Consider the following 51,590-nt stretch of genomic DNA (forward strand, 5'->3'; position numbering starts at 1 on the left):
CCGGGCGTTCGAGCTCGATGTCGAGATTTCGGTAAAGCCCACACAGCTCGGTCTCGACTACTCCTTTCCCGACACGCTGGACCGGCTCGGACGACTGGCGCGCGCCGCGCGGCCTGTTCCGGTCTGGATGGACATGGAGGGCTCCCCCTACGTCGATCGGACCCTCGATCTTCTCAAGGCCATGCGGGAGGAGGACGAGCACGTCGGGGTCTGCATCCAGGCCTACCTCAGGCGAGTCGAGGACGACCTGCGGAGCCTCTTGCCGCTTGGCACCTCTCTCCGACTGGTGAAGGGGGCATATCTCGAGTCCCCTGAGGTCGCGTTTCCCGACAAGGCGGCGGTAGACGCCAACTTCCTGCACATCGCCCGTCTGATGCTCGAGGCGAAGGCGGCGGGAGGTGAGGGGCGGCCGGTAATCGCCACCCACGACCCCCGGATGATCGCCGGAACCGAGGCTGCGGCCACCGAGCTGGGGCTATCGCCCGGAGATTACGAGTACGCCATGCTCTACGGGATCGAGCGGAACGAACAGGCGCGACTCGCCGAAAAAGGCCACCAGGTGCGTGTCCTGATCAGTTACGGAGAGGAATGGTTTCCGTGGTACATGCGAAGACTGGCCGAGCGACCGGCGAATCTGTGGTTCGTTCTCAAGCAGATCGCAGGCAGCCAGCGTAAGCTTCCCGCCCGCTGACATGAAGAGCTTCCTTCTATCCGTTCTCGCACTGTCCGCCCTCCTCACGGCGGGTTCGATATCGGTAACGCCCTCGCCGCCGGAGAGCGCCTCGGCCGAACTCCATCTGAGGCTCGACTCCGCAGCGCCGTCGCCCGGTTCCGAGGTCGAGAGTCTGGAGCGGGTGCGACTCTGGTTTTCGCAGGCTCCGCAGGAGGGATCGGTGAGAGTGCGCCTGACCGCCGCCGCCGGCGAGGTCGAGCGAGCGACCGTGAACGTCAACCCGGAGGACGACACGGATTTCCTCGCCTCGCTCGAGGCTCCGGCGTCCCCCGGTGTCCATACCGTGGCCTGGCGCGCCATCGCCGACGACAACCATGTGGTCAGCGGAGACTTCACCGTTACGGTAGTCGGTCGCTGACGGCCCGCCGGACTTGACGCACCGTTCGTTCGAGCCGAGGAGGAAGGCCGGGGAAGCCGAGAAGCGCGACGGCTGAGTCATGTGACGGCCGCGCTCTCCAACTGGTTTCTCTTCACCGGCCTGGTTCTGCTGGTCGGTTCGGCGACGGCTCTCTGGCTCTTTAGCCCCAAGGTCGAGGCGGGCGCCGCGTCGGCAGAAGCCTCAGCTTTCATAGCCGACCGGGCCGTACGGACCGGTCGTTTCGCCGCCCTCGGTCTGGTCGCCGCGTTGCTCGCGGCGGCAGCGGTCAAGTTCTTCGAGTTCCGGGACCCCTTCGCGACCTGGCAGGAAGATGCTCGCTTCCTGATCGGTTCGAGTTGGGCCGGTTACTGGATGGCGGCTCTCGCCACGGCGATTCTCGCGGCAGCGACATTCCACGTCTCCATCTCCACCAGGTGCGACGCTCCGGGCCGACGGGCCGGAATCGTGGTCGCGAGCTTCCTCACCCTGATCCTGTGCGCGTTTCCGGCGACCACCGGCCACGCCATGATGGAGACCCCCGCTCCGCGCTGGCTGACGGTGGGCGGCGACGCTCTCCACCTGCTCGCCGCCGGCGTGTGGATGGGCGGACTCGCTCTAATGTTGATCTGCGAGTGGAGCTGGCGGAGGAGACGCGGCGCGGCCCGGCGCTCCCTCCTGCCGCTCACGGTCCCACGCTTCTCGCCCACGGCCCTTGCGGCGGCGGCGGTTCTCGTCCTCACCGGATCGTTCGCGGCATATCTGCGGCTCGAGTCTCCTGCGGACCTGTTCGGAACGACGTACGGCCGTCTCCTTGCCGCCAAGATCGTCCTGGTCGTCGCTGCGCTCGGTGTCGGTGCGCTCAACTGGAGGCGGCTGCGTCCCCGTCTCCTGGCTGCCTGGGCCGAAGGTTCCCGGGACGCGGCTCCCGCACGCTCAGCTCTCCAGCGGGCTGCCTTTGCCGAGCTCTTGCTCGCGCAACTGGTAATCGCGGTCACGGCGGTACTGGTCAGGACGAGCCCTCCGGGTTAGAAGCCCGAGGACCGAGTTTCCTGCGGTGGCGCCGCTGCGTGGCATCCGCACCGGACCGATCATCCCCGTACCGCCTGGACCAGCTCCTGGCCGCTCGGCTTCTGGAAGACCCGAAGTCCGAACTCGGGCAGCATCGCGATCAGATGGTCGAAGATATCGGCCTGGAGTCCTTCGTATACCGCCCACGCGGTGTCGTTCGAGAAGCAGTAAATCTCGATAGGGATCCCTTGCGGGCCTGACGGGAGCTGTCGGGTCAGCAGGGTCATCTCCTTGTGCACGCTGGGGTGGTGACGCAGGTAGTGTTCCATGTAGGCACGGAACGTGCCGATGTTGGTCAGGCGACGACGCTCCGGAATCAGCTCTCCGTCCGGGCCGCCGTCGACCAGGCCGTCGGCGGTCAGCCCCTTGCCCGTGTTGTACTGGCCGATCTCCTCGAGCTTCCGCCGCATGTAGTCCCGGATGAACTCGTAACGCGAGAGGCGCGCGATCTCCTCACCTTCCAGGAAGTGCACCGAGTTCATGTCGATGTTGAGGGAGCGTTTTATGCGCCTGCCGCCCGACTCCGACATCCCTCGCCAGTTCTTGAAGGACTCGGTGATGAACTTGCTGGTGGGGATCGTCGAGATGGTCTTGTCCCAGTTCTGTACCTTGACCGTGTGCAGCGCGACATCGATCACGTCGCCGTCGGTGTTAGCCTGGGGCATGGAAACCCAGTCGCCGATCCGGATCATGTCGTTCGACACCAGCTGCACGCTGGCCACGAGCGAAAGGATGGTGTCGCGGAAGACGAGAAGCAGGATCGCGGTCAGGGCGCCGAGGCCGGCGAACAGGGCGCCCGGTTCGATCCCCGCCAGCACGGCGACCACCGCAAGCGCCGCCGCGCCGTAGGCGATGATGGCGACGACCTGGAGATAGCCCTTGATCGGATGGCGTCTGGCGTCCCCATAGCTGTCGCTGTAGATGTTGTTGACGGTGGAGAGCAGCGACGGTACCGCCAGAGTCAGGGAGATGATCACGAAGGCAAGTGCGATTCTTCTGACGATCTCCACTCCGAGAGCCGCCCGAGACTGCATGACGAGGTCTCCCACGTCGTTGAGCTGCACCGCGAATACCGCTTGGACGCCGAAGTAGATGAGAATCCAGGGCACCGCTCGCGCCAGACGCGGGATGGCCTCGCTGTCGACGATTCGGTCGTCGATGGTGGTCCGGGTCCGTCCCGCGAGCTGCGCGAGCGTGGTGACCGACACGGTGCGGGCGGAGATCCCGGCGAGCCAGGCCATCGCAATCAGCACGCCTCCCGCCAGCGCGAGGTTCATCCACCGGGAGGGCAGCCAGTCCAGGGGAGAGATCAGAACGAGTGCCGCGGTGGCGGCGGTCGATGCCAGGAATCCCAGCACGGGCAGCGCGGTCGACCAGAGACTGAGCGGGCGAGACGAGTTTGTCATGGCGGTGTGGCGAGTGAAGAGGGAAGGGAAGGTAACCGCGGAGCCGCCCGGCCAGGAATCGCGCGGCGGAGGCGCAGCCTCGACTCCTCGTTTGCTCCCGGGTCCCGGGCGGCGTAAGGTTGACGCTACCGCAGAGCGCTTCGCGGTGCGAGTCCCACGCCGTCCGGGGAGAACCATGTCCGGCAAGCTGGTCCGATATCTCCTGCCCGCTCTCGTGTTCCAGTCGGCGGTCATAGGCGGCGGTTACGGCACTGGTCGCGAGCTCGTCGAGTTCTTCCTGAGCCTGGGTCCTAGGGGCGGCCTTTTCGCGATCATCGCCTCCGCAGCGGTCTTCAGCACGGTGTCGATGGTGACCTTCGAGCTGGCGCGAGTATGGGGAGCCTACGACTACGGACGTTTCTTCCGCCGCCTGCTCGGCCCGGGCTGGTGGCTGTTCGAGCTTTGCTACCTGCTCCTTCTGCTAATCGTGCTGGCCGTGATCGCCGCCGCCGCCGGTTCCATCGCCGACGAAGCGTTCGGCGTCAATCGCTGGGTCGGGGTCGGCCTGGCCGTCTCCGCCATAGCCTTGCTGGTGGCGGGTGGAAGCAAACCGCTCGAGCGCTTCTTCGCGGGCTGGTCCTTGGCCTTGTACGCGGTCTACGCGGTGTTCGTGGCGCTCTGCCTTCGGGAGTTCGGGTCCGAGATCGGGCAGGCGTTCGCGGACGACGAAGCCGACGGGACCGGGCTTGCGAGCGCCTGGGCGGGCATCCGCTACGCCGGATACAATCTCGCGGTGATCACGCCCGTTCTCGCCACCATCAGGTTCCACAGGACTAGGAAGGAGACGCTGGTCGCGGGGGCTCTCACCGGTCCGGTGGCCATGGTTCCCGGGCTGCTCTTCTTCCTGGCGATGGCCGGGGCCTATCCGACGATTCTCGACGCCACCGTCCCTGCCAACGAACTGCTCGAAGCGCTCGGTTCGAGAACCTTCCAAGTGATCTTTCAGGTGATACTCTTCGGCACTCTGATCGAGACCGGAGCGGCTCTTATCCACGGCCTCAACGAAAGGATCGCCGGATCTCGAGCCGAACGGGGCGGAAAGCTCCCCTTTCCCATCCGGCTGCGGGTAGCGGCCGTGCCGTTGGCCGCAGCCACCGCTCTGAGCGGGTTCGGCCTCACCGCGCTGATCGCGAGCGGCTACGGAACTCTGACGTTGGGGTTTATCGCGGTCTACGTCGTACCCGTCCTGACCGTGGGAATCTGGCGGCTGACGGCGGGGGTGAGGCCGGACCGACCTTCTGCGCAACGGTAGCGGCCGCCGCCGGCCCTGCGGCCCAAGGCCGAACGGTAGGGCGATTTGTATGAGAATCCCCGGCCGTGGACGACCCGGAGGGCGTTCCAGACATCTCCACCGGAGACGGCCGCCGATCCAACTCGACCGCCCTCTTTCCGCCGCAGGCCTGGGTTACCGTCCCTTGCTGAGCGCTCCTCCCCAGGGGTGGATGAAATCCTCCGGCTCCACGCCGAGCCCCTCGGCGACCCGGGTTATGTAGTTGAAGTAGCCGACCACCTGTGTCGCGTCGTGGATGGCGCGATCGCTGAAACCGAGCCTTCGAAGCCGGTCGAGATCGGCGGCGTCGAGCTCGGAGGGCGTCAGCGTCATCTTCTCGGCGTACTCGCAGAGCGCGGCGTCGGCGACCGAGAGCCCCGGAGACCTTCCTTCGCGCGCGATCGAGTGCACGAAGTCGTCCAAGGCCTCATCCCTGGTCGCAGCGGCTCCGCCACCCGAGCCTGTTCCATCCGCGTCGTCGTCTTCGTCGCCCTCCCGGCCGTGGCGGGTCAGGTCGATCTCGTGGTGATCGGCGGCTTCCTCGATCTCTTCCCGGAGATCATGCGCGTGCGCCTGAGTTCAGTAGAAGCAGTCCACTGCCCGGGCGGTGACCACCGCGAGCATCTCCCGCCGCCATCTGGAGAGAGGTGAGGAGCCGAACATCACCGCACGGTAGAAGTCCATCGAGCTTCTCAGCACGGGAGGATTCAGGCTCATGACGCGGACGATGCCCCAGACGCGCCCCGAACGCTGGACGGCCTGGTCGAAGAGACGGCGCAGCAGGCCGGTGGCCTCGTCTGGCGGGATCTCCTGGATGTTCGACATCGGACGCTTTCCGCTTCAGCAGGGGTCGGGTCAAGTAGGGGTCTAGCTCAGGTGAGCCTGATCGGGGTCCAACTCAAGATAACCCGCGCATGGGCACGCCGCGCCCTCCAAGCGAGCACGGAAAACCCAGTGTCGACGGCCCGGCGCTACCCGGTACAAAGTTCGGCGAGCGTTCGCGGGTCGATGTTGCCGCCGGTAAGGACCGCGACCACCGGTCGGTCGCCGGCGACGGGGATTTTACCCGCGCGCAAGGCAGCGACCCCGGCCGCCCCGGAGGGTTCGACCACGAGCCTCTCCACGTTAAGTAGAAAACCCGCGGCGGAGAGGATTTCGTCCTCGGTCACGAGCGCGACTCCCTCGCAGGCCCGGTCCACGATCCGGAAGGTGAGCTTTCCGGCCATCGGCGGAGCCAGGCCGTCCGCGACCGACCGGGGCCTCGCGATCCGCACCGCTTCGCGAGCTCGCAGACTCGCCTCCATAGCCGCCGCCCCGACCGGCTCCACCCCCCAGACGCGCGCGCCGCCAGCTTCGGCCTTCGACTTCGCCGCCAGGGCCACACCCGACACGAGTCCGCCGCCTCCTACCGGCACGACGACGGCATCCGCCTCGGGAAGCTCCTCGAAGATCTCCTCGCCGCAGGTCGCATGGCCGTAAACCACCGGTTCCGCGTCGAACGGGTGGAGGAAAATAAGCCCGCGTTCCCGCGTGATCCGCTCCACCGTCTCGAACGCCTCGGCGACGTCACCGGCGAGGACGACCTCGGCTCCCAGACGACGCGCCCTTTCGGCCTTGTAGCGCGAGGCCGACGCCGGCATGACCACGAGCGCGGCCACCCCTGCCTGCGCGGCCGCCCAGGCCACCGCTTGAGCGTGATTGCCGGCCGAGATGGTCGACACGCCCCGCCGCCGCTCCTTCTCCGACAGAAGCCGGACGGCGTTGAACGCGCCCCGCACCTTGAAGGAGCCGGTGATCTGCCGGTTCTCGCACTTGAGGTGAACCGGGGCGCCGAGCTCCTCCGACAGGTCCGGTGAGAAGAGCATGGGTGTGCGTCTGACCGCGCGGCGCACCGCGGCGCTCGCATCCGCCATTCCGGCGCGGGCCTCGGAGAGGACGACGTCCCAGCTTCCGGTTTCCGAGGCCTTCGGCACGACAGGCTCGGAGCTCGAGATCTCAGACACCCGTGTTTCCTTTCATCGCGGCAATCTAGCTAGATTTGCGCTGACAGTCCTTGGACAATCTCGCGAGAGCAAACTGCCATACGCGGAGGATAGCATAGATGAAGGTCGTGCTGGGATATTCCGGAGGGCTCGACACCTCCATCATCGTTCCCTGGCTGCGCGAGAAGTACGACGCCGAAGTCATCTGCATGGCCGGAGACGTCGGTCAGCGCGGCGGCCTGGAGGGACTCGAGGCACGCGCCCTGGCATCAGGCGCAACGGCCTTCTTCGGCGAGGATCTGCGCAGGGAGTTCGTCGAGGATTTCGTTTTTCCCACACTCCGCATCGGGGCCGTATACGGCCGCAAGTACTTGCTGGGCACTGCGATCGCCCGCCCCATCCTCGCCAAGCGCCAGGCGGAGGTCGCCATCGAGGTCGACGCGGACGCCTTGGCTCACGGCTGCACCGGCAAAGGTAACGATCAGGTGCGCTTCGAGCTCGGCTACCTCGCGTTCGCCCCGTTGCTCAAGATCGTGGCCCCCTGGCGCGAATGGGAGATCCGTTCTCGCGAGGATGCGCTCGAGTACGCCCGTGAACGCTCCATTCCACTTGAAGACGTGGACACCGACAAGCTCTACAGCCGCGACGAGAACCTCTGGCACCTCTCGCACGAGGGCGGCCCTCTGGAGGACCCTGGCGCCGGTCCCGACGAAGAGATGTTCATCCTGACCGACTCTCCTCTGAACGCTCCCGACGAACCAGAAAGGGTCGAGATCGGTTTCGATGCGGGAACCCCGGTGAGCGTCAACGGCGAGAGGATGGACCCGGTCGAGCTGCTCTCCACCCTTAACGCATTGGGCGGTCGGCACGGAGTCGGCCGGGCGGATCTCGTCGAGAACAGGCTCGTGGGAATGAAATCCCGCGGCGTATACGAAACCCCGGGCGGCACCATCCTCCACGCGGCCCTCCGGGACCTCGAGTCGATCACGCTCGACCGCAAGGCCGAGGGGCTCAAGGACGAGATGGCCATGCGCTGGGCCGACCTGGTCTACGAAGGCAGATGGTGGACGGTGGAGAGGGAGGCCTTGCAGGCCGCCACCGACGTGCTCGCGGAGCGAGTCACCGGCGAGGTGGGGCTCGACCTCTACAAGGGGGGCTGCCACGTGGTCGGGCGCAACAGTCCGCGCTCGCTCTACAGGGAGGATCTCGCCTCCTTCGGCGCCGCCGAATCGTACGATCACGCCGACGCCACGGGCTTCATTCGCCTCTTCGGCATCCCGGTGCGCGCGGAGGCAGGCGTGACCTCGCTCGACTTCGGGGACTAGCGCCTCGTCGTGGCCACCCCTTCCGGCTCCCTCTGGGGCGGACGCTTCGAGGAGCCCATGGCCCCGGAGATGGTGCCGTTGAATCTCTGCCTTCCCGTCGACGGCCGGCTCTGGCGCGAGGACATAAGGGGCAGCCTCGCCTGGGCCCGGGCGATCGGACGGGCCGGAGTGCTCGACGAACATGAGGTCGAGCGGATCGTCGCCGGCCTCGGAAGGGTGGGCGAGCGGATCGAGCGGGAGGGGCTCGACGGCGCACCGGATGAGGACGTGCACTCGGCCGTGGAACGCCTTCTCGGCGAAGAGATCGGGCCCCTGGCCGGAAAGCTCCACACCGGACGTTCGCGAAACGACCAGTCCGCGACCGGCACGCGCCTCTGGGGGATGGCCGTCGCCGAGCAGGTGGTCGCCGACCTCGAGGAGCTGATCTCGGTGTTCGCCGAGCTCGCCGAACGAACTCTCGACCTGGTCATGCCCGGCTACACACATCTCCAGCAGGCCCAGCCGGTCAGGGTCGCGCACTGGGCTCTCTCCCACGCCTTTCCGCTGCTTCGCGACGCCGGCCGCTTCCAACGGGCCCGCCGAGCCGCCTCCGTGCTGCCCCTGGGATCAGGCGCTCTCGCCGGCTGCCCCTTTCCCGTCGACCGAGAGGCGATCCGGGCGGAGCTCGGCTTCGAACGGGTCTCGGAGAACTCGATGGACGGCGTCTCCGACCGGGACTGGATGTGCGATCTGGTCTACGCGGGCGCTCTCGCGGGCGTCCACATCTCACGCCTGGGTGAAGACCTCGTGCTCTTTTCGTCGCGCGAATTCGGATTCGTGAGGCTCTCCGACGGCTTCTCCACCGGGTCGAGCCTGATGCCTCAGAAGCGCAATCCCGACGCTGCGGAGCTCGCCCGAGGCAAGGCGGCCCGACTGGCGGGCAACCTTACCACGCTTCTGACCTTGGCCAAGGGGCTGCCGACCGGCTACAACCGCGACCTCCAGGAGGACAAGGAGGCTATCTTTGACACCGCCGACACCCTCAAGGTGCTCCTGCCTGCAACGACGGGCGCCGTTCGGACCTTAAGCTTCTCCGCGGAGCGCGTCTCCGCCTCCCTCGACGCAGCCATGCTCGCCACCGACCTCGCGGATCATCTCGTCAGGGAAGGGGTGCCCTTTCGCGAAACCCACGAAATAGTGGGCCGGCTCGTGCGTAAGGCCGAATCTCTCGGCATCGGCGTCGCTTCACTCCCCAAGGAGGATTTGGCCGAAGCCCATTCCTCGCTCGGCGGCGATCTTGCCGCCGTCTTCGATTTCGAGCGTTCGGTCGAAACTCGAAACACCGCCGGCGGCACTTCGCGCAGGGCCGTCCTCGAACAGCTCGCCAACGTCAGAGGTCGCCTCCACCCCGCACGGAAGGGCTCCCCGACGGCAGGCTTCTCCGCAACTTCGCCAACATGATCATCATCACCCGCGCCGGCGTCAGCGCCGACGAAATCAACCACATTCGCGAACGCGTCGAAGCGCTGGGTCTGCGCACTCACCTTTCCGAGGGTGAACGACGCACCGTCATCGGCTGCATCGGAGACGAAACGCTGCTCAGAAGCGTGCCCCTGCTCTCCGTTCCCGGGGTCGAACGCGTCCACGAGGTTCAGCGTCCCTACAAGCTCGCCTCCAAGCACTTCGCAGCCGGAGACACGAAGATCAAGCTGGGCGAGGTCGAGCTCGGCGGGCTTGAGATCGCGGTCATCGCCGGTCCGTGCTCGGTCGAAGGGCGCGACATGCTGCTCGACACCGCCCACAACGTCGGAGCCTCCGGTGCGCGAGCCCTGCGGGGCGGCGCCTTCAAGCCCCGGACCTCCCCCTATTCCTGGCGGGGACTAGGTGAAGACGGGCTCAAGATCCTCGCCGAGGCCCGGGAAGAGACTGGCCTCCCGCTCGTGACCGAGGTCATGGACACCCGTCACGTCGAGCTCGTGGCGTCCTATGCCGACGTTCTGCAGATCGGCACCCGCAACATGCAGAACTTCAACCTCCTCCAGGAAGTGGGCCGAACCCTGCGCCCGGTCCTGCTCAAGCGAGGGATGGCGGCGACCGTGAAAGACCTCCTCCTGGCCGCCGAGTACGTCATGAGCCAGGGCAACAACGACGTGATCCTCTGCGAGCGGGGGATCCGTACCTTCGGCACCGCGACCCGGAACACCTTCGACCTGGCCGCGATCCCCGTCCTCAAGCGTGAGACGCACCTGCCGGTCGTCGCGGACCCGTCGCACGCCGGAGGATACCGCCACCTGGTCGCCCCGCTCTCCTACGCGGCGATCGCGGCAGGAGCCGACGGCCTGATCGTCGAGGTGCATCCCGACCCCGAGACCGCCGCGTCCGACGGCGAACAGTCGCTCGATTTCGCCGAGTTCTCTTCGCTCATGGCGGGGCTCGCGGGATTTGCCGAGGCCGCAGGTCGCAGCGTGGCCGGCGAAGAGCCGAGAGCGGGACCGGCCGCCGTAGGCGTGTCCTCCGGGGCGGCCGAGAAGAGGACCGCCGCATCCGCCGCGAGCGGCTGAAGATTCGGGGATCGACCGGCGGACGGTGACCCGCACCGAGCTCAAACGCGCAGCCGCCCGAAGGGCGCTCTCCTTCGTCGAGAGCGGCATGGTTCTCGGGCTGGGGACGGGAAGCACGGTCGAGCCCTTCGTGGAACTGCTCGGGTCGGCCGTCTCCGCAGGCGAGCTCTCGGAGATCGTGGGAATTGCCACCTCAGTGCGCACTGCGAAGCTCGCCGAGAGGGTGGGGATCCGGCTCACGTCCCTTTCCGGAACGAAGGTGATCGATCTTACCGTCGACGGGGCCGACGAGGTCGCTCCCGGGCTCGACCTCACCAAGGGACTGGGCGGGGCGCTCCTGCGGGAGAAGATGGTGGCGCGGGCGTCGCGTCGGTTCGTGGTGGTGGCCGACGATTCCAAGCTGGTCGAACGCTTGGGCCGGAAGGCGCCGCTTCCGGTCGAGGTGATCCCCTGGGAGCACGAGGTCCACGTGTCGTTTTTCGAAGAGCTGGGAGCCGAACCCCGGTTGCGCATGGAGGGCCGCGAGCCCTACCGTACCGACAACGGCAACTTCATCTATCACCTCGCCTGGGCGGAGCCGGCCGACCCGGTTTCCGTGCAGGCAGCACTCGCCGCGAGGGCGGGGGTGGTCGAGTCCGGGTTCTTTCTGGGCATGGCCGACTTCGCGGTCGTCGCGGGGAGCGCCAGGGTCGAGCTGCTTCGCCGAGGGGGCGGCGAGCGCCGCGAGGAGCTCGCGCAGGCCGACGATCGTCGGGGGGCCGCCGCAGGGTCCGGCGAGGGCTCGCATCCGGGAGCGCGGGCATGAACCCTACGGTGTCCGGTCCGCTGATCGCGCCTTCCATCCTCTCCTGCGACTTCGCCAGACTCGCCGAGGAGATCGCCGACGTGGAGGCTGGCGGAGCCGACTGGATCCACGTCGACGTCATGGACGGCCACTTCGTCCCCAACCTGACCATGGGACCGGTGATCGTCGCGGGCGCCAGACGCAGCACCGCTCTCCCTCTCGACGTCCACCTGATGATCGAGAATCCGGAGGCGTACCTGAGGTCGTTCGCCGACGCGGGGGCCGACGCGATCACGGTCCACGCCGAGGTTTGCGACGATCTCGCCGCCGTCCTTAAGACGTTGGACGAGCTGGAGGTCGAGGCAGGGGTGGCCGTCAATCCGGAGACTCCGCTCTCCGCGGTCGAGGGCGTCCTTGACGGGATCGACCTTCTGGTCGTCATGTCGGTGAATCCCGGGTTCGGTGGACAGGGCTACATCCCGGGAAGCGCCGACAAGGTCAGGCGGGCCTCCGAGCTGATCGCGCGGATGAACGGCGACACCCTCATAGAGGTGGACGGAGGCGTGGACGCGTCGAACGCGGCGCGGATCGCGGAAGCCGGCGCGACAGTCCTTGTGGCCGGATCGGCGGTCTTCGGCCATCCCGCGGGCGGTTCCGCGGGCGTGAGGGAGATCCGACGAGCCCTGACCCGGTCGTTCGCGTGAAGCTCACCTTTTCCGCCGAACTTCCGGGCCACAGCCCCGAATCCGTCTTCGCCTGGCACGAACGCCCGGGAGCCTTCGAGCGTCTCACCCCGCCCTGGACGAAGGTCCGAGTGCTAGAATCGAACGGCGGCATCGGCGAGGGCGGCCGTAGGGTGCTCCGCGTGAAGTACGGCCCGAGCGCCTATCGCTGGGAGCTCCGCCACACCGGATACAGGCGAGGCGAACGCTTCGTGGACGAGCAGGTGTCGGGCCCGATGCGCCGCTGGAGGCACGAGCACCTCTTCGAGCCGACCGAGGACGGAGGCACCCGCATCGTCGACAGGCTGGACGTCGAGCTCCCGGCAGGCGCCGGGGCGGGTTTCGCTCCGAACCTCGTCAAGCGCGAACTGGGTCGCTTCTTCGCCTTCCGCTATCGGCGTCTGCAAGCGGATCTCGACCGCCATGCCGAGCACAGCGGAGCTCCCGGGCTCCGCGTGGGCGTTTCCGGGGCCTCGGGGCTGGTAGGATCGGCGCTCTGCGCTTTCCTCGAGACCGGCGGCCACGACGTGCTGCGCTTCACACGCCGGCATGGTGAAGCGGCGGGAAGCCCGGGCGGCTCTCGCGCCTACTGGAACCCGGCGGCGGGCGAGATGGACGAGAAGGCCCTCAGGGGACTGGACGCCGTGGTCCATCTTGCGGGAGCGCCGATCGCACAAGGACGCTGGACACCGGATCGCAGACGGGCGATACGGCTGAGCCGGACCAGGGGCACCGCACTGATGTCACGGGCTCTGGCGCGCTCATCGTCAGGACCGCGCACGCTCGTGAGCGCGTCGGCCGTCGGCTATTACGGCAACCGGGGCGACCAACGACTAGACGAGTCCGCGAAGTCGGGCCGGGGCTTCCTCGCGGACGTGTGCCGAGAGTGGGAGGGGGCGACCGAGGCGGCGGAGAAGGCCGGGATCCGGGTCGCCAAGATGCGGATCGGGCCCGTGCTCTCCCCGGCGGGCGGTGCGCTCGGGCAGATGCTGTTGCCGTTCAAGTTCGGCGTCGGCGGACGCATCGCCGCCGGCCGCCAGTACTTCAGTTGGATAGACGCCGACGATCTGACTGCGGCCATCCATCACGTGCTCAGGGACGGGCGACTCGGCGGAGCCGTCAACGCGACCGCGCCCAACCCGGTTCCGAACGCGGCCTTCACCTCGGCGCTGGGAAGAGCGCTGGGCAGGCCGACCCTGGTTCCGGTTCCGTCGCTGGCGATCAAGGCCGCCTTCGGGCAGTTGGGGACGGAGGTGCTCCTCTGGGGACAGCGGGCCGTCCCGGCGAAGCTGATCGAGTCTGGATTCCGCTTCGAGTTCGAGGGCGCCGAGGACTCGCTCGCGCATCAGCTGGGACGAACCTGACCGGAAGACCGAGAGCGTCATCAAGGCGCCGCGCCCGCTCAAGCGAAACCGACGGCCGAACTTCGGCCCTTGCAGCAATCCGCGCGACTAGGTATTATCTTCCGTACATCGACTTTCCGGCCCGCCGGCCTGCTCACATGGAGGCGGTCACCGGGACGCACACGCAATGCTTCAACTAACGAGGGAAACATGAAGCCAACTATCGTGAGTAGAATCGTCTTCGGTTCCGCACTCGCACTCGCGACCTTTGTCGCGGGCACGGGATCGGTGGCGGCGCAAAACGGCCAGGTGGTCGGCACGGTGCGAGACGCCGCCACTCAACGTCCGATCGAGGTTGTCCAGGTCTACATCCCGGACAGCCCCTACGGGACGCTTACCACGGCCGCTGGAGGCTACCTCCTGCTCGGCGTCCCCCCTGGTGAATACGAGGTCATCGCCCAGAGCGTCGGTTACCGTCGGGCCAGCCAGACCGTGACCGTAACGCCGGGCGGGTCGGCCAGCCTGGACTTCTCGCTGACGAAGACCGCCATAACCTTGGACGAGATCGTCGTCACCGGAGCAGGGGTTGCCACCGAGAGACGCAAGCTCGGCAACACCATCGCCACTCTCGACGTCTCGACGGTCGAGAACGCGCCCGTCTCGGATTTCTCGCAACTGATCGCGGGACGCGAGCCGGGCGTGGTCGCCCTGCCTTCCTCCGGTTACACCGGCGAGGGCGCGCGCATCCGCATCCGCGGCTCCTCGTCGCTCTCGCAGCTCAACGAGCCCATCATCTACGTGGACGGCATCCGGGTGGACCGCTCCGCCGTGCAGAACTTCAACGGCCAGGGCAACCCGTCGCGTCTCGACGACATCCCGCCGGAGTCCATCGAGCGCGTCGAGATCCTCAAGGGAGCCGCCGCGGCGACTCTCTACGGAACAGAGGCCTCCAACGGCGTCATCCAGATCTTCACCAAGAGAGGACAGGTGGGTGCGCCGCGCTTCACCCTGGCAGCCGACCTCACCGGCGTCTCCGTACCGACCAACCGCATCCTGCCGGTCGCGGACTTCGCCGAGAGCGAGGCCGACGTAGGACGCATCCAGGAGCGCTGGGGTCGCACGCTGGGGCTCTTCGAGCCCTTCGAGGAGGACGTCATCCCCGACTTTCTCACCACCGGCTTGGGCCAGACCTACTCGGGTTCGGTTTCCGGCGGCTCCAACGCTTTCCAATACTTCGTGTCGGGTCGCTTCGCCTACGAGGACGGTCCCTACGACGTCGGCGTCTTCGAGCCCGCCGAGGGAGTCGCGCCCGAGACCGACACCAACCGTCGCGCCTCGGTGACCAGCAACTTCACGGTGATCCCGAACAGCAAGGTGCGCATCGGCGTCAGCACTCTCTACTCCGACATGGAGCACCACACGCCTGACAATTCGAACAACATCTACGGCGTCTTCTCGTCGGCGCTCATGATGCAACTTCGTCTGGCGACGCCCAACAACCTCTACGGAGCTCCGGCGTTCGCGACCACTAGGGAGAACGCCTACCAGCTCAACTTCGTGAACTCGCAGCACTTCGCCGGCTCCACGAACATCAGCTACACCCCCACCGACGCGTTCCGCCTCGACGGTACCTTCGGCCTCGACTTCACCTCGGACGACGCGGTGTCCTTCCGTCCCTACGGCTGGAACGTCGACAACTACTCCGGCTCGACCCCGCTCGGCTCACGCAACGTCCAGGAGAACAGAACCCGCGAGATCACCGCCGACCTGAAAGGCTCGCATGTCTTCAGCACCGACATGATCGAGAACACCCTTCTCTTCGGCGCCCAGGGCTTCCTGAGACAGTCGCAGTCGGCAGGCGGAGAAGGTGACGAGTTCCCCGGGCCGGGTCTCGAGACCCTCTCGGCTCTCGCCAACGAGAGCTCCTTCGAGAGCTGGCTGAGAGTAACTCAGATCGGCGGGTACGTCCAGGATCAGATCGGCTACAACGACTGGGTCTTCCTGACCGTCGGCGGCCGCTGGGACGCGAATTCGGCGTTCGGATCCGAGTTCAGCACCGCCTTCTACCCGAAGGCTTCGATCTCCGTCGTGCCCTCGCAAGGGCTCGACTGGACGAACGAGACGATCTCGACCTTCAGGGTCAGGGCCGCCGTCGGCCGCTCGGGCCTCCAGCCAGGGGCGTTCGACAAGTTCACCACGTTCTCGCCGCAGCCCGCCGAGACCGGAGCGGGCGTCCGCCCCGCCAACCTCGGCAACGACGCGCTCCGCCCCGAAGTATCGACCGAGTTCGAGGTCGGCACCGAGATGGGACTCTTCAACGACCGCTGGTCCGTCGACGCCACCTGGTGGACGCGGACGGTCTCGGACGCTCTGGTAGCTCGCCAGTTCCCGGTAACGGGCGGCTTCACCTCCACCCAGCTCGACAACATCGGCGAGATGGAGGCCTCGGGTCTCGAGCTCAACCTGCGCGGCGCACTCCTCCAAGGCGAGAACCTCTCCCTCAACGTCTTCGCCAACACGGCGTACCTGACCGAGCAGATCGCCTCCCTCGGCGGAGCGCCGCCTCTCAAGACGGGCGGAAGCTATCCCCGCTATCGCAACTACCTGATCGAGGGCTTCAGCCCCGGCTCTTTCTTCGGCGCCAAGCTGGCCGACGTGGACATTCCTCTGAACCTCTTCGCCCCGGTGGGCGGCGAGTGCGTGATCCCGACGATCGATCAGGCGCTGGAGTACTTCAGCCAGGCCAGGAACCCGAGCGAATTCAAGCCCCTGGCCGTCGGCAACGACGCGTCCAACGCGACCTTCGACGATCCCAACGGCAAGGTGGCGTCACACAACTGCGGCCAAGGGCTGCTCGAGAGCTACCTCGGCAAGCCGAGCCCGGACTTCGCCGGATCCTTCGGCTTCAACATGCCGTTCGCGGGCCGCTTCGAGCTCTCCACTCTCGTGGAGTACAAGCTCGGCCACCAGGTGCAGGATCTCTCCGGCCAGTTCCGCCGCTCCAATTCCTTCATCGGGCGCAACACGCCACGCTCCGCCGAGCTCTCGGCCATCATGCAGAATCCGGCCTCGTCGGCTCAGCAGAGGCTCGACGCCGCGATCGCCTGGGTCAGCGAGATCGAGTCGCTCTCTCCGATGAGCGGGCTCAACGCGGTGTACGACGCGGACTGGCTCAACCTGCGCGAGGTGTCCCTCACGTACCGGGTCCCGCCCGCAGTCGTCGAGAATCTCGGCCTCGGCACCGCCACCGTCAACCTCGGAGCGCGCAACCTGCGTCTCTTCATGCTCGGCGACTACGTCGGCATGGACCCCGAGGGCAATGTGCTCGGCAGGTGCAACGCCGGCCTCAACTGCAACTTCCTCGATTCGACGGAGGGCTGGGGGATCCCGATCCCGCGGCGCTTCACGCTCACCACCCGCATCACCTTCTAGGAGTCGCCAAGAATGAAGAAGATCGCAATCAAGGGAACGATGTCCCTCATGGCGATGGCCGCGCTCGCGGGGTGCGGCGATCTCCTGGACGTCAACAACCCCAACAACCTGGTCGAGGAGTCGATTCGTCGCGAAGCGGCGGCCTCGGCTGTGGCCAACGGCTCGCACGCTCTAGTGGCCTCCTCGGTCTCGCAGTCGTGGCAGCCGTATCTGGTCGCCTCCGACGAGCTTCGCTGGATAGGTTCGCGCGACGCGTGGCTCTCTCTCGACCACGGATTCGTGGACGATCCATACAACGAGTTCATCGACGGGCCGTTCCCGGCTATGGGACAGGCTCGCTGGATGAGCGACGAGGCCATCGAGATCCTGACCGGGCACGTCGGTAACAATCCCGAGTCCACATCGATGCGCGAGAACCTCGCGCGCGCCAACCTCTACTCCGGCATCATATACATGGTGATCGGAGAGGTCCAGGAAGATTTCGCGTTCTCCGACAAGACCGAGGACGGCCCGCCGGTCGGCGCGGCAAACATGTATACCGTCATCGACGCCGCCATCGCCCGTCTCGACGCGGCGATCTCGACCGGCAACGACGACACCGCCCTCAAGGCCATGGCGATCCGGGCGCGCGCCAAGCATTCCCGCGCAATCTGGGACGCGATCAATCCGGCCCCTTCAGGGAACGGACTCGTCAGCTCTCCTGGGGCCGTCATGGACGCGGACGGGGTCATAGCGCAGCAACCCGGCGACTGGATCTACAACTTCAACTACGCCGCCGGTACGGTGGACAACTCCATGGCGAGCTGGATCAACGACCGCAAGGAGAACCAGGTCGATCCTTCGCTTGTGACGTGGAACGCCGCCAACGACGTCGACGGGATCGCCATGATGGATCCAATCGACGGTATCGCCGATCCCGCGGTCATCAAGTGGATGAACCAGTGGAAGGGCGGCAACTTCATGGACAAGGGCAACCCTTATCCTCCGCTGACCCTGGCGTCGACCCGGATGATGCATGTCATCAAGGCCGAAAACGCGCTCGCCGGAGGCGACATGGCCGGCTTCGCAGCCTCGGTCAATGCGGTCCGGGCGATGGACGGACTGACCCCCTACTCGGGTCAGATGGACTCGATGGCGATGTTGCAGCACACCCGCAGGGTGAACACCCTCTTGCAGGGTCTGCGTCTCGCCGACATGTACCGCTGGGGCCTCAAGGACGAGCTCTGGCAGAGTGCCGGAGCCACCAGCAGCGCACCGGGCACCATGCTCCCGATCTCGATCATCGAGGTCAGGGCCAACTGCCACCTCAACGGACTGGGGTGCAGCGGCTAGCCCGAGCCCCGACTCAGGTTGGGTTTAGCTGACCTTGCCAACGAACCCGGGCTCGCTCCCACTTTGGGGCGGGTCCGGGTTTCAGGCGTAAACGGAGGACAACGTACATGAAATTCGAAAGGGGCCGCATCGGACGAACGAGGACCAGAGCGTCCGCCTTGACCGGAGCGGTGGCCTGCGCGGGGTTGACGATCGGCCTCTGGGCCTGCGATCTGTGGGTAGAACCTAAGCCCGAGGAGGTAAGGTTCAGCCTCAGCGGCTCCGACGGCAAGAGGGCCGAGGTCATCTACGCGATCGACTTCGTCTCCGGTCAGACCGAGACCGGCGGAGCGCGTGTTCACGTGATCACACCCGACACCGTGATTCACACGCTGCCGATCGACACCGTCTTCGACATCCAAGGCGCGAACCAATGGTTCGTCCTGGTGCGCCCGCTAGAAGGCGACACGCTGGAAGTGCAAGCCACCGTGGCGGTCGACGGACGGAGCGTATACTCGCAGGCCGGCGGCATTTTCCCGCAAAACCCGTGGGCCTTCGTCTATCTCTTCAACAAGCTTGCGGCACAGGTTGACGAGGTGACTTTCTGATGAGTGCGTCCGAGAAGAGCCGGCGGAGAAAGCTCCATCCGGCTCGCCGCCGCCTGGCTAGCCCGCTGCTCGTAATCGCGGCCGCGCTTCTCGCCGGTTGTCACAAGTACATCCCCGTCGAAGAGCCTGCGGCGGGCAGCACCGTCAGAGTTACCGTCCCGGTGACCTCGGCGGTTCAGGACCGAAACGCCACGACCGGCACTTCGGCCTCGGTCGAGGGCGTCGTCGTCCAGGCGGCGCCGACCGATTCGCTCGTGCTGGCCATATCGCGCAGAGCGAGCTACGGGGCCTTCCGCGACATCGTTCGCCACGACACCATCTCGATCTCGCTCAACGAAGCCCTTCGGCTCGAGGAACGAGTATACGCCAAGAACAGAAGCGTTGTCCTGGGTGTGGGCCTCACCGCTGTCGCCGTCGGCCTTGCCGCAGCCGCTTTCGGCGTCGGCGGCGGGCAACAGGGAATGGTTCCCCCCGACGGGGGCGGGACCACTCGACCGGTACCGTCAATTCCCTTGTTCAGCATCTCCACCGGCCGATGAACGACCGGCCGGCGTACAACCTTAGGCGGGACGGACCGGCTCACGGTCCGCAACTCGCTTTCCCACGGACGCCGACCCATAGACGCATGAAGACCACCCACCTCGGCGCCGCGTTCCGGCGCATCCTTCTCTCGACCCTCCTGCTCGGTGCGATCGGCTCCCTCTCGACTCCGGCGGCGGCGCGCGCGCAGGAAGTACCGGAGGATGTCCTCGACGCCTTAAGATGGCGCAACGTGGGCATAGCCCGAGGCGGACGCTCGACGGCGGTGGCCGGAAGCGAATCCCGCCCCTTCGAGTACTTCTTCGGAGCCACTGGCGGAGGGCTGTGGAAGACCACCGACGGCGGCAACAACTGGCGGCCTGTGACCGACCGTCAGATCGGAAGCGCATCAGTGGGTGCGGTCGCGGTCTGCGACGCCGATCCGGACGTCGTCTACATCGGCACCGGCGAGACCCAGTTGCGCGGCAACATCCAGCAGGGCGACGGGGCCTACAAGTCGGTGAACGGGGGCAGGACCTGGGAAAGGATCGGTCTGGAGGCGACCCAGAACATCTCGCGCATCCGCATCCATCCCGAGAACTGCGACGTGGCGTGGGTGGCCGCGTTCGGCATCCACTCGGCCGAGAATCCCGAACGCGGCGTCTTCAAGACCGTGGACGGAGGCGAAAGCTGGACCCACTCGCTTTTCAAGAGTCCGCGAGCCGGAGCTGCCGATCTGGTGCTCGATCCCAATAACCCCGACGTGATCTACGCTTCCATCTGGGAGGCCTGGCGCAAGAGCTGGGGAATGTCTTCCGGCGGACCGGATTCCGGACTCTGGAAATCCGAGGACGGAGGCGAGAGCTGGATGGAGATCACCGCCAACCTCGGGCTCGAGCCCGAGATGCCCGTCGGAAAGATCGGCGTGGCGGTGTCGGGCGCCAACTCGAACCGGGTGTGGGCTATGGTTGAACACGAGCCCATGGGCGGCGTCTACCGTTCCGAAGACGGCGGGGGGACCTGGGAGCGCGTCAACGAAGACCGGCGGCTGCGCCAGAGGGCCTTCTACTACACCCGGATCTATGCCGATCCAGCCGACGAGGAAGTGGTCTACGTGCTCAACACCGGGTTCTATAGATCCGAGGACGGGGGCGAGACCTTCCCGCGTCAGATCTCGGTACCGCACGGCGACAACCACGACCTGTGGATCTCTCCTTCCGATCCCGAGCGGATGATCAACGCCAACGACGGAGGAGCGAACGTCTCCTTCAATGGCGGAGGGTCGTGGACCGACCAGCGTTACATGACGGCACAGTTCTACAGGGTCATCACCACCAATCACGACCCCTATTTCATCTGCGGCGCCCAGCAGGACAACTCGACCGCCTGCATGCCCTCGTCCGGCTGGAATCACCTCTCCGCAGGCGGAGGATTCGGGGGCGGAGGCCACTTCTTCAGCGTTGGCGGATGCGAGAGCGGCTACATCGCACCGCATCCCGTCGACCTGGACATCTACTATGCGGGCTGCTATGGCGGTTCGCTCTCTCGCTACGACCACGGGACCGGTCTGACCAGGGCCATCCAGGTATGGCCGGAGAACCCGATGGGGCAATCCTCCGAGGATCTCCGCGAGCGGGTGCAGTGGACCTTCCCGATCGTCTTCAACCGGTTCGATCCCGGTGTCATCTACACCGGAACGCAGAAGGTGTGGAGGAGCATGACCGAGGGGCAGAATTGGGAGCAGATCTCCGACGACCTGACCCGGAGCGATCCGGCGACCATGGGACCCTCGGGCGGTCCGGTGACCAAGGACCAGACCGGGGTCGAGACCTACGCGACCATTTTCGCCATCGCTCCCTCGTACCACGACGCCGACGTGCTCTGGGCGGGCTCCGATGACGGGATCGTGCACATTTCGCGTGACGCGGCCTCCGAATCGCCGAGCTGGACCGACGTCACCCCGCCCGGTGCACCGGATTTCACCCGCATCAACACCATCGAAGCGTCGCCCACCACACCCGGAAAGGCTTACGTGGCTGGAATCAGGTACCTGGTGGACAATGATCGGTCCCCCTACATCTGGAAGACGGAAGACTACGGGGCGAGCTGGCTCCGAATCACGGGGGGCATCCCCGAGGACGACTTCATTCGCGCGGTCCGCGAAGACCCCATGAACCCGGGGCTGCTCTACGCGGCCTCGGAGCGGACGGTTTACGTCAGCTTCAACGACGGGGCGTGGTGGCAGCCGCTGTCGCTCAATCTGCCTGCGGTGCAGGTATCGGACCTGGTTGTGGAGGATCACGATCTTGTGATCGGCACGCACGGACGTTCCTTCTGGGTTCTTCCAGGGCTGCACATCCTCAGACAGGCGCAGGATGCCCTGATGGAAACTGATGGAGGCGACCTCGCCGAGCGCACCGTTCTCTTCGACCCCAAGGACCCGGTGCGCCGCATCGACAACAGCGCCGAGGTCCATTACCGCCTCGCGGAGGAGGCGGACGAGGTCCGAATCGCCTTCATGGATGACGCGGGGAGCGTGCTGCTCGAGGCCGTCTCGCGTCCGGCGGCCGGCACCGACGAGGAAGAAGACGAGGAGGTGGAGCAGCCGCGACGTGGACCCTTCGGCGGTGGAGGAGGCGGAGGCGCGCGTCCGTCGAGAAGGGAAGGTACCAACGTCTTCCGCTGGAACATGCGACACGACGGCTGGACGGACTTCGAGGGCCGCATCTTCTGGGCCGCCGGGAACGCGGGACCTGCGGCCACGCCGGGAAGCTACAGCGTGGAGCTGACCGTCGACGGCGAGAGATACGTTCAGGATTTCGCTATCCTACCGAACCCGCGAGCGAGCGCGGAAGGGGTCACGGTGGAAGACCTGGAGGAACGCTTCGAATTCGCGGTGCGCATTCGGGACCGGGTCACCGACGCCAACCAGTCCGTGATCGACATCCGCCAGCTCAAGGAGCAGATCGAAGCGCGGATGGAGGAGAGCGACGACGGTCGTCTGAAGGAGATGGGCTCCGAGGTGGAAGGCAGGCTCGGCGGGATCGAAGAGGAGATCTACCAGGTGCGGAACCGGTCGAACCAGGATCCCCTCAACTATCCGATCAAGCTCAACAACAAGCTCGCGGCGCTCCTGAACCACGTGGAGGGATCGGAGCACCGACCCACCGACCAATCCTACGCGGTCTTCGATGCCCTCTCCGAGGAACTCGACGCGCAACTGGAAGCGCTGGCGGTGGTCATAGCCGACGACCTCGCGGCGCTGAACGAACTCCTCGAAGATCTGGGGTTGGATCCGATCGTCGTGAATCGACCGCCGATCGCGTGATCGTGCCGTGATTCGGGGGCGACAGGTTCTGCCGGCTTTGCTCGCGGGGCTGCCGTTCTTGACGGCGTGCTCAGTGGCGCAGGCCGAGAACCCGTTCGATCCCCGCCGTCAGGCTTCTTCCGAGATCGGCATCTCCATCGAAAACCAGAGCTTCAACGACTGTCGCATCCACGCCATCAGCGTCAGCGGGACGCGATTGGTGGGGCAGGTTCCGGGGAAGGCGACGCGAAACTTCACGATTCCTTGGCGACGGCTCGACGACCTCCGGCTGCGCATGGATTTCCTGGCGGGCGACACCTACAACACCAACGCCATCGACGTCGCCCCGGGCGACCGTGTGGAACTCGTCATTCCCGTCGATCCCAGGGGGGCGTTTCTGCGGAGGAGGTAAGGTCGAGGTCGGCTACCCGCCGGGCCACCCTGTCTCGGCGCCCTGGCGCGATTTCTCGAGGAGCACAAGTGAGCTTGGGGCAAGCCGGCCGATTCCGACCGAAGTGGAGCAGGGATCGCCGTCCGTGTCCGCCAACACCGTGATCCCGCCCGATGCGATCCGCCCCGGCCCGGAAATGGTCGTCGAGATCGACCCGAACGGGCGAGGTGGTGTACCGGCGCACGGTGGGCTAGCTTCCACCGTTCGAGCTCGTGTGGCGCCGACCGGTCGGACCGAACGCAGGACCTATTGGAACGCACGGGACATACGCTCTACCGGGGAAGGCGAATCATGAAGACGCTCCACATCATCCTTGCGGCCGCGATGCTGCCAATGCTCGGTCAGGCGCTGCGCTGCGCGCCAGTGAATGCGCAGGCCGTTCCGGCCGTAATCGAGGCGGTGACCATCCACCCGCCCGTCGCGGCGCGGTTCCAGTGCTCCGAACATCCGCTCGGCGCGGAGGACCACGTCCCCGACGCGCTCGGCGCCGACTGCGTCGTGGTGCGGCGGGACGGCGGACCGGACGGCAAGCTGCTGTCGCTTTACACGGGAGACGGAGCCCGCAACGAGGATTGGCACGGCTGGCGCGAGCCGCTGCTGGCACCCTTCGACGCGGTCGTCATCGTAATCCATATCAATCCCGAATCCACGGTTCCCGGCGTCCGGGGCTCGGGCCGTTCGAGCTTCATCGGGTTTCAACAGCTGGTCGACGGCCAACCCACGGATGTCTATGTCGCATACGCCCATGTCCGCGAGGTGACCGTATCCCCGGGTGACACCGTGCGGGCAGGCGACCCGGTCGCCCGCATCGGGAACAACGGTTCGTCGTTCCACCCCCACGTGCACGTCGGCGCATTCCGCGGCGAATTGATGCCGGAAGACGCTATGCCTCGTCAAGAAGACGCTGTGCCTCTTCAAGTGCGAATGGACCTGGCCGCTCTGGGACGGCTCCGAGGGACGGCGGGCAAATGAGCGGAGGCCGCTAGGCATCGACGGCTGATGCCCACATGAGCCGCCGAGTGCCGATCGGAATCGCTACGGCGAAACGCCTCCGCACGGCGCTTCACCGCTATCGGCAGGGGCCGACGCGGGACAGCTTCGGACGGCCCTTGGAAAGCCGCCCGAGGACTCGCCCTGAGAGCAAATCGGTGTGAGTGTGCGGGGTATGCTGGTCACTTGACGCTTCGCTTCGCATGGGCGACTGGAACACGCCGTTTCCGAGCTTGTCCGGTGTCGAGGATTCCACCTTCGTGGCATGAACCGCTACCAGAAGATCGCGTACAGCGCCGCCGCACCCCCGATCACCGCCGCAGCCCACCACCTCGCACCCGGGGCCGGCGTCAGATTCACCCCGTCCACCGCTCTCGGCAGCCTGCGGGGCTCGTCCAAGCCCAGGCGCAACGTAAGGAACGCCATGAAACCGCAGATCACGAGGAAGGTGATCGCCATATGGTGCAGGAAGGCGACTTGCGGCAGGCGCCAGAGGAGGAGCCCGTACACGGGAATCCCCAGGATCATCCCCCCGAAAGCGGCAACCGGCGGCGTGCGCGGCACGAAGATCCCGAAGAGGAACGCCGCCACGATCCCCGGCGAGATGAATCCCCAGAACATCTGGATGTATTCGAAGACGCTTCCCGCCCGCGCGACCAGCGGCGCCCACAAGCACCCCACTAGCACGAGCGTACCGGTCGTCAACCGTCCCACGGCCATCAGCCGCCGTGACGAAGCTTCCGGCCGAAGGTGGCGCTTGTAAAGGTCCATGCTGAAGATCGTGGCCGCCGAATTGAGCATCGAGTCCAAGGAGCTCATGACCGCACCGAAAAGCGCGGCGAACATCGCGCCGGTCAATCCAACCGGCAGCAGTTCGCGCATCATTACCGGGTAGGCCTGGTCGGGATTGGTCACTTGGTCAGCGAAGAGCTGGGCCGCCATGATTCCCGGGAAGACGATGATGAACGGGATCGCCAGCTTGATGAAACCCGCGAGAAAGATGCCGCGCTGGCCGTCGGCCAAGCTGCGTGCGGCGAGTGTCCGCTGGGTGATGAACTGGTTCAGTCCCCAGTAAAAGATGTTTGGTATCCAGAGGCCGCCGATGAAGACTGCCAGCCACGGCATCTCCGGGTGGTTCCAGGGCAGGACGGAGTGCAGCTTGCCTTCCGAGGCCTCGAGAAACGGTCCGACGCCTCCGATCGCCCGGAAACCCAGAACCGTCACCAGGACGCCGCCCAGCAGCAGCGCCACGCCCTGGATCAGGTCGGACCAGACCACGGCCTTGAGCCCGCCGTAGATCGTGTACGCCCCGGCGAGGATCCCGATCAGCCAGATTCCGGCCAACCTGTCGATCCCGAAGACGGACTCCAGCGCGAGCGCGCCGGAGTAAAGCACCGTCGCCAGCGCCACGAACACGTACGCCGTCAGGATGAACGCGGCCATGAGAGTCCGCGTGCGCAGGTCGTAGCGGAACTCCAGGTATTCGGGGATCGTGTAGATGCCGGCCTGCAGGAAGCGTGGTAGGAAGAAGAGCCCCACCAGAACCAGTGTGACCGCGGCCATCCATTCGTAGCTGGCGATTGCGAGGCCGATGTCGTATCCGCGGCCCGCCATTCCCACGAAGTGCTCCGTCGATATGTTGGAAGCGATCAGCGAGAAGCCGATCAACCACCACGGCAGGTTGCGTCCGGCGAGGAAGTAGTCGGCGGCGTCGTGTTTCCCGCGTGACGCGTAGAGGGAGACGCCCACGACAAGCGCGAGGAACCCGATGAAGGCGGCGATGTCGAGGGGCTGAAAGGAAGTCATCGACTGGACGGCTGGTGCTCGCTACGGAAGCCTCAACCGGCGCTCCGGCTCATCGTCTTCGCCTTCCTGAACCGCAGGCCGTGAAGAATCCGTCCATAGTAGTCGAATACCCGGCGGGCCTCGGGATCTTCGAAGGGATAGTCCGCACCGAGCTGAGTGGCGGCGGCGAGCCCGCTGACGAAGCAGGTCTCCTGACTGTTCACAAGCGTGTGAGCGCCGCAGTGCCACGATCTCCGCCTGCCTTGGATCAGGCTGAACAGCGGGACCAGGAGCGCGACCTGGCGCACGTCGTGAACCACATGTTGAAACCACCACCTGTCGACGATCTTCCCCTCGTCGATCGGCGTGATCGGATTGTACGTCACCAGACAGGGCTTGTCCGACTTTCCCGCCCACGGTTGCTGGTTGTGCATGATGTATGTGATTTCATAGTTGTCGGGCCTTGAGCCGTACTGCTCGATGTGATTGCTCCGCGTCGAAAGCGGCCTCGCATCATTGTCGGGAAGGACGGAGGCGTCGTGATGAACAATGGCATGGTTGTGAAGTTCGCTTTCGTAACGGACCGACGACAGGATGCAGCGCTCCAGCAGCGTGGTCCGGTCGAGAATCATCAAGGTCTGGTTCGCATTGCACGCGAAGATCACCTCGTCGAAGCTCTCCCGCGCTCCGTTCCCGTCTTCCACCACGACGTGGGACCGATGGCGGTAGACCTTGCGGACCGGGCGACCGAGGTGGACTCTGTCCCGGAAGCCGGCGGTCATGTGCTCGTAAATGCGTCGGGTGCCCTGGTCCCACGTCCGCATGGGCGTAGCCGACTCGATGTCGAAGAACTCGAGGTAGCGCGCGAACAGAGAAGCGGGCATGTCGAACACGTTGGTCGCCATCAGGAAGTTGACGAACATCGGCTTCAGCACCTTGTACCTGAAGTCGCCGGAAAACCCGGCCACGTTCAGAAGAGTCCCCATGCTGACGTAATTATACGGATTCAGCGCGTTCACGAACTTGGATCGGGCTCGGGTCAACCATCCCCAGCGGTGGAGGCGCTTCAGGAGTCGCTGGAATTTCGTGATCTCCTCTTGCAGTTGATCCCGGAGGTCGGACTCGAGGTCGTGCGCGTAGATGCGGCCCTGATACTTCACGCTGTAGCTGAACCGGGTATCCAAGAGTTCGATGCCGAACCGCTCCATGAGCAGAACCATGTGATGATACACGGACGGGATGCACGCCGTGACGGAGATGTCGAAGGGGATGGAGCCGCCGCCGTCCTGCGGCATGTCGGCCGTGACGGCGTTTCCGCCCACGCGGTCGCGGGCTTCGAACAACCGGAAGTCGAACCTGTCAGGATGGTGATGGAGTCCCCAGGCCGCTCCAAGCCCGGATATTCCGCCGCCCACGATGGCGACGCGCCGACGCTTCGAGTCTCGCTTGCCCGCCGTCATCCCGCGGCGTTCTTGCGCAGGCCCGGATAGAACTGGCGGCAGTAGAGACGATACTTGCCGATCGGGCCGTCGGTCCGGCACAGACGCGGTGGAGATTGATAGCGCTTCTCTTCCCAGATGACCACGTCCTGCTTTACATAGCGGATCTCCTCCCTAAGGGCGAGACGGACCATCAGCTTGTGGCGCAGGTTCACCGGGAGGAAGGCGAGACCCTTGAGGAACTGCCCGGGCTTGCGGATTTCGTGCACCTGGGCGACGATCGTCAGGTCGATGAAGGTGCCGTCGATCGGCGTCGCCAGCACCCACATGCGCGAGCGGATGCCGCTGCCTTTCTCGTGGACCTCGACGAAAGAGTAGCCCAGGCCATGGACGTGGGCGACAACCGAAACGTGGGAGACGACATCGAAGATACCGGCCACCCTCGATGTGGCGGAGAAGTTGAAGGCGCTCTTGAGGTAGGGGCCCTCGATCCGCATCTCGACCGGCCTTACGTCGTCGTATCCGTGCGTGTACTCGAGGTGCTCGACGTCCACGGAGTTTTCCGTCGTCTCCTGAGGATGGCCCTTGAAGCGGAGGGTGCGAGGCAGCGCCGAGCTCCACTTCGAGCCGTCTCTCGGCTCGGCCGGCAGCTCCCACTGAGGAGGTCGTCCCTCGTGGCCCCACCAGGCGAAGATCAGGCCCATGATCTCTCTGGTTTCGTAAACCTTGAGCTTGGCGGCCTTCGGCGGCGGAGCGTTGGGAGTGGAGACGCAACTGCCCGAGGTGTCGAAAGCGAACCCGTGGAAAGGACAGACGATACATCCGCCTCGCACGAGGCCGCCTACCTTCGGACCCATGTGGGAGCCCAGGTGCGGGCAGTAAGCATCCGCCACGCAAACGCGGCCGGTTTCGTCGCACCAGACGACGATCTCTCCACCCATCCATTTCCGTTCGATCAGCTTCCGCTTCTCGATGGACCGTCGGGTCGCGACGAAGAACCAGCCCTCGGGGAAGAGAGGAAGCCTGTCGATACGGGTCGGCGGATTCCTCTCTGCGGTTGTAGGCATGAGTTGGAAGGAGCTCCTGAATAGGTTGTTGAAGCCTGCATTCAAGACTGGGCAGGCCGCAGAGGATGCCGATGTCCCTTCACCCTGAACTTGAAGCTCTTACCGGGAGACGACTTCGGAAACGAGCTGAGCTTGAGCCGATAATTGCTTGGTACCAACTCCATATCGAGATGGCGGGCCATCAGCAGCAGATTGGCCGCCATGTGTAGGCGGGTCCATCCCGATCCTCCGCAAACGTGCGTGCCGACGCCGAAGGGGACGTAAGCCCCGGTCTGCCTGTGTTCGTCGCGAGGTTCGAGATAGCGGTCGATATCGAACGTCTCGGGATCCGGGAAGAATTCCTCCATGTAGTGTGTCGCCGTATATCCGACCAGCAATTCGCTGTATGCCGGAACTTCGATGTTCCCGACCTCGAAGGAATTCATCGTCGTGCGGAGATGCGTCGGTATGACCGGGTGGAGCCGCAGCACTTCCATGGAAAAACGGTGCGCCGCGTCGATGGATTCCGGACTGAGGTTCGCAGCGGTCGGATCTCCTCCTGCGAACAAATTGTCGGCCTCCGCGACGATCTGTTCACGGAAGCGCGGTCGCTTCAAGAGCTCGTAAACCGAGAAAGCCGTCGCGCTCCCCAGGTAGTGACCGGCGATCATGGGCGCGATGAACGCGAACCCCAGATTGGTCTCGGGCATGAACTGGGGGTCGGCGTGGTGCAGTTCCATGAGGTCGTCCACCAGGTCCCGACGTTCGCCCTCGCGCTGACCCGGGGTGTGCGAGGCGTGAATATGGTCGTACAGTTCCAGAACGCTTTTCTTGTAGCGCCGCATCCTTGGAGTGCGAAGCAGGAATTTGGGTAGCAAACGGTGCACGTGGACCAGCAGAGCCCGATACTCGAACTTCAGCAGGTGGTCGAGTATTTCCATGAGGTCTTCCGTACGTTCGATGCTCACGAAGAGTCGGCCTATCTGCTCTCCGATGAGTCCCTGGCAGGCTGCCTCCCCAGGTACGACCCGACCGGTTCCCCATCTCTCGAAGGTGCGCCGGCCGATCAGGAAAAGCTCCGCCAGCCGATCCTTGACCACCGCGCTCGAGCAACCGGCCCGCATGGCTCTGCGCATGCGGAAGTGGTCCGCTCCGTCGAGGCTGGCGACGGACCGCGCGGTTCCCCACTCCGCTTGAAAACCCTGGAGGTAGTCCCGGGTCCTCAGGTGGTGGCGGCCCTTCTTGGCCGCCCATTTGTTGACATCGGTACCCACCAGCGCCACCAATTCACGGCCGGGGAACTTGAGCTTGTATACCGGCCCCAGCTCCTTGAACGTCTCCGCCAGGAATTTGGGCACGTTCCTCGAGCGAAAGGCCTTCGAGGAGAGCATTTCCCACATGCCGACCTCCGGCATGGGCCGGCGTCTGCCGGAGCGCATGCTCGACGGCGGTCTGTACGAGCTCCGGATCGCGACCGCGATTCCTCTCGCGATCAGGTCCATTCCGGCGTAGAGCTCGATGAGGTCCTTAGCCTCGTCGAATTCGTCCGGATCGAGTATGGCGCGGAAACCGCCGCAGGAGTGAACGAGGGCGATGATGGCCACGTCGCGAGGCTCGGGAATCTCGCCGTCGAAGAGCGAGCGGAAGATCCGGCCCTTGATCTCCTCTCCGGTGCGGCCGTCCACCAACGGGTAACGACCGGTCCGCGTGACCTTCTTGGACAGGGACAGGAATCCGCCGGAGTCGGCCTCGAAAATACCCGCGTTCACCAACCGATTCATCGATTCGTCGCTTATCTTGTCCGAGCGCTGTGCGATTCGTTCCACCCAGAACCGTGGAGTACGGACGGTTTCATCCCGGGCGATCTCGGCGAGCGTGGGGTCCAGAAGCGGATCTCCGGTCGGGGTCGGATCGACCAGAATCAGCGACTCAAGGTCCGAGTCGATTCGACCTTCCAGGGAGAGGTCGAGGAGCACGCCCCCAGCCAGCGCACACGACATGTTCCACTCAGGGACGGGCACGAAATAGCCGGTGTCGTCGCTGTGCAGCAGGAGGAGGAGCTCCTCGGAAAATCGCATGTTACCTCCTTGAACCGGTTACATCAAAACCTGATCGGACCGCTGCGGCGATTGTCGAGCCATTCTCGTAACGAGCGATATTTAAAAACTATGGTCAACCGAGAATCCGTGCCAGTGGTCCCGCAACCCTTCGGAAATGGGTCGGATCGGTCTCTGGAAACTCGTGCGCGTAAGCGTCTCGTCGTTCCCCTCAACCCTCGCCGGAAATCAGGGACTCCGGTCGAGTCAGCCTGCCCGACCCCCGTTACAACCCCTTCGGCACGCGTGAGGGTCCTGAACGACATCGCCCCCCGGCCCGCCGCCGAGTACGTTCTCTACTGGATGACCGCCGCCCGGCGCACCCGATGGAATTACGCGCTGCAACGAGCCTGCGAATACGGCCGGACATTGCGACTCCCGGTCCTCGTGCTGGAAGCCCTGCGGGTCGATTATCCTTGGGCGAGCGAACGTTTCCACCGCTTCGTCATCGACGGCATGGCCGACAACCGGGCGCGTTTCGAGGCGCACGGCGTCTTCTACCACCCATACGTCGAGCCTCGTGCCGGAGACGGGCAAGGGCTTCTCGAGGCGCTCGCGACACACGCCGTCGTCGTGGTCACCGACGACTATCCCGCGTTCTTCCTCCCGAGCATGCTTCGGGCTGCAGCGGAGCGTATTCGAGTCCGTTTCGAGGCGGTCGATTCCAACGGCCTCGTTCCCATGCGGGCCGCCGATGGGACCTTCGCCACCGCCTACGCGTTCCGGCGCCATCTGCAACGCACACTCCCCGCTCATCTCTCTCACCTCCCGCTCCCCGATCCTCTCGCCGTTCACTCGGCGGGCGCACCGTCGCTCTCAGCCGCGATCCCTTCCTCCGTCCTCGCCCGGTGGCCCCCTGCCGATCTGACCCGACGGGACTCGACGATCGCCGCTCTGGACATCGACCGCGCGGTCGGTCCCACCGATTTGCCGGGCGGTCCCGATGCCGCCTCGGCCCGTCTCGCCGGGTTCGTCGAACGCCGTCTTGCCGAATACGCGCGGGACCGGAACCACCCAGCGCTCGACGCGACCAGCGGACTCTCGCCCTACCTCCATTTCGGGCACGTTTCAGCCCATGAGATCTTCCACCGCGTCGCGATGCGGGAGGGCTGGGAACCGACTCGCATTCATCCCGAAGCGAAGGGACAACGCGTGGGCTGGTGGGGGATGAGCGAGGACGCGGAAGCCTTCCTCGACCAGGTGGTGACTTGGCGGGAACTCGGGTTCAACCGCTGTCAACGCGTCGATCGCTACGACGCCTACGAGGCCCTGCCGCCGTGGGCTAGGAAGACCCTTCGGGAACACGCCGCCGATCCACGCGAATGGACCTACGACCGCCGAGCCCTCGAAGAGGCCCGCACCCACGATCCTCTGTGGAACGCGGCGCAGAACCAGCTCCGCCGGGAAGGCCGCATCCACAACTACCTCAGGATGCTCTGGGGGAAGAAGATTCTGGAGTGGAGCGACCGCCCGCGGACTGCGCTCGACACCATGATCGCCCTGAACGACAAGTACGCGCTCGACGGACGCGATCCGAACTCATACACCGGAATCCTCTGGATCCTAGGTCTGCACGACCGGGCCTGGGGACCGGAGAGGCAGATCTTCGGCAAGATCCGGTACATGAGCTCGGCCAATACCGCACGCAAGCTACGTCTGGGGAGCTACGTGGAGGATTACCGTTCGCCGTAGCCGACTCGCAGAGCAGCCGCCCGCTGGACCTTCCCGCGCCCCCGCCCGGACTCGTTCCTGCGGATCCGTACGACGACCTCGCCAAGCTCGCGTCGAACGAAAACCCGTATGGGCCGTCCGAGAAGGTGATGGAAGCGATGAACGCGGCCTGGAAATACTCGAACCGGTACGGCTATCCGGACGGCGACATCCACGAGAAGATCGCGGCGCACCACGGGATGGACACCGACAACATCATCATGAACTCCGGATCGGGCGAGACGCTCCGGGTGGCCGGGATCACCTATCTTCAGCCGAAGGAGAAGGTGGTCGGGGTCGAGCCCACCTACCTGGGCGTTTATCGCGTGGCGTCCGGGATCGACGCGGAAGCGATCGCACGCCCGCTTCGGGAGGACCACACCCAGGACATCGACGACCTGATCCGGGTCACGCGCCGCAACTACCGGGACGTCGGCATGGTCTATCTCTGCAACCCGAACAATCCGACCGGCGTGATCGTCCCCGACGACGACGTCCGCCGCCTCCTGGACGGCATCCCGGAGGACATCCCGGTGCTAGTCGACGAAGCCTACCACCACTTCATCCGCGATCCTTCCTACGACAGCGCGGTCAAGTACGTCGAGGAAGGCCGCAAGGTCGTTGTCACGCGCACCTTCTCCAAGATCTACGGCATGGCGGGCCTGCGACTGGGCTACGGCATCGCGCCGGCCGACATGATCGCCGAGATGCGGGCCTACGCCACCGGCACCGTCAACGCCCTCGTGCGCTGGGGCGGCGCGGCGGCGCTTGAGGACCGCGAGTCCGAGAAATGGGTCCGCGACACCACGATCGCGCTGCGCGAGGCGACGATGAGCGAGCTCCGCGACCAAGGTTTCGAGGTGATCCCGTCGGAAACCAATTTCTTCATGGTGCGCACCGGCCGCCCGGCGTCCGAGGTCAGAGACGAGTTCCGCAGGCGCGACGTGGCCGTGGGCCGCGACTTCCCGCCCATGCTGGACTACCTGCGGGTGTCGATCGGAACCGAGGAGGAGATGAAGCGGTTCATGGCGGGCTGGCACGAGATCTTCCCGAACGGGATGACGACGAGCGGAGTGCGGTAGGGGGGCGGTCGCGATCCGCGCGCCCCGGGACGACCGAGACGTTGCGGCCTGGCGAAACCTGACCTGTTTTCTCGACTTTCGACATCCTCGCCACCTTGACATCCTCGCCTTTCTCAAGCACTTTGTTCGGTAGCCGAACAAAGTTTGCGGGACACTCTCAAGGGGAGGACGCCAGATTGCTTCGCACTGACACCGCTCACGTCCGCCGGTCGGGTCGGGCCGCCACCTTTCGTCTCCGTCGCGCCTCCACCCTGCTCCTGGTCGCGCTTGCGCTCCCGGCGACGTCCACTTCCGCAACGGCCCAGACGCCGGACCGGGCCGCAGGCTCGGACCTTCCCGTCATCGAGCTGGTCAGGGACGCCAGCGGAACTCGGCTGCAGGTCGACGGCCGAGACATGATGGTGAAGGGCGTCAATTGGGACTACTTCCCCCGCGGAACCACCTACAACTACAGCTTCTGGACCGAGCCCGACGACGTCATCGAAGCGGGGCTGGACCGCGAGATGTCCCTGCTCACGGCCATGGGCGGGAACACGATCCGCACCTACGTGGGAATCCCGCCGAGATGGGTGCGGCATATCTACGAGCGCTACGGCGTATTCACGATCCTGAACCACGCTCTCGGACGCTACGGCGTGACGGCCGGCGGCGCGTTCAGCCCGAACACCGACTATTCGGACCCGCAGGCACGCGCCGTCCTGATGGCCGAGGTCGAGGAGATGGTCGCCGAACTCAAGGGAACGCCGGGCGTCCTCATGTGGCTCCTCGGCAACGAGAACAACTACGGGCTGGTGTGGAGCTCCGCCGAAACCGAGGATCTGCCCACGGAAGAGGCCAACGCGCTTCGCGCGCGCCACATGTACTCGCTCTTCGGAGAGGTGACGCGCCGAGTCAAGGAGATGGACCCGACCCGACCCGTCGCCATGGCCAACGGCGATCTCCAGTACATCGAGATCATCGCCGAGGAGGTCCCGGACCTCGACGTCTTCGGCACCAACGTCTATCGGGGAGTCTCCTTCGGAGATCTATTCCAGGAGGTGCGAGACGAGCTCGATCTTCCAGTGATGTTCACCGAGTTCGGATCGGACGCCTGGAACGCGAAGAACATGCACGAGGACCAGGCCACCCAGGCCAGGTATCTGCTCGGGCAGTGGCGGGAAATCTACGAGCAGTCGGCCGGGAAGGGACTGATCGGCAACTCCATCGGCGGCGCCACCTTCCAGTGGACCGACGGCTGGTGGAAATTCGGCCAGGAAGATCGGCTCGACATCCAGGACACCAACGCCTCGTGGGCGAACGGCGGTTACGTGGAGGACTTCGTCGAGGGCCGGAACAACATGAACGAGGAGTGGTGGGGGATCGTCGCCAAGGGCCCGACGGACAACAGCAACCTCTACGAGCTCTACCCCCGTGCCGCCTACTACGCTCTCCAGGAGGTGTACGAGCTCGACCCTTACGCTCCAGGTACGGACCGGGTCGCCATCGGCGAGCACTTCGCCTCGATCAGCCCTGCCGACATGACGCTGCGGGCGCAAGGCGACCGGGCCGCTCTGCTCGCCTCGGCTCTCGACCGCGTCAACGTCAGCGGCGTGCGCATAGAGCTCGAGACCTTCAGCACCGGAGGTTCCCTTGTGAGCACTCCCGCGGAGGCACCGGCCCGGAATCCGTCCTACCCGAGCTTTCGCGGCTTCGACCAGCTCCAGTCCTTCTACGCCGACATCGAGGCGCGACCGACGGGGAACATCATCGCGAACGTCTCGGTCAACATGCTCGGCGACGTACCCGTCAACCCCATCGACGAGATCTTTTACGAGAACCGGGGCCGAGCGCGCAACGTCCGGATCGACGGCGAGGACCAGCCTCTGGGGGACATCGAGAGGTTGAAGATCTACAACGCCCGGGTTTCGTGGGACGACGAGTGGTTCAACCTGGAGGGATTCTATCGGTCCGGACACTACCATTGGGGATACGAAGGCGATTTTTTCGGGCTCTACCAAGAGGCCAACTACGGGCCCGGCATCGACGTCTACAACGGGCTCGCGCCGGTCGGGGTCGAGATCGCCGGCAAGCGATGGCTGAGCGGAACCAAGGTGGCGGTCGGCCCCGAGCTCTGGTGGGGCGCCAACCCTGCGGTCCTGGTCAAGCAGGAAGCGACTCTCGGCCCCGTTCGGGGAACGGTCATCTACCAGGAGGATCTGGCCGAGGCGGGGAAGGCGGCGAGTTCGTTCGCCATCCCCTTGCCGCCCACGCGCAAGGCCACGCTGCACCTGACCGCGACCCGAGGCAGCCTGACCTTTGACGTCGGGGGCATCATGTCCGGACTCACCAAGGTCGACCAGGGCTTCCAGCTCGTCGACGGAGAGCCGGGCGACTACCGGGTCCTGCAGGACCGGATCAGGACCTCGGACGCGTTCGGAGCCAAGGCCAAGATCGCCTTCTCCCGAGGACGGATCAACTGGTATCTGCAGGGAGCCGCCATGGGCTTGGTAGCCGACGGAGGCGCCACTCAGGTCCAGACCTTCACCGGCTGGACGCTCAAGGATACCGGAAGCGGCAATCAGCGCAACCTGCTGACCGGAATGACCTTTCTGGCGGGCGACTGGCAGATCGCGCCCAACCTACTCTGGCGCAAGCCGCTCGTGGGCCCGGTTCCTTCCGGCGTGCCCGCCCCGGGCCGTCCGCGCAACATCCTCTCCGATCCCTTCGCCGTGCGCGGCAACCGCGAGACTCGGGCGGCCGAGCTCCTCCTCACCTACGATCCCACGCCCGCCACCTGGATGTACAACTGGGACAGCGATCGGCGCGAGGATGCGGCCTTCGCCGCCTCGATAGGTTTCGTCTACTTCGACTTCCCGACCACGCAGGACGCCGGCATCGGGATCTTCGCCGACGGACGCTCCACGTTCGCCTTCCCCGGCGCTCCTCCGGCGCGGGATCTGTGGGAGGTCAAGGCCCGGTTAGTCTCGAAGCGGCGGACGGGTCCCTCGTTGATCGCCAACATCTTCGCGGGCACAGGTGAACCCAACGGCGACGACCGGCGCGAGATCAGCCGCGCCGGGATCGACCTGCGCGTCATCGACGGCCCCGTCAAGTTCCACGGAATGGGGAGCCTGAACGACTGGGGTCCGTACGACTATCATCGCGACTTCAACCTCACCTTCCCCTTGCAGGTGATGGCCGACATCTCGTATTCGCTGGCTTCCCCGGACTGGTTCGATCTGCCGCAGACCCGCTTCGGGGTGCGGGCGACGATGCGCACTCTGAACGAGCACTCGCCGCGGTACTGTCCGCTTCGGACGCCCGACCAATTCGGAGCGCTGACGTGCAATCCGAACGTCGGCGGCGAGCTCGGGCGGGAGTGGGAAATCCGGACCTACCTGCACTTCGGGATGTAGCCGGAGCGTGAACCGGCTCTTTCCGCAGGCGCGGCGACACCTCAACGCGAAGATCGCGGACCGGTAGCGATGGTCGGTCCCAGCTCGACGATGACCGAGCTACCGGTGCGGGCTCTGCTCGCGCGCATGACCCTCGATCAGAAGATCGGGCAGATGACGCAGCCCGAACGGCTGCACGTCACGCCCGAACAGGTTCGACTCCATCACATCGGCTCGGTGCTCAGCGGAGCGGGTTCCCGGCCGGGCGACAACCGACCCGCCTCCTGGGTGTCGATGAACGACGCCTACTGGAGGGCGTCGATGGACGAGTGGGACGGCGGCCTGCCGATCCCGATCCTTTACGGTGTCGACGCGGTCCACGGCAACGCCAACGTGCGCGGCGCGACCGTTTTTCCGCATAACGTCGGCCTCGGAGCCGCCCGCGACCCGGATCTCGTCGAGCGGATCGGGCGGGCTACCGCTCGCGAGGTATTGGCCGCCGGTGTGGAGTGGACCTTCGCACCTACGCTGGCCGTGGCTCGAGACCCCCGTTGGGGACGCGCCTACGAGAGTTACTCGGAGGATCCGGCGCTCGTGGCCTCGTACGCCGGGCGGATCGTCAGGGGATTGCAGGGCGAGACGAACGGAAGGGATGCCGGGGCCGGTCCGGGAGGGCTCGGACCGGAAGGCGTCGTGGCCTGCGCCAAGCACTGGGTCGGCGACGGTGGCACCCGGGCCGGAGTGGACCAGGGAGACACCCTGGCGGACGAGGTCGAGTTCCGGCGCGTGCATGTCGCGCCCTACCGTCCCGCCCTGGAGGCCGGGGTCATGACGGTGATGGTGTCGCTGAGCAGTTGGAACGGCGAGAAGTGCCACGCTCACCGCCATCTCATCCAGGATGTGCTCAAGGGCGAAATGGGGTTCGCCGGTTTCGTGGTCTCGGACTGGAACGGGGTCGATGCGCTGGCCGACCACTTCGAGGAAGCGGTCGCGCTGGCCGTGAACGCCGGGATCGACATGTTCATGGTGCCCGAGACCTGGCGCGAGTTCATTGCGGCGGTGAAGGTGAAGGTGGCGAGGGGCGCGGTTGCGCGGGCTCGGATCGACGATGCGGTCGCTCGGATCTTGCGGGTGAAGTTCGCGAGCGGGCTGTTCGACCGGCCCCGGCCGAGTGCGCGCCCGGGTTCCGACGCGGGCGCGTTCGGCTGCGTCGAACACCGTGCTCTGGCCCGCGAGGCCGTGAGGAGGTCGTTGGTGCTGCTCAAGAACGAGCGTGGATCTCTGCCGCTCCACAAGGGCGCTCGCATCCTCGTGACCGGCTCCTCTGCGCACGACCGCGGTCGCCAGTGCGGCGGCTTCACCGTCGAGTGGCAGGGCGTGACGGGCAATGCCGAAATCGAGGGCGGATCGTCCGTCTGGGAGGGCATTCGCGAGCTCGCGCCGATGGCGGTGCTGCGGAAGGGCGGGGCGGGCGATGGCGAAACACCCGATCCTCGGGAGATCGCGCGGGACTTCGATGCGGCCGTGGTTGTCGTCGGCGAGCGCCCGTACGCCGAAGGGATGGGCGACATCCGCGAGGCCGGCCCGGTACGGGCGGGGACGAACCATCTGCCTTCCGGCCCCGGTGCGCTCGAGCCCTATGGAGACACTTTGGAGCTTGCGGCCCTGCACCCGGAGGCCCTGGCGACGATACGCGCACTGGCCGAGAGCGGGATACCCGTCGTAACGGTGCTGGTCTCCGGGCGGCCGCTGGTGGTGAACGCCGAGCTCGCCGCGTCGTCGGCCTTCGTCGCCGCCTGGCTCCCGGGCTCGGAAGGGGCGGGCGTCGCCGACATGCTCTTCGGAGACTACGACTTCACCGGGCGACTGCCGATGGCGTGGCCGAAAGAAACACCCGGTGGGAGCGGACGGCCGGCAAGGGCCGAGCCGCTCTTTCCGAGGGGGTACGGGCTGGGTTTGTAGCGGCCGACGCGTCGTGGGCGCCTTGAAGTTGCGTATCGCCCCCCCCTTACGCCACCGCCGTCTTTCCTCTCCGTCGTTCCAGTTCCTCCCGAACCTTCCGGGCGCTCTCCTCGGTGATCGGATACCGGTAGACGGCATAGAGCGCGATCGCGGAGGCCGCGAGCGGCACGAAGGCGTCGTAGATCCGCATCCGTAGGACCGTGTCGTCGGGCTGGTTGGCGCCGAGCGCGGGGTCGAGTCCCGTCGAATGGAGCAGGAAGCCGCCGACGAAGATGGCTCCGCTCTGGCCGAGCTTGACCACCCACCAGAAGATCGATCCGAACATCCCTTCGCGGCGCTCCCCGGTCGTGAGCTCGTCCAGGTCCACCACGTCGGCTATCATGGATCCCATGAGCGTGAAAAGGCCGCCGAGCCCGAAGGCCAGGAGCGGGGCGGGAAGCAGCGCCAGCATCGGGTATTCCGGCGTGTAGCAGAACCATTTGAGAGCGTAGCCCAGCATCGAGACCCCGGTCGACACGAAGAACGCGTTCTTCTTCCCGATTCTCGTACCGAGCCAGGTGACGATGGCGATCACGAGAAAGCCGGTCACGGTTCCCAGCGTCCCGACCACTCCAGCGAGGGCGGCCCCCTCCGCGACGTTGCCGCCGGTGATGTAGAAGGCGAATACCCAGAACTGGAATTGCGAGATCATGATGAAGCTGTTGAACATCATGAAGGTTGCGACGGAGAGCAGCAGAAACGGCCCGGTCTTGACCGTCTGCCACAACCCGCGGAGGAACTCCAATACGTGGCCCCATAATCCGGGACCGGCCGAGCGCGTCGGCTCGTTCCCGGCTTCGGTCCCGCCGCCTCGGACCCCACGTTCGCGGAGGATGATCGCGGGCAGCACGCCCAGCGCGATCACGGTCACGCAGATGGCGAGGGCGAGGAAGCGGGCTCCGTCCATCTGATTACGGAACCAGGCCGGGTTGGTCACGATCACGAGGAACCAGGGCCCGATCACGAACACCGTGTTGGACACGAAGTTCTGCACGCCCATCAGGCGGGTGCGTTCGTTGTAGTCGGGCGTGAGCTCGTACCCGAGCGCCACCCAGGGCGTGGCGAAGACGGTGTAGGCGAGGAAGAAGATCAGCGAGCCGATCAGGAAGTACCGGAAGTAGCTCGACTGACTCCAGCCCTGGCCGATCTCTTCCGGCGTCCAGATGTCCATGTGGACGTGCGTCATGCGCCCGGCATCGACGGGATTTGCGCCGAAGTCGATTTCGGCGATGCGCAGGTTGGTGTACCGCTTGACCTCGTCTTCCCCTACCGTGCCGTCGGCCACCTCCGCCCGGTCTCCGTCCGCCGACCAGGAACGGACCGGAACATCGTCGTACGCCCCGCTGAAGAGCGAGATCACGTCTTCAGGTCGTGCCGTCGGGACGGGCGCGGGTGCGGCAGGCTGCGTCAGGCCTTGTCGACCGTCCGGGAGCGAAGGCGCATTGTCCGGAACGAATTCGCCCGAAGCCGTTTCGGCGGGAGTCGTCGCGTCCCCGGCCGCACCGCCCTCGAGGGAGTCGTCGGAGCGATAGAGATAGACGTTGTCGACCCAGACCTCGGTCAGATCGCCGGAGAGGACGATCCGCGCCAGGTTGTCGCGAGTGGCCAGTCGATCGAAGTCGGCCAGCGGCACGTCCAGGCGCACCCAGCGTCCCGCGACAAGCTCCGGTGGGCGGATGATGATCTCGCCCTCCACATCGTCGATCGTCTCGACCGTGACGATCCCCTCGAGGGCCCTTCCCGCCGCTCGGAACCAACCTCCGGCTTCGTCCGCCTCGTCGTTCCCGCTATAGACGCCGTCAGCACCGAAATCCACCAGCTTCAGCCTGAGCTGGGTCGGCGCCGGCATCTGCCAGAGCAGGAGGAAGATGATCCCCGAGGAGATCGCGCCCACAAAGAGGTACGGCCGGCGTCGCCCCCACCGCGTCTTCGTCCTGTCCGAAACGAATCCGAGGACCGGATCGGTGAGCGCGTCGAAGAAGCGCGGCAAGCCCCCTAGCGCACCGACCGCGCGGAAGTCCATCCCCAGGGCCAGGGTGAGCACGGCCATCAAGTTGCCGATCCCCTGCGCAAGCAGGTTGTTCACGAACCCGCCGATTCCGTAGACGACCTTGTGCGGAAAGGATACGCGATCCTCCGCCGCGGTCGTCCGACTCACTGCTCGTCCGCCCGATAGACGCGCACCCAATCGACCAGCATGGCCTGCGGGAAGGCCGTGGATCCGTCGGGCGGTCCGACGAAATTGCCGCCCACCGCGACGTTCAGGAGGATGAAGAAGGGGTGATCGAACACCCACTCGCCGCCGGGACCGTCCCGGTCCACCGCATGGTAGCGCTCACCGTCGACGAACCAGACGATGCCGCTTTCGGTCCACTCGATGGCGAACTCATGGAAGTCCGTGTCGAAGCGGGCGCCGGTCAGCGCGTAGCGGGCGCCGATGCCGCCACCCGCCGAGTAGCCGGGCCCGTGTAGCGTGCCCAGAACGATCGACGGCTCCTGGCCGCGGTACTCCATGATGTCGATCTCGCCGCACTGGGGCCAGCCGACGGTGTCGATGTCGTCGCCGAGCATCCAGAACGCCGGCCAGATCCCCTGTCCGGTGGGCAGACGGATACGGGCCTCGAAACGGCCGTAGGTCTGGTCGAAGCGGCCCTGGGTCTTGATGCGACCCGAGGTGTAGGCGCTGCCCGCGTAGGATTCCCGCCGTGCGGTGATCGCCAGATTGCCGTCGCCGTCGAGCGAGACGTTCTCGGGTCGGTCGGTGTCGTACTCGAGCTGCCGGTTTCCCCAGTCGGTGCCGATATCGAAGGCCCACTTGGCCGGGTCGGGGAGCTGTCCGGCGGGTCCGTCGAACTCGTCGGACCAGGTCAGTGTCCAGGCGGGCTCGGTCCCTGCGCCGAAGCTGTCGCAGGAAGCGAGCACGAGACCCAAAGGCAAGAAGGATGTCCGAAGTGCGAGCCCGATCCGATCGAGCGAGCTCATGCCGACTTCGCCGCCGGTACCAACGTTGGATTGGCCAGGGTCGCCGCCAGCACGTGGGTAGCCGCACCCAGGGCGATGGAGAGCTTGCCCAGTTCGCTGGTTCGGATGTCCGAGGCCGCCGCCGAAGCCACCAGCGTGCGTGACGCGACCGCCTCCCGCAGCGGATCGAGCAGCCGGGAGCCCGCCCGGGCCAGGCTGCCTCCCAGGATCACCGAGCCGGGATTGAGGAGGTTGAGCACGCTGGCCACGACTATTCCCAACCGCACCGCGGCCTCTCTGACCACCTGGAGCGCAAGCGGGTCACCGCCTAAAGCGGCGTCTTCGATCGCGTGGATGTCGAGCTCGGCCCCGGCGAGGACGCTGCCCGGGAAGCGTGCGACAAGCTCCTCGGCCCGTTCGACCAGTTGCACGGTTCCCACGAAGGTGGCCAGGCAGCCCCGGTTTCCGCATACGCACTCGGGCCCGCTCGGATCGATCGCGACGTGACCTATCTCGCCCGCGACCCCGGTGGCTCCGCGGTAGACCTCGCCGCCGATCATGAGACCCGCGCCGACCCCGGTCGCGACCTTCAGGTAGACGAAGTCGTCGAGGCCGACCGCCTTCCCCCACCAGCGCTCCGCCAACGCCCCGAGATTGGCGTCGTTGTCCACAAAGACCGGCACGCCGAACAGGTCTTCGAGCCGCTCCAGCACACCGTGTTCGCGCCAGGCCGGCAACACCCGTTCCAGGACGCGGTCGGGCGAGGCTGGATCGACCGGACTCGGGACCGCCACCCCGACGCCCAGCAGTCGCGACCGCTCACCGTTCCACTCGGCCAGACACCGCTCGCCCAAGGTGGCGATCAGCTCCTCGGCGCCCTTCGGATCGCTGCGCGAGAGATGAGGCTGTTCCCGCCAGGCCAGCGTTCGCCCGCGCAGGTCGGTCAGGATCACAGAGACGTGCGTGGCGCCGACGTCGACCCCGAGGATCACCCCTGCTTCGTCCTGGAACCCGACGAGTATGGGACGCCGTCCGCCTCTGCTCGCTCCGGCCCCCACCTCCGCCACCAGCCCCGTGGCGAGGAGCCGTCCCACCACCGTCGAGATGGTGGAACGGGATCGCCCCGTTCTCCTTGAGATTTCGGCGCGAGAGAGCTCTCCTTTCCGCCAGACGAGCTTGAGGACGGTTCGGGCGAGGTCGTCGTCGGGTACGACCTCGATGCGAGATCGGCTCGAAGCTGAACCGCCCGACGACCTCGCGGAGGGTGGACCCGCTTCCGCCGCCACCCGCCGCGAAGTCGGACGAGCGCCCGAGGTCATCGGTGCAGATACACGTTGTCCACGTAGACCGTGTTGAGATCCCCGGACAGGATCAGCTGCGCCAGGTTCGCCCGAGCCGTCAAACCTTCGAACGCGGTCAGCGGGATATCGAAGCTGATCCACTGGCCCGTCGCCAGCGGCGGGTCGGATGCTGCGGTGAGCAGAATCTCGTGCTCGGTGTCGTCGCCCCCGGCGTACGCATCGTCGGCCCCGAAGTCGACGAGCTTGATCTTGAATGCGGCGGGATCGGCGGTGGGGTCGGGGGTCCAGATGTCGATCCTGAAGTGGGTCATCTCGTCGGCGTCGACGGTAGGCGACGTGAACTCGATCCCGGCGAAGACCAGGTTCGTGTACTTCTTCGTGGCGTTGCCGTCGATGGCGCCGTCCTCGAGATCGGCGTTGTCCCAGTCCGTCGACCAGGTATCGACGGTCACGTCGTCGTAGGCGTCGCTGAAGAGCGAGATCACGTCTGCGGGCTCGGTGGGCATGGCCGGCGGAGTCGCGTCGCGGCGGAAATAGACGTTGTCCACGTACACGGTGTTCGGATCGCCCGATATGATGAGTTGCGCGAGATGCTCACGGCCGGAGAGTGCCGAGAAGTCCGCCAGGTCGAGGTCCAGCGCCACCCACTCGCCGGTCGCAAGCCCCTGCTCCGCTGTCAACGTCACCTCGTGTTCGGTGTCGTCACCCCCGGCGTGCGACCCGTCCGCTCCGAAATCGACGAGCTTCACCTTGAAGGCCGCCGGCGGCTCGGTCGGGTCGGGGGTCCAGATGTCCATGCGGAAGTGGGTCATCTGGGCGATGTCGATGGTTTGAGACGTGAATTCGATTCCCGCGAAGGCGAGACCCGTGTACTTCTTGACGTTGTCGCCTTCGATGTCGGTGTCCTCGAGCACGACCTGGTCCCAGTCCGTCGACCAGGTATCGACGGTCACGTCGTCGTAGGCGTCGCTGAAGAGCGAGATCACGTCTTCGCCCGGGGGTGGGCATGGCCGGCGGAGGCGCCTCACCTTCGCGGAAGTAGACGTTGTCCACGTAGACCGTGCCGAGATCACCGGTGATGATGAGCTGCGCGAGGTGCTCCCGCCCGGTGAGGCGGGCGAAGTCCGCCAGCGGCAGATCCAGCGACACCCATTCCTCCGAGGCGAGTCCGGCGGCGGCGGTAACGGCAACCTCGTGCTCGGTATCGTCGCCCCCGGCGAAACCACCGTCGGCTCCGAAGTCGACGAGCTTGACCCGGAAGGCGGCCGGCTCGGCGGTCTCGTCGGGAGTCCAGATGTCCATGCGGAAGTGGGTCATCTGGGTGATGTCGATGGTTTGCGAGGTGAACTCGATCCCCGCGAAGCCGAGCCCGGTGTACTTCTTCACCGCGTAGCCAGCGAACTCGAGGTCCTCCAGCGTCGCCGCGTCCCATGGTGCCGACCAGGTGTCGACGGTCACGTCGTCGTAGGCCCCGCTGAAGAGCGAGATGACCTTGTTGGCCGGGTGGGAGGGCGTGGGAGCGGCCTCGGTGGGCGTCGGCACGGGCGGCGCCGCCATGCCCTCGCGGAGGTAGACGTTGTCCACGTAGACCGTGTTCGGATCGCCGGAGATGATGAGCTGTGCGAGATGTTCCCGCGATGCGAGTCCCGAGAAGGAGGCGAGCGGCAGATCGAACGACACCCACTCGCCCGAGGCGAGTCCCTCGGCCGCCGTGAGCGTGATCTCATGTTCCGTGTCGTCGCCGACTCCCGGTCCGTCGAAGACGCCGTTGGCGCCGAAGTCGACGAGCTTGATGCGGAATGCGGCGGCCTCGGTCGCGTCCGGCGTCCAGATGTCCATCCTGAAGTGCGTCATGTTCGAGGCGTTCACCGTCTCCGAGGTGAATTCGATCCCCGCGAAGCCGAGCCCGGTGTAGAGCTTGACCGAATTCCCTGCGATCTCGATGTCGGTCAGGTTGGCGGCGTCCCATTCGGCGGACCAGGTGTCCACGTTAACGTCGTCATAGCTGTCGCTGAAGAACGAGATCACGCTGTCGGCCGAGTGGGTGGGCGCGGGCGGACCGGCCGCAGGGCCCGGCAGGATCGCCACCGAAACGGCAACCGTCGCGCTCGCGCCGCCGACCGTGGCCGTGACGGTCGTCTCGCCGTCGGCCACGGCCTTGACGACTCCATCCGAACTGACCGTGGCGACCGCCTCGTCGGCGGAAGCCCAGTTCGCCGTCGGCGCCGGAATCTCGTTGCCGTTGGCGTCGGTGGCGGTCAGAGAGATCCGACGCTCCTCGTCGAAGGCCGTCAGCGCGACCGCCTCGGGATCCAAGGTGACCGTCGAGGCGTCCTGCATGACCGTCACGGTGCCGCTCGCGCTCAGACCGGCATGGGTCGCGGTGATGGCGGCTTCGCCGACGCCGGTCGCGGTCACGAGTCCGTCGGCGTCCACTGTCGCCGCTCCGTCGTTGTCGGAGGTCCAGTCCACCGTCGCGGAGGCGATGGCGTTCCCGTTCGCGTCCTGAACCTCGGCTGAGAATCGTACCGTGTCGCCGAGCGCGGAGAGCGTGGCGGACTCGGGCGTGACAGCCACCGCGGCCGGATCCTGACTGACCGTGATCGACGCCGTACCGGAGGCGGCTCCCGAAGTCGCAGTGATGGCGGCCTCGCCGACGCCGGTCGCGGTCACGAGTCCGGCTGAGCTGACCGTAGCGACCCCGCCGTCGCCCGAGGACCAGGCGACGGAGGCGCCCGTCATCTCGTTGCCGTTCTGGTCCCGAACCGTGGCTTGGAGCTGGACGGTCTCGCCCAACGCCGTGAGGCTGGCCGCAGCGGGAGCGACCTCGACCGCAGTGGCTACCGGCTCCGGTGGCGGGGGCGGTTCGACTGGGTCCTCGCCGCAGGCGAGCGCGGCGAACAGCAGGGCGGCCGCCGCACCGAGTACCTTCGGTCGGAGGCCTCTCCGGGCGTGACGTTCTTGCGAATTCATGGCTTCCTCTCAGTTGGATCTGCGGCTCCGCTGGCGGGCCGCCGAAAGTAGACGTTGTCGATGAAGAGTGTGTTCAAATCCCCCGAGATTATCAGTTGCGCCAGGTGTTCTCTGGCTGCGAGGTTCGCGAAGCTCGCGAGCGGCAGATTCAGGTGGATCCATTCGCCGGTCGCCAGTCCTTCCGAGGCCGTGATCGCGACCTCGTGTTCGGTGTCGTCGCCTCCGTCGTAGACGCCGTTGGCACCGAAGTCGACCAGCTTGATATTGAGCGCGGCTGCCGCCGTCTCGTCGGGGGTCCAGATGTCCATCCGGAAGTGGGTCATGCCGGTCGCGTCCAGGGTCTGCGAAGTGAATTCGATGCCGGCGAAGACCAGGTTCGAGTACTTCCTCGTCGCGTTGCCGGCGATCAGCAGCTCCTCGGTGTCGGCCTGGTCCCACTCGGCCGACCAGGTGTCGACGGTCGCGTCCTCGTAGCTGCCGCTATACAGGGAGATGACGTCGGCGGCCGCGTCCTGGGGCGTGGGCGAGGGTTCATCCGGAGCTTCCGAGACCACGGTTTCGCCGCGGAAGAAGAACATGTTGTCCAAATAGACGGTCCGGCTCGCTCCCGAGATGATCAGCTGCGCGAGATGATCGCGGCTCGCAAGTCCGCCGAAACTCGAGAGCGGGATGTCGAGCGAGCTCCAGGCCCCGGGCGTGATTCGCGGCGTCGTGGTCGGGGTGACCGCGACCTCGTGCTCGCTGTCGTCGTCGCCGCCGAAGACGCCGTCGGCGCCGAAGTCCACGAGTTTGACGCGGAAGGGACCCGATGTGGCCGTCCACACGTCCAGGTGCAAGTGCGTCATGGAGCCGGCGTCAATCGTCGAAGAGGCGAACTCGATGCCGGCGAAGACGAGGTTGCTGTACTTCTTGACCGCGTTCCCGGCGATCACCAGGTCCGCCACGTCGGCCTGGTCCCACTCGGCCGACCAGGTGTCGACGGTCACGTCCGCATAGGCGTCGCTGAAGAGCGAGATCACGTCCTCCGCCGCTACGGTGGGTACCGGAGGGGCGTCGTCCGGAGGAGTCTCGACGTTGATCGTGAGCGCACCTGAAGCTGGCGTCGGGCCCAGCGCGGCGGTGATCACGGCCGTGCCCGGGCTGACCAGCGCGATCGTGCCGTCGGGTCTAACTGACGCCACGCCCGCGTTCGACGAGGTGAAGGTGAAGTAGGCGGGCGCCACGCCCATGGTCACGTCGTCCCCGTTCACGTCGACGGTCAGCCGAGCGCCGTCAACGGCAAGTGTGCCGCCGACCTCGCCGCTGACGCTCCGGTCGGGAATCGCCGGTCTCGGATTGACGATCGTGCCGAGCCGCTCGAACTGCACGTCGTCGAAGTAGATCTCGTAGCCGACCGGATACTCCGAACCGTCGGCGACCAGGAAGAGGCCGCCTTCCTTGTCAAGGACCGAAGGGAGGGGAAGCGGAATGGCGTACTTGGTCCACCGGGTCGAGAGCGCCAGGTCGTCGAGCGTGGCCGTGAAGCGCGAAGCGCCCGTGTTGTCGTCGCCGATGCCGACCCGGTCGAGCGTAGCGGCCGTGCTCGAGCGAGCCCAGAAGGTCAAGGCGTCGAATCCCGTCAGATCCCGGGGCACGGGTGAGAAGAAGGTGCCGCCGGCGTAGCCTCCCGACGGATCCGTGGTCGCCGGAACCGAGAGCCGGAGGGCCGCCGTCCCGCGGTACACCTCCTCGCGCTCGATGCCGAGAGCGTCGACCTTGGACCCTCCGTACGCGCCGTAATGGAGTCCGGGCGCGAAGTCGTCGTAGAAGACCTCGGGCTCCGGCGGGAAGGTCGCCGGGTCGAGCTCGGTCAGGTTTCTCTCGCAAGCGGCGACGAAAACGAGCGGCAGAAAGGCGGCGGCGCAGGGTAGGGAACCGAATCCCCGCATACGTCGAAGGCCCGGTCGGCGGGCTGCCGGCGGTCCGTTTCCTCGCCGGTGTCCGCAGACCAAGGTTTGTGTAGCGGCGTTCGTCATCGTCTCCCGCTGTTTGAAGGCAGGTCCGACACGCGATCGCTGCGAGCGCATCGCCTTCGGACCGACTTTGTTCGGCTATCGAACAAAGTGCGGGAACGAGTGGAAGGTGTCAAGTGGGAAGGACGGATCTAGTCTACGTCAGCCACCTCCCAGCCGGCTCCTCGAGGAAGCCCGCCCCTCAGGAGCGGTCCCTACCTCCAGACCGCGACCACGACCGCCTGACCGACGAGCGCGACTCCGTTGTAGGCGACGTTCAGCCAAGCGAGCCCCGCCTTGCGCTTCTCGAACGCGACGGACTGGTGAGCGACCGGGAGCACGAAGCCGACGAGCGCCAGCAGTCCCACGTGCGCGCCGACCAGCGCGGAGCCGCCGGAGTCCTCGATCAGTTGAGCCAGGATGTAGGCGGTGAGCAGGGCCAACAGGAAGCTCACCCCGTACGTCTTCAGGGGGTTGAACCCCTCCTGGATCTCCTCGGCGGTCGTCTCCATCATGGCGAGCCAGCGCTTGCCGAAGAGCGGGCCGTACCAGAGCATGCCGACGATCATCGGCACGAATCCCGCGACCAGCACCGCGAGCAGGTTCACTTCATGCATATCGTTTTCCTCCGTGTGACGGCGTGAAGCTCGTCATGGTTCCTCCAACTTGCGTGCGTCCTCAACCCCCCGGCACCCGCGCCACCGGATACGCACCGCCGGCCTCCAGCCGGTCCGCCAGGAAGCCCCAGTTCGCGAAGCCGTCGTCCGATCGCGGTTCGAGAAGGCCGAAGAGGAGGCGGCCGAGCGGCTGATCGGTCCGCGCCGTCATGTCGCCATGCGCGGGCGTGAGCGTGGTTGCCCGGTAGCTCCCGAAGAGAGTCTGCTCGTTCCGGCCCTGGAAGGCCCGCTCCGTCGTGCTCACCGAATCGATCCGGAACGTCTCCGCCTCCAGCTCGACGGAACCCGCCGGTTCGAGAACGACCCCGTGGGCCTCGAGCCGGACCAGAACGTCCTCCAGCTCCGCCGGGATCAGGTAGGCCTCGGGAACGCGCTCCATGAGGGCGGGCGCGAAGGAAACGTACTCGTGCATCGGCTCGACGTACGTCGTGTCGGCGCGCAGCAACAGCGGACGGCCTGTGAGCGGATGGGTCTCCTCGACGGTCGCGCCCATCAAGATGTCGACCGGGGTCTCGCTTCGCCGGTGGGCGGCCCGAAGCGCGAGCGAATCTCCCGCGGTCAGGCTCTCATCCGCGTCCGCGACGATCCGGCGCACCTCCGCGGCGTTCTCGTGCACGTAGTCCAGAATCTCTTCGACGAAGTAAAGGGTCGCCGTCACTCGATCCTCGAAGCTCGCATAGGAGTAGGCCTCGCTCAGGATCGCGATCCGGTTCCGCAGCCCGATGTAGTTGTTGTTGAACCTCGGACGGTGGTCGAAGGTGTACCAGCCGCGCTCGCCACCGCGATTCGAGGCGTTTCCGTAGTGGTAGAACTCCCAGCCGTGCTTCGCTCGGATCTCGTCGGTCACGTGGGGCAGGAGGCCTTCGCGGAGGAATGCGTCGATCTCCGGAGGCGTGTTGGGATGCAGGGGAGGGGAATAGGTGAGATGGTAGGCGTGGCGAGTGCCGTTCGTCGTGTGCAGGTCGACGGCCACGTCCGGATCGTAGTCGTTGAAGAGCCGGGCCACCGACCTGGCCTCGGGCGAGTCCAGCTTCATGTGATCGCGGTTCAGGTCGAGCCCCTGGGCGTTCGGTCGCTGTCCCATGCCCCCGATCGGGCCGTGCTGGCGACCGCGATTGGTCAGCGTCACCCGCTCGTTCCCGTCGGCGTTGTAGATGGGCGCGAACAAAAGGACCATCGACTCGCGCCACTCCTCGTGATCCCCCTCCACGAGATCGCGGAGCAGCATCTGGAGCGCTTCCTTTCCGCAGACCTCGCCCGCATGGATGTTGCCCTGGAGGTAGACGACGGTCCTTCCGGAGGCGCGGACGGCCTCGGGCGACGGATCGTCGAGCTCCCCGACCACCGCCATCGGCAGCGCGCGTCCCTCGTTGGTGTGGCCGAAGGTGGTGTAGTGAACCGACGGATCGGCTTCGGCGGCGCGGCGCAGGAAGTCGACCACTTCGGCGTAGGAGCTTGTCTCGCGGAACTCGGTCCGTTCGGCGCGAGTGAGGAGGGGCTCCTGACCGTCGGCGGCGCAAGCGGCGAGCGTCGCTCCGAGAAGAACGAAAGTCGGTGGGTTCCTGAGGAGGAGTTTCATGCTGGATTCGCTTCCTGGGTGGACGTGCCGACTATCCGGTGCCGACCGCGGAAGCGTATGATACCGCGAGGACTTGAAATCCGCACCGGTGCATTGAATCGAAGCCGGGCGGAGCTTCACTCGCCCATCCTCCCCCTCACCCCCCGACCCAGCCCACCACCCGCAACGGCCCCCCGCTCCCCCCCTCGATCTTCATGGGCAAGGCCACGATCCCCGACCCCGTCGCCGGCAACCGCTCCAGGTTCATCAGGTTCTCGAACCCCACGACGTTCCGTTCGTACAGGATCACGTGCGACCGGAAGTCGCTCGATTGCCCGTAGTCGATGCTGGGCGTGTCGATCCCCACCGCCGCGACCGAGCGGTTGTCAACCAGCCACTGCGCGGCCTCGGGGCCGATCCCGGGAAAGTGCAGTTCCGGCACCGCCTCGGGCCCGGTGAGGTCCGTGCCCAGATAGGCCGAGCGGTCGTCCCAGCGCGACGACCACCCAGTGCGCACCAGCAGCGCCGTCCCGTCGGCGAGTTCACCGTGCTCGGCCTCCCACGTCGTGAGATCCTCCACTGTTAGCTGGTAATCGGGATCGGCGGCCGCCGCGTCCGAGATGTCGACCACGGATGCCGTGGTGATCAGGCTCGACAACGGAATCTCGTCCACCGTCATGCGCCCTTCGGCGAAGTGGATGGGCGCGTCGAGGTGGGTGCCGCCGTGTTCGGCCGATGCGAAGGCGTAGGACGCGTAGAAGAACCCGCCCTCGGTGCTGCCGTACGCCAGTTCGGTGAGTCGGAAGCCCGCCGTGTCCGTGGGCCAGTAGATGGTGGAGGGCCCGAAGGCGTGCGCAAGGTCGATCCACTCGCCCGCAGCGCCGGTGAAGACGGCCGTGTGGTCGGGGGCCGGGGCATCCCGCAGGCATCCCGCGGCCAGAAGGGGGCCGGTCAGGGCGGTCAGCACAACTGTCGCTCGGGTCATCTTCCTTTGATCCCATAGTCAACTCGACTTCGCGGTGCGCCGTGGAAAGGCGCGCTATTGAGAGGAGGATGGAGGAAGAGGGTTAGCGGGGCAAGGGGCAAGGGGCAGCGGGGCGAGCGACCCGGCGGGCGTGGCGGAACCCGGCATGGAAGTGATGTTCAGCCGCGGGATCCCGGACGCCGCCGCCTGGAGACGGTGAGCGCTGCGCGAAGCTTCGTCCGACCATCGTCGGAACTCCGTCGGAGGAGGCGGGTTCGCTGACGATCCGACGTGACGCCGCGGGCGCCGCAGGCACCTCTGTTCTCATGCAGGTCATCCCACTTCCCTCCGCCTCCGTTCCCGGACCCAGGTTAGGTTAAAGCCGAGTCGAAATCCAGTCCAGCTCAATCGGTCCTGGCGGCTTGGCCGTGGACCTGCTTTCGC

The 51,590-nt window shown here is 66.1% G+C and carries 38 protein-coding genes (1 of these 38 only partly in view); 21 read left to right on the forward strand and 17 right to left on the reverse strand.

The annotated features are described in order from the left end of the window. The 3 genes from J4G12_02955 to J4G12_02965 form a co-directional block, all read left to right on the forward strand. A protein-coding gene (locus tag J4G12_02955) for a proline dehydrogenase family protein (GenBank protein ID MCE2454766.1) crosses the window boundary here: on the forward strand, positions 1 to 691 show its 3' portion. The gene continues 251 nt to the left of window position 1, outside the view; 691 of the gene's 942 nt are visible here — the last part of the coding sequence; its start codon lies off the left edge, out of view; its stop codon occupies positions 689 to 691. A 1-nt stretch (position 692) separates the two neighbouring features. Continuing rightward, positions 693 to 1,091: a copper resistance protein CopC gene (locus J4G12_02960; protein ID MCE2454767.1), complete on the forward strand. Its 399-nt coding sequence runs from the start codon at positions 693 to 695 to the stop codon at positions 1,089 to 1,091. Positions 1,092 to 1,172: 81 nt separating this feature from the next. Then, on the forward strand, positions 1,173 to 2,120 hold the full coding sequence (locus J4G12_02965) for a CopD family protein (GenBank protein MCE2454768.1): 948 nt from the start codon (positions 1,173 to 1,175) through the stop codon (positions 2,118 to 2,120). A gap of 59 nt (positions 2,121 to 2,179) precedes the next feature. Here J4G12_02965 and J4G12_02970 read toward each other — a convergent pair whose 3' ends face one another. Further along, the gene (locus J4G12_02970) at positions 2,180 to 3,436 is read right to left on the reverse strand and encodes a mechanosensitive ion channel family protein (GenBank protein ID MCE2454769.1); all 1,257 of its coding nucleotides are present in this window, start codon (positions 3,434 to 3,436) and stop codon (positions 2,180 to 2,182) included. Positions 3,437 to 3,740: 304 nt separating this feature from the next. On the opposite strand from J4G12_02970, the gene J4G12_02975 reads away from it, so the two are divergent. Then, positions 3,741 to 4,856 carry a hypothetical protein gene (locus tag J4G12_02975; protein MCE2454770.1) on the forward strand — a complete coding sequence of 372 codons (1,116 nt, stop codon included), beginning with the start codon at positions 3,741 to 3,743 and terminating at the stop codon, positions 4,854 to 4,856. Positions 4,857 to 5,009: 153 nt separating this feature from the next. Here the strand turns inward: J4G12_02975 and J4G12_02980 are convergent, their stop codons facing one another. The 3 genes from J4G12_02980 to J4G12_02990 form a co-directional block, all read right to left on the reverse strand. Continuing rightward, complete coding sequence (locus J4G12_02980; GenBank protein MCE2454771.1) at positions 5,010 to 5,207, reverse strand: hypothetical protein; 198 nt, start codon at positions 5,205 to 5,207, stop codon at positions 5,010 to 5,012. Between the two features lie 246 nt (positions 5,208 to 5,453). Then, positions 5,454 to 5,699, reverse strand: coding sequence for a hypothetical protein (locus J4G12_02985; protein ID MCE2454772.1), 246 nt, complete (start codon positions 5,697 to 5,699; stop codon positions 5,454 to 5,456). Between the two features lie 146 nt (positions 5,700 to 5,845). Further along, a complete protein-coding gene (locus J4G12_02990) occupies positions 5,846 to 6,877 on the reverse strand; it encodes a pyridoxal-phosphate dependent enzyme (protein ID MCE2454773.1) in 1,032 nt (343 codons plus the stop codon). Between the two features lie 98 nt (positions 6,878 to 6,975). Between J4G12_02990 and J4G12_02995 the strand changes: the two genes are divergently transcribed. The 13 genes from J4G12_02995 (at position 6,976) to J4G12_03055 (ending at position 24,170) form a co-directional block, all read left to right on the forward strand. Beyond that, positions 6,976 to 8,181 carry an argininosuccinate synthase gene (locus tag J4G12_02995; protein MCE2454774.1) on the forward strand — a complete coding sequence of 402 codons (1,206 nt, stop codon included), beginning with the start codon at positions 6,976 to 6,978 and terminating at the stop codon, positions 8,179 to 8,181. Between the two features lie 57 nt (positions 8,182 to 8,238). Further along, positions 8,239 to 9,621 carry an argininosuccinate lyase gene (gene argH / locus J4G12_03000; GenBank protein ID MCE2454775.1) on the forward strand — a complete coding sequence of 461 codons (1,383 nt, stop codon included), beginning with the start codon at positions 8,239 to 8,241 and terminating at the stop codon, positions 9,619 to 9,621. Next, complete coding sequence (aroF, locus tag J4G12_03005) at positions 9,618 to 10,721, forward strand: 3-deoxy-7-phosphoheptulonate synthase (protein ID MCE2454776.1); 1,104 nt, start codon at positions 9,618 to 9,620, stop codon at positions 10,719 to 10,721. The genes argH and aroF overlap by 4 nt, the downstream gene beginning before the upstream one ends. A gap of 10 nt (positions 10,722 to 10,731) precedes the next feature. Beyond that, positions 10,732 to 11,526, forward strand: coding sequence for a ribose-5-phosphate isomerase RpiA (rpiA, locus tag J4G12_03010; protein ID MCE2454777.1), 795 nt, complete (start codon positions 10,732 to 10,734; stop codon positions 11,524 to 11,526). Next, a complete protein-coding gene (locus J4G12_03015; GenBank protein ID MCE2454778.1) occupies positions 11,523 to 12,209 on the forward strand; it encodes a ribulose-phosphate 3-epimerase in 687 nt (228 codons plus the stop codon). Before rpiA ends, J4G12_03015 begins: the two co-directional genes overlap by 4 nt. Next, positions 12,206 to 13,591, forward strand: a complete 1,386-nt coding sequence (locus tag J4G12_03020) for a TIGR01777 family oxidoreductase (GenBank protein ID MCE2454779.1) — start codon at positions 12,206 to 12,208, stop codon at positions 13,589 to 13,591. The genes J4G12_03015 and J4G12_03020 overlap by 4 nt, the downstream gene beginning before the upstream one ends. A 189-nt stretch (positions 13,592 to 13,780) precedes the next feature. Next, a complete protein-coding gene (locus tag J4G12_03025) occupies positions 13,781 to 17,002 on the forward strand; it encodes a SusC/RagA family TonB-linked outer membrane protein (GenBank protein MCE2454780.1) in 3,222 nt (1,073 codons plus the stop codon). Positions 17,003 to 17,014: 12 nt separating this feature from the next. Beyond that, positions 17,015 to 18,334: a hypothetical protein gene (locus J4G12_03030; protein MCE2454781.1), complete on the forward strand. Its 1,320-nt coding sequence runs from the start codon at positions 17,015 to 17,017 to the stop codon at positions 18,332 to 18,334. A 107-nt stretch (positions 18,335 to 18,441) separates the two neighbouring features. Next, positions 18,442 to 18,921, forward strand: coding sequence for a hypothetical protein (locus J4G12_03035; protein MCE2454782.1), 480 nt, complete (start codon positions 18,442 to 18,444; stop codon positions 18,919 to 18,921). After that, positions 18,921 to 19,460, forward strand: a complete 540-nt coding sequence (locus J4G12_03040) for a hypothetical protein (GenBank protein MCE2454783.1) — start codon at positions 18,921 to 18,923, stop codon at positions 19,458 to 19,460. Before J4G12_03035 ends, J4G12_03040 begins: the two co-directional genes overlap by 1 nt. Before the next feature lie 86 nt (positions 19,461 to 19,546). Continuing rightward, entirely contained in the window at positions 19,547 to 22,768 is a 3,222-nt protein-coding gene (locus J4G12_03045) for a glycosyl hydrolase (GenBank protein ID MCE2454784.1), read from the forward strand. Between the two features lie 7 nt (positions 22,769 to 22,775). Further along, positions 22,776 to 23,159 (forward strand): hypothetical protein, encoded by a 384-nt coding sequence (locus J4G12_03050; protein MCE2454785.1) that lies wholly within the window; start codon positions 22,776 to 22,778, stop codon positions 23,157 to 23,159. 330 nt (positions 23,160 to 23,489) lie between these two features. Then, a complete protein-coding gene (locus J4G12_03055) occupies positions 23,490 to 24,170 on the forward strand; it encodes a M23 family metallopeptidase (GenBank protein ID MCE2454786.1) in 681 nt (226 codons plus the stop codon). Between the two features lie 291 nt (positions 24,171 to 24,461). Here the strand turns inward: J4G12_03055 and J4G12_03060 are convergent, their stop codons facing one another. Genes J4G12_03060 through J4G12_03075 form a run of 4 tightly spaced genes read right to left on the reverse strand, consistent with a single transcriptional unit; the run spans position 24,462 to position 30,536 of the window. Continuing rightward, positions 24,462 to 25,994, reverse strand: coding sequence for a solute:sodium symporter family transporter (locus tag J4G12_03060; protein ID MCE2454787.1), 1,533 nt, complete (start codon positions 25,992 to 25,994; stop codon positions 24,462 to 24,464). A gap of 32 nt (positions 25,995 to 26,026) precedes the next feature. After that, the gene (locus J4G12_03065; protein MCE2454788.1) at positions 26,027 to 27,433 is read right to left on the reverse strand and encodes an FAD-dependent oxidoreductase; all 1,407 of its coding nucleotides are present in this window, start codon (positions 27,431 to 27,433) and stop codon (positions 26,027 to 26,029) included. Next, entirely contained in the window at positions 27,430 to 28,479 is a 1,050-nt protein-coding gene (locus J4G12_03070) for a Rieske 2Fe-2S domain-containing protein (GenBank protein ID MCE2454789.1), read from the reverse strand. The genes J4G12_03065 and J4G12_03070 overlap by 4 nt, the downstream gene beginning before the upstream one ends. 41 nt (positions 28,480 to 28,520) lie before the next feature. Continuing rightward, a complete protein-coding gene (locus J4G12_03075; protein ID MCE2454790.1) occupies positions 28,521 to 30,536 on the reverse strand; it encodes a cytochrome P450 in 2,016 nt (671 codons plus the stop codon). Positions 30,537 to 30,800: 264 nt separating this feature from the next. Here J4G12_03075 and J4G12_03080 point away from each other — a divergent pair, with 264 nt between their 5' ends. From J4G12_03080 to J4G12_03095, 4 genes are all read left to right on the forward strand, one after another. Beyond that, positions 30,801 to 32,246, forward strand: a complete 1,446-nt coding sequence (locus J4G12_03080; GenBank protein ID MCE2454791.1) for a deoxyribodipyrimidine photolyase — start codon at positions 30,801 to 30,803, stop codon at positions 32,244 to 32,246. Between the two features lie 128 nt (positions 32,247 to 32,374). Beyond that, positions 32,375 to 33,346: an aminotransferase class I/II-fold pyridoxal phosphate-dependent enzyme gene (locus J4G12_03085; protein ID MCE2454792.1), complete on the forward strand. Its 972-nt coding sequence runs from the start codon at positions 32,375 to 32,377 to the stop codon at positions 33,344 to 33,346. Positions 33,347 to 33,597: 251 nt separating this feature from the next. Beyond that, positions 33,598 to 36,741: a glycosidase gene (locus tag J4G12_03090; GenBank protein MCE2454793.1), complete on the forward strand. Its 3,144-nt coding sequence runs from the start codon at positions 33,598 to 33,600 to the stop codon at positions 36,739 to 36,741. 69 nt (positions 36,742 to 36,810) lie between these two features. Continuing rightward, positions 36,811 to 38,682 (forward strand): glycoside hydrolase family 3 protein, encoded by a 1,872-nt coding sequence (locus J4G12_03095; protein MCE2454794.1) that lies wholly within the window; start codon positions 36,811 to 36,813, stop codon positions 38,680 to 38,682. A gap of 46 nt (positions 38,683 to 38,728) precedes the next feature. Here J4G12_03095 and J4G12_03100 read toward each other — a convergent pair whose 3' ends face one another. The 9 genes from J4G12_03100 to J4G12_03140 form a co-directional block, all read right to left on the reverse strand. Continuing rightward, positions 38,729 to 40,879, reverse strand: a complete 2,151-nt coding sequence (locus J4G12_03100; protein ID MCE2454795.1) for an MFS transporter — start codon at positions 40,877 to 40,879, stop codon at positions 38,729 to 38,731. Continuing rightward, entirely contained in the window at positions 40,876 to 41,703 is an 828-nt protein-coding gene (locus J4G12_03105) for a glycoside hydrolase family 16 protein (protein MCE2454796.1), read from the reverse strand. Before J4G12_03105 ends, J4G12_03100 begins: the two co-directional genes overlap by 4 nt. Beyond that, the gene (locus tag J4G12_03110; GenBank protein ID MCE2454797.1) at positions 41,700 to 43,001 is read right to left on the reverse strand and encodes an ROK family transcriptional regulator; all 1,302 of its coding nucleotides are present in this window, start codon (positions 42,999 to 43,001) and stop codon (positions 41,700 to 41,702) included. Before J4G12_03110 ends, J4G12_03105 begins: the two co-directional genes overlap by 4 nt. Continuing rightward, complete coding sequence (locus J4G12_03115; protein MCE2454798.1) at positions 42,998 to 43,795, reverse strand: hypothetical protein; 798 nt, start codon at positions 43,793 to 43,795, stop codon at positions 42,998 to 43,000. The genes J4G12_03110 and J4G12_03115 overlap by 4 nt, the downstream gene beginning before the upstream one ends. Further along, positions 43,686 to 45,956 (reverse strand): Ig-like domain-containing protein, encoded by a 2,271-nt coding sequence (locus tag J4G12_03120; protein ID MCE2454799.1) that lies wholly within the window; start codon positions 45,954 to 45,956, stop codon positions 43,686 to 43,688. Before J4G12_03120 ends, J4G12_03115 begins: the two co-directional genes overlap by 110 nt. Beyond that, positions 45,953 to 47,884 carry a hypothetical protein gene (locus J4G12_03125; protein ID MCE2454800.1) on the reverse strand — a complete coding sequence of 644 codons (1,932 nt, stop codon included), beginning with the start codon at positions 47,882 to 47,884 and terminating at the stop codon, positions 45,953 to 45,955. The genes J4G12_03120 and J4G12_03125 overlap by 4 nt, the downstream gene beginning before the upstream one ends. Before the next feature lie 278 nt (positions 47,885 to 48,162). Further along, complete coding sequence (locus tag J4G12_03130; protein MCE2454801.1) at positions 48,163 to 48,564, reverse strand: DUF1761 domain-containing protein; 402 nt, start codon at positions 48,562 to 48,564, stop codon at positions 48,163 to 48,165. 61 nt (positions 48,565 to 48,625) lie between these two features. Further along, positions 48,626 to 50,203, reverse strand: coding sequence for a M14 family metallopeptidase (locus J4G12_03135; GenBank protein ID MCE2454802.1), 1,578 nt, complete (start codon positions 50,201 to 50,203; stop codon positions 48,626 to 48,628). A gap of 136 nt (positions 50,204 to 50,339) precedes the next feature. Beyond that, positions 50,340 to 51,167, reverse strand: a complete 828-nt coding sequence (locus J4G12_03140; protein ID MCE2454803.1) for a cyclase family protein — start codon at positions 51,165 to 51,167, stop codon at positions 50,340 to 50,342. Between the last annotated feature and the right edge of the window lie 423 nt (positions 51,168 to 51,590).

The organism is Gemmatimonadota bacterium (assembly GCA_021295815.1).
In the GTDB taxonomy this organism is placed as follows: Bacteria; Gemmatimonadota; Gemmatimonadetes; order Longimicrobiales; family Gaopeijiaceae; genus JAGWBQ01.

What these genes read in the sequence shown, in the direction of transcription:
- J4G12_02960 (MCE2454767.1), top strand. Translation starts at nt 693, where the DNA reads ATGAAGAGCTTCCTTCTATCCGTTCTCGCACTGTCCGCCCTCCTCACG.
- J4G12_02970 (MCE2454769.1), bottom strand. Translation starts at nt 3,436, where the DNA reads ATGAACCTCGCGCTGGCGGGAGGCGTGCTGATTGCGATGGCCTGGCTC.
- J4G12_02975 (MCE2454770.1), top strand. Translation starts at nt 3,741, where the DNA reads ATGTCCGGCAAGCTGGTCCGATATCTCCTGCCCGCTCTCGTGTTCCAG.
- J4G12_02980 (MCE2454771.1), bottom strand. Translation starts at nt 5,207, where the DNA reads ATGACGCTGACGCCCTCCGAGCTCGACGCCGCCGATCTCGACCGGCTT.
- J4G12_02985 (MCE2454772.1), bottom strand. Translation starts at nt 5,699, where the DNA reads ATGTCGAACATCCAGGAGATCCCGCCAGACGAGGCCACCGGCCTGCTG.
- J4G12_02995 (MCE2454774.1), top strand. Translation starts at nt 6,976, where the DNA reads ATGAAGGTCGTGCTGGGATATTCCGGAGGGCTCGACACCTCCATCATC.
- argH (MCE2454775.1), top strand. Translation starts at nt 8,239, where the DNA reads ATGGCCCCGGAGATGGTGCCGTTGAATCTCTGCCTTCCCGTCGACGGC.
- aroF (MCE2454776.1), top strand. Translation starts at nt 9,618, where the DNA reads ATGATCATCATCACCCGCGCCGGCGTCAGCGCCGACGAAATCAACCAC.
- J4G12_03015 (MCE2454778.1), top strand. Translation starts at nt 11,523, where the DNA reads ATGAACCCTACGGTGTCCGGTCCGCTGATCGCGCCTTCCATCCTCTCC.
- J4G12_03025 (MCE2454780.1), top strand. Translation starts at nt 13,781, where the DNA reads ATGAAGCCAACTATCGTGAGTAGAATCGTCTTCGGTTCCGCACTCGCA.
- J4G12_03030 (MCE2454781.1), top strand. Translation starts at nt 17,015, where the DNA reads ATGAAGAAGATCGCAATCAAGGGAACGATGTCCCTCATGGCGATGGCC.
- J4G12_03035 (MCE2454782.1), top strand. Translation starts at nt 18,442, where the DNA reads ATGAAATTCGAAAGGGGCCGCATCGGACGAACGAGGACCAGAGCGTCC.
- J4G12_03040 (MCE2454783.1), top strand. Translation starts at nt 18,921, where the DNA reads ATGAGTGCGTCCGAGAAGAGCCGGCGGAGAAAGCTCCATCCGGCTCGC.
- J4G12_03045 (MCE2454784.1), top strand. Translation starts at nt 19,547, where the DNA reads ATGAAGACCACCCACCTCGGCGCCGCGTTCCGGCGCATCCTTCTCTCG.
- J4G12_03055 (MCE2454786.1), top strand. Translation starts at nt 23,490, where the DNA reads ATGAAGACGCTCCACATCATCCTTGCGGCCGCGATGCTGCCAATGCTC.
- J4G12_03060 (MCE2454787.1), bottom strand. Translation starts at nt 25,994, where the DNA reads ATGACTTCCTTTCAGCCCCTCGACATCGCCGCCTTCATCGGGTTCCTC.
- J4G12_03065 (MCE2454788.1), bottom strand. Translation starts at nt 27,433, where the DNA reads ATGACGGCGGGCAAGCGAGACTCGAAGCGTCGGCGCGTCGCCATCGTG.
- J4G12_03070 (MCE2454789.1), bottom strand. Translation starts at nt 28,479, where the DNA reads ATGCCTACAACCGCAGAGAGGAATCCGCCGACCCGTATCGACAGGCTT.
- J4G12_03075 (MCE2454790.1), bottom strand. Translation starts at nt 30,536, where the DNA reads ATGCGATTTTCCGAGGAGCTCCTCCTCCTGCTGCACAGCGACGACACC.
- J4G12_03085 (MCE2454792.1), top strand. Translation starts at nt 32,375, where the DNA reads ATGGAAGCGATGAACGCGGCCTGGAAATACTCGAACCGGTACGGCTAT.
- J4G12_03095 (MCE2454794.1), top strand. Translation starts at nt 36,811, where the DNA reads ATGGTCGGTCCCAGCTCGACGATGACCGAGCTACCGGTGCGGGCTCTG.
- J4G12_03105 (MCE2454796.1), bottom strand. Translation starts at nt 41,703, where the DNA reads ATGAGCTCGCTCGATCGGATCGGGCTCGCACTTCGGACATCCTTCTTG.
- J4G12_03110 (MCE2454797.1), bottom strand. Translation starts at nt 43,001, where the DNA reads ATGACCTCGGGCGCTCGTCCGACTTCGCGGCGGGTGGCGGCGGAAGCG.
- J4G12_03115 (MCE2454798.1), bottom strand. Translation starts at nt 43,795, where the DNA reads ATGACCCACTTCCGCATGGACATCTGGACCCCCGACCCGACCGAGCCG.
- J4G12_03120 (MCE2454799.1), bottom strand. Translation starts at nt 45,956, where the DNA reads ATGAATTCGCAAGAACGTCACGCCCGGAGAGGCCTCCGACCGAAGGTA.
- J4G12_03125 (MCE2454800.1), bottom strand. Translation starts at nt 47,884, where the DNA reads ATGCGGGGATTCGGTTCCCTACCCTGCGCCGCCGCCTTTCTGCCGCTC.
- J4G12_03130 (MCE2454801.1), bottom strand. Translation starts at nt 48,564, where the DNA reads ATGCATGAAGTGAACCTGCTCGCGGTGCTGGTCGCGGGATTCGTGCCG.
- J4G12_03135 (MCE2454802.1), bottom strand. Translation starts at nt 50,203, where the DNA reads ATGAAACTCCTCCTCAGGAACCCACCGACTTTCGTTCTTCTCGGAGCG.
- J4G12_03140 (MCE2454803.1), bottom strand. Translation starts at nt 51,167, where the DNA reads ATGACCCGAGCGACAGTTGTGCTGACCGCCCTGACCGGCCCCCTTCTG.